55 protein-coding genes (1 of these 55 cut by a window edge) are annotated in these 55,822 nt (G+C 69.8%); 29 read left to right on the forward strand and 26 right to left on the reverse strand.

Going from position 1 to position 55,822, the window contains the following annotated elements:
- Positions 1–180: 180 nt before the first annotated feature.
- From KLK06_RS44775 to KLK06_RS44800, 6 genes are all read left to right on the forward strand, one after another.
- A complete protein-coding gene (locus KLK06_RS44775; RefSeq protein WP_214641828.1) occupies positions 181–1,095 on the forward strand; it encodes a hypothetical protein in 915 nt (304 codons plus the stop codon).
- Positions 1,096–1,419: 324 nt separating this feature from the next.
- A complete protein-coding gene (locus KLK06_RS44780) occupies positions 1,420–2,979 on the forward strand; it encodes a hypothetical protein (RefSeq protein ID WP_214641829.1) in 1,560 nt (519 codons plus the stop codon).
- Positions 2,980–3,034: 55 nt separating this feature from the next.
- A complete protein-coding gene (locus KLK06_RS44785) occupies positions 3,035–3,442 on the forward strand; it encodes a roadblock/LC7 domain-containing protein (RefSeq protein WP_214641830.1) in 408 nt (135 codons plus the stop codon).
- A complete protein-coding gene (locus tag KLK06_RS44790) occupies positions 3,439–3,789 on the forward strand; it encodes a DUF742 domain-containing protein (protein ID WP_214641831.1) in 351 nt (116 codons plus the stop codon). The genes KLK06_RS44785 and KLK06_RS44790 overlap by 4 nt, the downstream gene beginning before the upstream one ends.
- Positions 3,770–4,348 carry an ATP/GTP-binding protein gene (locus KLK06_RS44795; protein WP_214641832.1) on the forward strand — a complete coding sequence of 193 codons (579 nt, stop codon included), beginning with the start codon at positions 3,770–3,772 and terminating at the stop codon, positions 4,346–4,348. The genes KLK06_RS44790 and KLK06_RS44795 overlap by 20 nt, the downstream gene beginning before the upstream one ends.
- Positions 4,345–5,661, forward strand: a complete 1,317-nt coding sequence (locus tag KLK06_RS44800; protein ID WP_214641833.1) for a cytochrome P450 — start codon at positions 4,345–4,347, stop codon at positions 5,659–5,661. Before KLK06_RS44795 ends, KLK06_RS44800 begins: the two co-directional genes overlap by 4 nt.
- An 85-nt stretch (positions 5,662–5,746) precedes the next feature.
- On the opposite strand, the gene KLK06_RS44805 is transcribed toward KLK06_RS44800, so the two are convergent.
- Positions 5,747–6,853 carry a serine hydrolase gene (locus tag KLK06_RS44805; RefSeq protein ID WP_214641834.1) on the reverse strand — a complete coding sequence of 369 codons (1,107 nt, stop codon included), beginning with the start codon at positions 6,851–6,853 and terminating at the stop codon, positions 5,747–5,749.
- Positions 6,854–6,929: 76 nt separating this feature from the next.
- Entirely contained in the window at positions 6,930–7,829 is a 900-nt protein-coding gene (gene murQ, locus KLK06_RS44810) for an N-acetylmuramic acid 6-phosphate etherase (RefSeq protein ID WP_214641835.1), read from the reverse strand.
- 57 nt (positions 7,830–7,886) lie between these two features.
- Here murQ and KLK06_RS44815 point away from each other — a divergent pair, with 57 nt between their 5' ends.
- Positions 7,887–9,008 (forward strand): exo-beta-N-acetylmuramidase NamZ domain-containing protein, encoded by a 1,122-nt coding sequence (locus tag KLK06_RS44815; protein WP_214641836.1) that lies wholly within the window; start codon positions 7,887–7,889, stop codon positions 9,006–9,008.
- Between the two features lie 41 nt (positions 9,009–9,049).
- Here the strand turns inward: KLK06_RS44815 and KLK06_RS44820 are convergent, their stop codons facing one another.
- The 8 genes from KLK06_RS44820 to KLK06_RS44855 form a co-directional block, all read right to left on the reverse strand.
- Positions 9,050–9,934 carry a GNAT family N-acetyltransferase gene (locus tag KLK06_RS44820; protein WP_308168728.1) on the reverse strand — a complete coding sequence of 295 codons (885 nt, stop codon included), beginning with the start codon at positions 9,932–9,934 and terminating at the stop codon, positions 9,050–9,052.
- Between the two features lie 4 nt (positions 9,935–9,938).
- Positions 9,939–10,949 (reverse strand): ABC transporter ATP-binding protein, encoded by a 1,011-nt coding sequence (locus tag KLK06_RS44825; RefSeq protein WP_214641837.1) that lies wholly within the window; start codon positions 10,947–10,949, stop codon positions 9,939–9,941.
- Positions 10,946–11,935, reverse strand: coding sequence for an ABC transporter ATP-binding protein (locus KLK06_RS44830; RefSeq protein WP_308168729.1), 990 nt, complete (start codon positions 11,933–11,935; stop codon positions 10,946–10,948). The genes KLK06_RS44825 and KLK06_RS44830 overlap by 4 nt, the downstream gene beginning before the upstream one ends.
- 2 nt (positions 11,936–11,937) lie before the next feature.
- Entirely contained in the window at positions 11,938–12,846 is a 909-nt protein-coding gene (locus KLK06_RS44835; RefSeq protein WP_214641838.1) for an ABC transporter permease, read from the reverse strand.
- Positions 12,843–13,850, reverse strand: coding sequence for an ABC transporter permease (locus KLK06_RS44840; RefSeq protein ID WP_214641839.1), 1,008 nt, complete (start codon positions 13,848–13,850; stop codon positions 12,843–12,845). Before KLK06_RS44840 ends, KLK06_RS44835 begins: the two co-directional genes overlap by 4 nt.
- A 4-nt stretch (positions 13,851–13,854) precedes the next feature.
- Positions 13,855–15,678 (reverse strand): ABC transporter substrate-binding protein, encoded by a 1,824-nt coding sequence (locus KLK06_RS44845; RefSeq protein WP_214641840.1) that lies wholly within the window; start codon positions 15,676–15,678, stop codon positions 13,855–13,857.
- 153 nt (positions 15,679–15,831) lie between these two features.
- Entirely contained in the window at positions 15,832–16,794 is a 963-nt protein-coding gene (locus KLK06_RS44850; protein ID WP_214641841.1) for a zinc-dependent alcohol dehydrogenase family protein, read from the reverse strand.
- A 140-nt stretch (positions 16,795–16,934) separates the two neighbouring features.
- The gene (locus KLK06_RS44855) at positions 16,935–18,125 is read right to left on the reverse strand and encodes a M20 family metallopeptidase (RefSeq protein ID WP_214641842.1); all 1,191 of its coding nucleotides are present in this window, start codon (positions 18,123–18,125) and stop codon (positions 16,935–16,937) included.
- Between the two features lie 53 nt (positions 18,126–18,178).
- Between KLK06_RS44855 and KLK06_RS44860 the strand changes: the two genes are divergently transcribed.
- Positions 18,179–18,967, forward strand: a complete 789-nt coding sequence (locus KLK06_RS44860; protein WP_214641843.1) for an HAD-IIA family hydrolase — start codon at positions 18,179–18,181, stop codon at positions 18,965–18,967.
- 42 nt (positions 18,968–19,009) lie between these two features.
- Positions 19,010–19,633: a hypothetical protein gene (locus KLK06_RS44865; RefSeq protein WP_250906987.1), complete on the forward strand. Its 624-nt coding sequence runs from the start codon at positions 19,010–19,012 to the stop codon at positions 19,631–19,633.
- Here KLK06_RS44865 and KLK06_RS44870 read toward each other — a convergent pair.
- Positions 19,596–20,063, reverse strand: a complete 468-nt coding sequence (locus KLK06_RS44870) for an NUDIX domain-containing protein (protein WP_214641845.1) — start codon at positions 20,061–20,063, stop codon at positions 19,596–19,598. The two genes, KLK06_RS44865 and KLK06_RS44870, sit on opposite strands and share 38 nt — an antisense overlap.
- Before the next feature lie 76 nt (positions 20,064–20,139).
- On the opposite strand from KLK06_RS44870, the gene KLK06_RS44875 reads away from it, so the two are divergent.
- Positions 20,140–21,066: an acyl-ACP desaturase gene (locus KLK06_RS44875; protein ID WP_214641846.1), complete on the forward strand. Its 927-nt coding sequence runs from the start codon at positions 20,140–20,142 to the stop codon at positions 21,064–21,066.
- 145 nt (positions 21,067–21,211) lie between these two features.
- Positions 21,212–21,775, forward strand: a complete 564-nt coding sequence (locus KLK06_RS44880) for an NAD(P)H-dependent oxidoreductase (protein ID WP_214641847.1) — start codon at positions 21,212–21,214, stop codon at positions 21,773–21,775.
- A gap of 14 nt (positions 21,776–21,789) precedes the next feature.
- Here the strand turns inward: KLK06_RS44880 and arfB are convergent, their stop codons facing one another.
- Positions 21,790–22,197, reverse strand: a complete 408-nt coding sequence (gene arfB, locus KLK06_RS44885; RefSeq protein ID WP_214641908.1) for an alternative ribosome rescue aminoacyl-tRNA hydrolase ArfB — start codon at positions 22,195–22,197, stop codon at positions 21,790–21,792.
- A 114-nt stretch (positions 22,198–22,311) separates the two neighbouring features.
- On the opposite strand from arfB, the gene KLK06_RS44890 reads away from it, so the two are divergent.
- A complete protein-coding gene (locus KLK06_RS44890; RefSeq protein WP_214641848.1) occupies positions 22,312–23,109 on the forward strand; it encodes a hypothetical protein in 798 nt (265 codons plus the stop codon).
- Here KLK06_RS44890 and KLK06_RS44895 read toward each other — a convergent pair.
- Positions 23,100–23,387: a helix-turn-helix transcriptional regulator gene (locus KLK06_RS44895; protein WP_308168730.1), complete on the reverse strand. Its 288-nt coding sequence runs from the start codon at positions 23,385–23,387 to the stop codon at positions 23,100–23,102. The genes KLK06_RS44890 and KLK06_RS44895 overlap by 10 nt on opposite strands.
- A 143-nt stretch (positions 23,388–23,530) precedes the next feature.
- Here KLK06_RS44895 and KLK06_RS44900 point away from each other — a divergent pair, with 143 nt between their 5' ends.
- The 3 genes from KLK06_RS44900 (at position 23,531) to KLK06_RS44910 (ending at position 26,562) form a co-directional block, all read left to right on the forward strand.
- Positions 23,531–24,349: a hypothetical protein gene (locus KLK06_RS44900; RefSeq protein ID WP_214641850.1), complete on the forward strand. Its 819-nt coding sequence runs from the start codon at positions 23,531–23,533 to the stop codon at positions 24,347–24,349.
- Positions 24,346–24,927: an HAD family phosphatase gene (locus tag KLK06_RS44905; protein ID WP_214641851.1), complete on the forward strand. Its 582-nt coding sequence runs from the start codon at positions 24,346–24,348 to the stop codon at positions 24,925–24,927. Before KLK06_RS44900 ends, KLK06_RS44905 begins: the two co-directional genes overlap by 4 nt.
- Before the next feature lie 132 nt (positions 24,928–25,059).
- Positions 25,060–26,562, forward strand: a complete 1,503-nt coding sequence (locus tag KLK06_RS44910) for an alkaline phosphatase D family protein (RefSeq protein ID WP_308168731.1) — start codon at positions 25,060–25,062, stop codon at positions 26,560–26,562.
- A gap of 77 nt (positions 26,563–26,639) precedes the next feature.
- On the opposite strand, the gene KLK06_RS44915 is transcribed toward KLK06_RS44910, so the two are convergent.
- Positions 26,640–28,196, reverse strand: coding sequence for an efflux RND transporter periplasmic adaptor subunit (locus tag KLK06_RS44915; RefSeq protein WP_214641852.1), 1,557 nt, complete (start codon positions 28,194–28,196; stop codon positions 26,640–26,642).
- Between the two features lie 147 nt (positions 28,197–28,343).
- Here KLK06_RS44915 and KLK06_RS44920 point away from each other — a divergent pair, with 147 nt between their 5' ends.
- Genes KLK06_RS44920 through KLK06_RS44945 form a run of 6 tightly spaced genes read left to right on the forward strand, consistent with a single transcriptional unit; the run spans position 28,344 to position 34,254 of the window.
- Complete coding sequence (locus tag KLK06_RS44920; protein WP_308168732.1) at positions 28,344–29,477, forward strand: efflux RND transporter periplasmic adaptor subunit; 1,134 nt, start codon at positions 28,344–28,346, stop codon at positions 29,475–29,477.
- Positions 29,474–30,205: an ABC transporter ATP-binding protein gene (locus KLK06_RS44925; protein ID WP_214641853.1), complete on the forward strand. Its 732-nt coding sequence runs from the start codon at positions 29,474–29,476 to the stop codon at positions 30,203–30,205. The genes KLK06_RS44920 and KLK06_RS44925 overlap by 4 nt, the downstream gene beginning before the upstream one ends.
- The gene (locus tag KLK06_RS44930; protein WP_214641854.1) at positions 30,202–31,482 is read left to right on the forward strand and encodes an ABC transporter permease; all 1,281 of its coding nucleotides are present in this window, start codon (positions 30,202–30,204) and stop codon (positions 31,480–31,482) included. The genes KLK06_RS44925 and KLK06_RS44930 overlap by 4 nt, the downstream gene beginning before the upstream one ends.
- Before the next feature lie 22 nt (positions 31,483–31,504).
- Positions 31,505–32,029, forward strand: coding sequence for a hypothetical protein (locus KLK06_RS44935; protein WP_214641855.1), 525 nt, complete (start codon positions 31,505–31,507; stop codon positions 32,027–32,029).
- Entirely contained in the window at positions 32,026–32,718 is a 693-nt protein-coding gene (locus KLK06_RS44940) for a response regulator transcription factor (protein ID WP_214641856.1), read from the forward strand. Before KLK06_RS44935 ends, KLK06_RS44940 begins: the two co-directional genes overlap by 4 nt.
- A gap of 18 nt (positions 32,719–32,736) precedes the next feature.
- Positions 32,737–34,254 (forward strand): HAMP domain-containing sensor histidine kinase, encoded by a 1,518-nt coding sequence (locus KLK06_RS44945; protein ID WP_214641857.1) that lies wholly within the window; start codon positions 32,737–32,739, stop codon positions 34,252–34,254.
- Positions 34,255–34,264: 10 nt separating this feature from the next.
- Here the strand turns inward: KLK06_RS44945 and KLK06_RS44950 are convergent, their stop codons facing one another.
- Positions 34,265–35,659, reverse strand: a complete 1,395-nt coding sequence (locus KLK06_RS44950) for an FG-GAP and VCBS repeat-containing protein (RefSeq protein WP_214641858.1) — start codon at positions 35,657–35,659, stop codon at positions 34,265–34,267.
- Positions 35,660–35,726: 67 nt separating this feature from the next.
- Between KLK06_RS44950 and KLK06_RS44955 the strand changes: the two genes are divergently transcribed.
- Entirely contained in the window at positions 35,727–36,956 is a 1,230-nt protein-coding gene (locus KLK06_RS44955; RefSeq protein ID WP_214641859.1) for a cytochrome P450, read from the forward strand.
- Here the strand turns inward: KLK06_RS44955 and KLK06_RS44960 are convergent.
- Entirely contained in the window at positions 36,946–38,346 is a 1,401-nt protein-coding gene (locus KLK06_RS44960) for an MFS transporter (protein WP_214641860.1), read from the reverse strand. The two genes, KLK06_RS44955 and KLK06_RS44960, sit on opposite strands and share 11 nt — an antisense overlap.
- 58 nt (positions 38,347–38,404) lie before the next feature.
- On the opposite strand from KLK06_RS44960, the gene KLK06_RS44965 reads away from it, so the two are divergent.
- Complete coding sequence (locus KLK06_RS44965; protein ID WP_214641861.1) at positions 38,405–38,755, forward strand: hypothetical protein; 351 nt, start codon at positions 38,405–38,407, stop codon at positions 38,753–38,755.
- On the opposite strand, the gene KLK06_RS44970 is transcribed toward KLK06_RS44965, so the two are convergent.
- From KLK06_RS44970 to KLK06_RS62680, 8 genes are all read right to left on the reverse strand, one after another.
- Positions 38,685–39,287, reverse strand: a complete 603-nt coding sequence (locus tag KLK06_RS44970; protein ID WP_214641862.1) for a TetR/AcrR family transcriptional regulator — start codon at positions 39,285–39,287, stop codon at positions 38,685–38,687. The two genes, KLK06_RS44965 and KLK06_RS44970, sit on opposite strands and share 71 nt — an antisense overlap.
- 361 nt (positions 39,288–39,648) lie before the next feature.
- The gene (locus KLK06_RS44975; RefSeq protein ID WP_214641863.1) at positions 39,649–39,945 is read right to left on the reverse strand and encodes a WXG100 family type VII secretion target; all 297 of its coding nucleotides are present in this window, start codon (positions 39,943–39,945) and stop codon (positions 39,649–39,651) included.
- Positions 39,946–39,971: 26 nt separating this feature from the next.
- Positions 39,972–40,295, reverse strand: coding sequence for a WXG100 family type VII secretion target (locus tag KLK06_RS44980; RefSeq protein ID WP_214641864.1), 324 nt, complete (start codon positions 40,293–40,295; stop codon positions 39,972–39,974).
- A gap of 277 nt (positions 40,296–40,572) precedes the next feature.
- Positions 40,573–41,214, reverse strand: a complete 642-nt coding sequence (locus tag KLK06_RS44985; RefSeq protein WP_214641865.1) for a heme oxygenase (biliverdin-producing) — start codon at positions 41,212–41,214, stop codon at positions 40,573–40,575.
- A gap of 102 nt (positions 41,215–41,316) precedes the next feature.
- Positions 41,317–42,180, reverse strand: coding sequence for an alpha/beta hydrolase (locus tag KLK06_RS44990; protein WP_214641866.1), 864 nt, complete (start codon positions 42,178–42,180; stop codon positions 41,317–41,319).
- Between the two features lie 285 nt (positions 42,181–42,465).
- Positions 42,466–43,824 (reverse strand): phenylacetate--CoA ligase family protein, encoded by a 1,359-nt coding sequence (locus KLK06_RS44995; RefSeq protein WP_214641867.1) that lies wholly within the window; start codon positions 43,822–43,824, stop codon positions 42,466–42,468.
- A gap of 157 nt (positions 43,825–43,981) precedes the next feature.
- On the reverse strand, positions 43,982–44,638 hold the full coding sequence (locus tag KLK06_RS45000) for a response regulator transcription factor (protein WP_214641868.1): 657 nt from the start codon (positions 44,636–44,638) through the stop codon (positions 43,982–43,984).
- Positions 44,635–45,903 (reverse strand): sensor histidine kinase, encoded by a 1,269-nt coding sequence (locus tag KLK06_RS62680; protein ID WP_214641869.1) that lies wholly within the window; start codon positions 45,901–45,903, stop codon positions 44,635–44,637. Before KLK06_RS62680 ends, KLK06_RS45000 begins: the two co-directional genes overlap by 4 nt.
- A 169-nt stretch (positions 45,904–46,072) precedes the next feature.
- On the opposite strand from KLK06_RS62680, the gene lon reads away from it, so the two are divergent.
- Positions 46,073–48,433 (forward strand): endopeptidase La, encoded by a 2,361-nt coding sequence (gene lon / locus KLK06_RS45010; protein WP_214641870.1) that lies wholly within the window; start codon positions 46,073–46,075, stop codon positions 48,431–48,433.
- 105 nt (positions 48,434–48,538) lie between these two features.
- A complete protein-coding gene (locus tag KLK06_RS45015) occupies positions 48,539–49,666 on the forward strand; it encodes a Fic family protein (RefSeq protein WP_214641871.1) in 1,128 nt (375 codons plus the stop codon).
- Between the two features lie 121 nt (positions 49,667–49,787).
- Here the strand turns inward: KLK06_RS45015 and KLK06_RS45020 are convergent, their stop codons facing one another.
- On the reverse strand, positions 49,788–50,798 hold the full coding sequence (locus tag KLK06_RS45020) for an alcohol dehydrogenase catalytic domain-containing protein (RefSeq protein WP_214641872.1): 1,011 nt from the start codon (positions 50,796–50,798) through the stop codon (positions 49,788–49,790).
- Positions 50,799–51,047: 249 nt separating this feature from the next.
- Positions 51,048–51,476, reverse strand: a complete 429-nt coding sequence (locus KLK06_RS45025) for a MarR family transcriptional regulator (RefSeq protein ID WP_214641873.1) — start codon at positions 51,474–51,476, stop codon at positions 51,048–51,050.
- Positions 51,477–51,585: 109 nt separating this feature from the next.
- On the opposite strand from KLK06_RS45025, the gene KLK06_RS62685 reads away from it, so the two are divergent.
- From KLK06_RS62685 to KLK06_RS45045, 4 genes are all read left to right on the forward strand, one after another.
- A complete protein-coding gene (locus KLK06_RS62685; RefSeq protein ID WP_214641874.1) occupies positions 51,586–52,773 on the forward strand; it encodes an FUSC family protein in 1,188 nt (395 codons plus the stop codon).
- Positions 52,757–54,049: an alpha-amylase family glycosyl hydrolase gene (locus tag KLK06_RS45035; protein WP_214641875.1), complete on the forward strand. Its 1,293-nt coding sequence runs from the start codon at positions 52,757–52,759 to the stop codon at positions 54,047–54,049. The genes KLK06_RS62685 and KLK06_RS45035 overlap by 17 nt, the downstream gene beginning before the upstream one ends.
- A gap of 277 nt (positions 54,050–54,326) precedes the next feature.
- On the forward strand, positions 54,327–55,268 hold the full coding sequence (locus KLK06_RS45040) for a methionine ABC transporter ATP-binding protein (RefSeq protein WP_214641876.1): 942 nt from the start codon (positions 54,327–54,329) through the stop codon (positions 55,266–55,268).
- Between the two features lie 334 nt (positions 55,269–55,602).
- On the forward strand, positions 55,603–55,822 hold the start of the coding sequence (locus tag KLK06_RS45045; RefSeq protein WP_214641877.1) for a methionine ABC transporter permease. 437 nt of this gene lie beyond the right edge of the window; 220 of the gene's 657 nt are visible here — the first part of the coding sequence; its start codon is at positions 55,603–55,605; its stop codon lies off the right edge, out of view.

Here is a 55,822-nt window from a genome sequence, read left to right on the forward strand (position 1 = left end):
ATGCCATTTAACGCATTGGGGGGTGCGCATTCAAAGATTCCGAAATCAATATTAGAGTCCGGCCGTTAGCTGGTGGCATTGGGATGAATTGCCCGATATGTGGGCCATCATTCGGACGATGGGGATTTCGGCTATGGTGCCCCGTACTCGAGTTGATCTAGATCGTAGGAGTGCGCGGTGATGAACGTGAGAGAGCCCGACTGGGCGTACGTGGCCAGGTCCCTTGTCAAGGTCCTGGCCGTTACCGCGGCGCTCTTACTGGTCCTCGGCGTGACCGAGCGGGTTCTGTGGCTGTTCATCGACTTCGACGACGAGCGGATGGCCCAGGTGTACGGCACGGCCGCCCGCGTCGTGAACCCGGACAAGCGCCTGGCGAGCGGCTACAGCGATGGCGGGGGACTGTGGGGGACGACCTACACGCTGTTGGGGGAGCCGCGCAAGGCCGGTCGCGGCGAGGGTGGGGAAGAGTACGTAATTGAGGAGAACTCATTCGGGGCCGTCCGGGCTCCCTCTCTCGAAGGGCCGTCCGGCGGCCTGGCCCAGGCGATCGATTCCGTGGTGGAGGACGCTGACGTCGACGAAGAGCTGACGGAGAAGGCCCGGAAGACCATCGACGCACTACCCCAGACGCTCGACGCGGTCGCGGTCGTGGAGTTCGCGGACACGATGACCACCGATCGGCTCGTCGCCTTCAACCGGAGGCACACAATCTGCGGAGGGGCGGACACCTCCTACATCTACTCGCTGTCCTACTACGACGACTCCAGCGACCCGGCCGCGGCGAACGCGGTTGTCTGGAACCGCGACATGACCAAGGACGGCTTCTCGGTAGAGGTCACCTATCAGTGCGAGACCGAGCCCGCGGCGGCGCTGATGGAGTTCCGCCGGTGGGTCGGGCTGCTCGGCGAGGGGGACGACCTCCAGGAGTTCGGTCTGGACTACGACTGGCTCGTCGACGACGCCGAGGAGGGCGTCGTGCACGGGCTCGTCGTCGACGGCTGGAAACTCGCCGACCTGCGCAAGCTCCTCGACGATCCGGAGGTGCGGACGGTTCACCTCGCCGACGTCGCCTTCGACCTCGGCGAGGTCGGGTAGCGAGGCTGATCCCGACAAATCTGATGATATATGGCCGAACGCAGTTACGATCTTACTCACTGTTAGACTATCGTGCCTGCTGGGAATTCCGGTTTCCCGATTGCCCATCGTTCCGCTGAGACCGAGGATGCCCATGTCGTCTGGCCCCGCCATGCCTCAGTCCGCACCGCATCAGGCACTCATCCGTGCCGGCGTCGCGGAAGGGCGCGCGTCATACCGACGCGGCCCCGGCCGGCCGCTGCGCGAGACCCCCACGCGCCGCTAGCGCAGGCTCTCCGGCGGTCAATAGCTCTCCGCCGGGTTCCCCCCGACCCCAGGATTGTCATGCTGCAAGACTCCTTCAGCGTCCCCATAGTGATCGGCGCCGCCGTTCTCGTCCTCGCCCTCGTGGGCGTCCTGACCCTCCACCTGCGTGTACGCCGCGACCTCGCCCGGGCCCGTGCGCAGCTCGTTCAGGCCCGTCGGGCCCAAGAGCACCTGACGGGCGAGTCCAGCGCCAGGGACCAGCGGCTGGTGCGCGCGGAGCGCCAGGCCAAGGAGAGCGCGGAGCTGCTGCGCGAGGCACGCGCCCAGCAGGACCTCGTGCGCGCCGAGACCGAGTACCTGGTCTCGACCCGGATTCCCGCCCTGCTGTCGCACCTGCGCGCCCCGCACGTGATCGTGCCCGGCGTACAGAACCCGGCGCTCGCCGGCACGAACGTCGAAAGGCTGCACCGCGCCATCCTCGACACGCTCACCCGCGGCGTCCGCGAGGAAGGCGAGCGCATCGACGAGGCGGCCCAGGCGGTCGTCAGAGGCGCGATCTCCCGCGTGCAGACCCAGGCGCTACGCGCCCAGGACCTGCTCGCGGACGTGCAGAAGCGCTACAGCGGTGATGAGCACACCACGCTGCTGCGCGAGGTGCTGGGGCTTGACATGTTCAACGAACTCATCATCCGTCGCGTACAGGCCACCGGCATCGCCTGCGGCGCCACGCCCGGCCTGTCGCGTGACGACACCTATCTGGTGGACCTCATGGTGGGCGCCATCTCACGGGTGGAGAACTTCGAGCAGCGCATCGAGGGCCCGGCCAACCACCTGCGCCGCCGGATCGGGGTCGCCGCCCGCGCGGCGGAGTCGATCCTGTTCACCACCGCCGAGTTGCTGGCCAACGCGGTCCACCACTCCCACGGCACGCTGAAGGTGACCATCGCCGTGCACGAGACCAACAACGGCGCCGCCATCGTCATCGACGACGCCGGCGTCGGCCTCAACGAGGAGCAGTACGCCCGCGCGACCCGCCTGCTGAGCGGCACCCATCCGGTACGCCTGGTCGACCTGGGCAACCCGCCCCGCACCGGCTGGGCCGCGATCGGTCGCCAGGTCGCGCACTACGGCATGCAGGTCACGATCAAGAAGAGCGCCTTCGGCGGCGTCCAGGCCGTGTTGAGCATTCCGGCGGCCCTGCTGGTGGAGATGCCCGAGGACAGCAGGCCGTCGGTGCTGGCCCCCGAGCCGGTCCGCGCCGGCGTCCCGACCGCCGCCACGGTCATCCGATCGGAACCCGCGGCCGCCTTTCGACCGGAGCCCGTCGCCTCCTCCGTACGGCCCGAGCCCGCGCAAGCGCGTCGTCCGGAACCCGCGACGGGGCCCCAGCAACGGCAAGCCCAGGCGGAGGATCTGGCGCCGCTGCCGCAGCGCCGACGCCAGCCGACGCGTGCCGCGTCCGGCTCCAGGCCCACCGGCGAACCGGGCGGCTCCGGTGGTTCCGACGGCTCGGGCGGAAAGTTGCTCACCACTCCGGAGGAGGCCCAGAAGCGGTGGGGAGACTTCCAGGTCGGAGCCGAAGCGGGCCGCCGCGAAGCGCTCCCGCCGCAGCAGCATGACATCACCGAAGGGAATTGACCGCTCCATGGACACACACAGTGCTTCCGGTCGTGTTCAGACCAAGGGGCGCCCGTTGTCCCTCGACGTGTCCTGGGTCCTGTCGCCCCTGCTGGCACTGCCCGGAGTCGTCCGCGGCGTGGTGCTGAGCCGTGACGGGCTCATCCTCGGCGGCTCGGCCGACGTCGGCGTCGAGACCGGCGAGCGCGCCGCCGCTATGACGAGCTCTGTCCTGGGGGCCGCCCGCGCCCTGTGCGACGGCCTCAGCAACGGCACCGAGGGCGAGGTGGTCGACATCGTCATCTCGGCCGGCAGCGGCTACTACTACGTTGCCCCGGCCGGCGACCGCGCCGCCATCGTCGTCGCCGCCACCGGAGCGGTCAACATCGGCTCGCTGGCCTACGAGGTGCAGCTCCAGGTGCAGAAGCTGATCAAGGCTCTCGACGAGGCCAGCGCGGCCAGGGTGCCGGGCGTCCGGACATGACCTCCGGACGGCAGCGGCGGCGGGTCGTCCCGGACTACATGGCCGCCGCGAGATTGACCTTGCCCGAGCACATCACCGTCGAACGCACGACCCTGGTCTCCATCGTGCCCGACGCCGCCACCGACGGGCTTGACCCTCCGGCGTCGCATCTGCTGGCACTGCTGCGGGACGGGCCGTTGTCGGTGTACGAATGCGCCGCGCACCTGGGCCTGCCGTACTGCGTGGTGCGGTTGCTGGTCGCCGGGCTCGTCGGCGGCGGAACGCTGCTGACCCGCGATCCGCCGGCCGCCGACCTGCCCGACATCGAGATCTTGGAGTTGGTGCTCAGTGGCCTCCGCGCTCTCTGACAGCCGTATCAGTACCGAACACATCCCCGTCAAACTGGTCATCGCAGGACCGTTCGGCGTAGGCAAGACGACCATCGTGGACGCGCTCTCGGAGATCAAGCCCCTCAACACCGAGGAGGTGCTCACCCAGGCGGGCACGCTGGTCGACGACCTCAGCGGCGTGAACCAGAAGACGACCACGACCACCGCGATCGACTTCGGTCGGCTCACCCTGCCGGGTGTGGTGCTCTACCTGTTCGGGGCGCCGGGACAGACCCGGTTCCAGGTCCTGTGGAAGGAGCTGGTCCGCGGCGCGCTGGGCGTGCTGGTGCTGGCCGACACCCGCCGCATCGACGACAGCTTCGCCGTACTCGACCTGGTGGAGAACGCCGGCATCCGCTACGCGGTGGCCGTCAACCACTTCCCCGACTCCCCGGATTACCCGCTGGAAACCGTGCGCAAGGCGCTCGACCTGGACCCGAGCACGCCGCTGGTGGTGTGCGACGCACGCGACCCCGCCTCCGCCCGCGCCTCACTGATCGCGCTGGTGGAGCACATCAGAGAGCTGGTGCTGTCATGACCCTGCGCTACATGCCCGACGCCGGGCGGCTGTACGGGGAGGAGTACGCCAGGGACCCGCAGGCGGTCTACGCGGAGCTGCGCCGGCGGCACGGCGCGGTCGCGCCCGTGGAGATCGCCCCGGGCATCGAGGCCCACCTGGTGATCGGCTATCAGGCCGCCGTGGACGTGCTCACCGACGCCGGCGGCGTCTGGAGCAAGAACCCCAGCGCCTGGCAGGCCCGGCTCCCCGCCACTCCGGACGCCGCGGGAATGACCGCCATGCTCGGCTACCGGCCCAGCGCGCTGTTCACCGACGGGGCCGAGCACGCCCGCTACCGGAAGGTGGCCTCCGACTGCTTCGCGCTGGTCCAGCCGCACAAGCTGCGTCAGATGGTGATCGAGGTGTCCGACTCGCTCATCGCCCAGTTCGCCGCGAAGGGCGAGGCCGACCTGGCCGCCGACTTCGCCCGGCCCATCCCGCTGCGCGTCTTCAACCTGCTCTTCGGGCGGCCCGACTCCGACAGCGCCACCCTGAGCCAGGCCCTGTCGGACATGATGGAGGCGGACGGCGAGGTGGGCGCGCGGGGCAGCGACGCCTTCAGCCAGTACATCGGCGAGCTGATCCAGGCCAAGTACGCCCAGCGGGGCGACGACCTGACCTCCTGGTTCATCGACCATCCAGCCGGTCTGGAGGGCGACGAGCTGGTGCAGTCCGTGGTGCTCGTCATGGCCGCGGGCTTCGACCCCACGTCCAGTCTGATCTCCAACGCGATCTCCCGGATGGTCAGTGACGACCGCTACTACAGCTCCCTGTCCAATGGCGCGCTCAGCACGTACGACGCCCTGATGGAAGCCCTGCGCGCCGAGCCCGCCATGGCGAACTTCGGCCCGTACTTCGTGCGCCGGCCCGTGCACTTCCACGGCACCTGGATCCAGCCGGAAGAGCTGGTCCTCGTCTCCTATGCCGCGGCCAACACCGAGCCCACCAACGTGCCTGAGGAACTGCGCTCGGACGGCGGCGCCTACCTGGGCTTCGGCGCCGGGCCGCACCGCTGCCCGGCCAGCGACCCGGCCTTGCTCATCGCCGTGACCGCGATCGAGCGCCTGACCTCTCACCTGTCCGACCTCGAACTGACCGTGCCGCGCGAGGAACTGCCGTGGCGGCCGGGCCCGTTCCACCGGTCGCTGGCCCACCTACCGGTGCGCTTCACCCCCATCCGCCCCGATCAGCCAGGAGATTCCCCTTGGGCCCCGCACGCCCCGTCCCCCTCGGCGCCAATCGCCTCGCCGAGCTCCACCAGCTACGTGACCTCGGCTCCCTGGTCGTCGTAGAACTCCCGGCCTGAGTCGTCACCGCCACCGCAACCCCGGAGCTGGGTGCGCCCCTACGGTCGCGGACCGCTGCCGCGTCGGCGCTTCAGCCCGCCAGCCGCAGTGCCTCCCCGGCGACCGCGTGGCGCAGGGCGCGGATGCCGTCGCGGCCGCGTACGGGGTGGACGGCGTTCGTCAGTAGCACCACGGTCAGCCCGCGCGCGGGATCGACGACCAGCGAGGTGCCGGTGAACCCGGAGTGGCCGAAGGCGGCGCCGCCCAGCGGTCCCACGATGGCCGGGTCGCCGATCCGTACGCCGAGACCGTGCCGGAACGCCGCGCCCTCCGCTCCCTGGTCGCGGAGCATCTCGGCCGTGGTCTCCGGGCGCAGTAACCCGCCGCCGCCGAGTCGAAGCGTCTCGCCGAACGTCAGCAGGTCGTCCGCCGTCGCGAACACGCCCGCGTGCCCCGCCACGCCGCCCAAGCCATACGCGGTCTCGTCGTGCACCTCGCCGCGCACACAACCGGGCACCTGTGGCTCGGGCGTCCAGCCCGCGACGGTCCCGTCGGTGGCGGCGGCTCCTTGGCGCTCCGGTTTCCATTCGGTGGCGGCGACCCGGGGGAGCGTTGCCGGCCCCGGCCGGTAGCCGGTGTCCGCCAGGCCAAGCACGCCCGTGACCCGGTCGCCGACCAGCGCGTCCAGCGGTGCGCCGCCCGCCAACTCGGCGATGCGGCCCACCATGACCATGCCCACGTCGGTGTAGAGGTAAGGACCGCCGATCGGGCCGGTGACCGGGGTATTGATCATGGCCGCCATGCGGGTGGCCGGGTCGGCGTCGGGGAGTTCGAGATCGATGCGGCGGGTGGGCTGCAGACCGGCCGTGTGGGTGAGCAGGCGCCGCAGCGTGACCCGCCGGTCGCCGGCCGGCAGCCAGGCCGCCACCGGCTCGTCGAGGTCCAGGAGGCCCTCTTCGACCAGCGACAGCACCACGGCCGTGGTGAACAGCTTGCTGATCGACGCCAGGTCGAAGATCGCGTCGCGCCCAGCCGGCGGCCGGTCTGCGGCCAGGGTCCCCTCGGCGTCGGCATAGCGGACGAGCTCGCCCGTCGCGGCCGAGGCCGCGACGGAGCCGTCCACGGCGATCAGCGCCACCGCCGCCGAGCACACGCGCGGCACGCCGTCCGCAAGGATCGCGTCCAGCCGGTCGGACATCGTTCGGCCTCCCCGTGAGTACAACCCCGTGCAGGCGCTCCCGCGCGGTCACTTCCGTGCGGTCACTCCCGTGCGGTCAGCTGCTCAGCGCGTCGCTGAGCCGCTCGCCGTGCGATTCGAGCAGGGCCCGCGCCCCACCGGCGTCGAGCCCGTGCTGGATCATCAGCACCGCTATCTTCACCTGGCCGCTCGCCGCGTCCAGCGCATTGCCCGCCGTGTCGTGGTCGGCGCCGGTGATGTCGCTGACCATGCGGAGCGCACGGTCCGCCAGCTTGCTGTTCATCGCCGACATCTCGATCATCTTGTTTCCGTACGTACGGCCGAGCCGGATCATCGAGATGGTGGAGATCATGTTGAGCACCAGCTTCTGGGCCGTGCCCGCCTTGAGGCGGGTGGAGCCGGTCACCACCTCGGGTCCCACCACCACCTCGATCGCGTGCTCGGCGGCGGCCGACAGAGGCGCGCCGTCGTTGCACGAAAGGCCGACGGTCAGCGCGCCCCGCCGGGCCGCCTCCCCCAGCGCACCGAGGACGAAAGGGGCACGCCCGCTGGCCGACACGCCCACCACCGAGTCGAGCGCGTCCACCTCCAGCGCCGCGAGCGAGGCGGCGCCCGCTTCGGCATCGTCCTCGGCGCCCTCGACGGAGCGGGTGAGCGCGTCGAGTCCGCCCGCGATGACGCCCTGGACGAGCGACGGATCGGTGCCGAACGTGGGCGGACACTCGGAGGCGTCAAGCACGGCCAGCCGCCCCGAGGTACCCGCGCCGACGTACAGCAGCCGTCCGCCGTCGGCCATCCGCGCGGCGATCGCGTCGATGGCGGCGGAGATGGCCGGGATCGCGACGGCGACCGCGGCGGGCACGGCGGCGTCGGCCTGGTTCATCAGCCGGGCGACCTGTTCCGTCGGCAGCCGGTCGATCTGGCTGTAGCGGGGATCGCTCTGTTCGGTGGGCAGCTCAGGGAGCGGATTGATCATGACGCTAATTTCCACCCTCTACTTCTCTCTTGTAAATATCTTTCACACAATGGGTTGATGACGAACGTACGCACTGGCGCTGAACGGCTGGCCACGGATCCCACCCTGGTGGGTGGCGACCGGCTGGGCCTGATCACCAATCCCACAGGTGTTCTGCCTGATCTGACCCCCACGACGGACGCTCTCAGAGCGGCCGGAGTGCCGTTGACGGCGCTGTTCGGCCCGGAGCACGGCATGCGGGGCACCGCCCAGGCGAACGCCAGTGAGCACGACACGATCGACGCCAGAACCGGCCTGCCCGTCTTCGACACGCACAAGGTCTCCGGCGCGGCGCTGGACGAGGTGGTGGCGCGATCCTGTGTGGACACGCTGGTGTTCGACATCGCCGACGTCGGCACCCGCTTCTACACCTACATCTGGACCATGTACGACCTCATGGCCGCCGCGAGCCGGCTGGGTCTGCGGTTCGTGGTGCTGGACCGGCCCAACCCGCTCGGCGGGACCGTCGAGGAAGGGCCGCTGCTCGACCCGGAGTTCGCCAGCTTCGTCGGCAGGTTCCCGCTGCCGGTGCGCCACGGCAGGACCGCGGGGGAGTTGGCCACGCTGTTCGGCTTCGACCTGGACCTCGAGGTGGTGCGGATGGACGGCTGGTGGCGGGGCATGACGTTCGCCGAGACCGGGCTGCCCTGGGTGATGCCGTCGGTCAACATGCCGACCATCGACACCGCCTACGCCTACCCGGCCACCGGTCTGTTCGAGGGCACGAACTTCTCCGAAGGGCGTGGCACCACCCGGCCGTTCGAGCTGGTCGGGGCGCCGTACGTCGATGACAGGTTCGCGCCCGCGCTCAACGCGCTCGGCCTGCCCGGGGTGCGGTTCAGGGAGACGTGGTTCACGCCGATGTTCCACAAGCACGTGGGCACGACCGTGCACGGGGTCCAGCTGCACGTGTACGACCGGGCCGCGTACCGGCCGGTGCTGACCGGGCTGTCGATGCTGCACGTCGCCCGTACGCTCTACCCCGGCGAGCTCGCCTGGTGGGGGCCCGAGCTGTTCCTGGACCACCTGTGGGGCTCCGACACGCTCACGAGGTGCCTGGACGCCGGGGAGGACCCGCGCGCCCTCTGCCCCGACCCCATATACCCTGAAGGGCGGCTGCTCTACGGTGGCCGCGTTTAGCGGCGCACCGCAGGTAGCGGGGTTTGCACCTACGGGTGACATCACGCCAGATCGCGTCGGTAGAGCCAGAAGACGCGTTCGGCTCGTGCGCCCACGGCGCGCGAGTAGAACCGCAGCGGCCCGACCCAGCTGATCTGGGCGCTGGTCTGCCCGGCGGCCCGCATATCGGCCAGGCAGCGGCGGAGCAGCACGCCGCCCACGCCGAGCTCGCGCGCCTCGGGCGCCGTCCCCATCGGCCCGAACCAGGCGGGGCGCGCCCCCCAGGCCGCGAACCCCAGGATCCGGCCGTCGCGCTCGGCGTAGTGCAGCCCGGCGGCGTTGATGGCCTCCCAGGCCCAGTTCTCGTTCCAGTGCTCACGGACGAACCCGGCGACCCTCTTGCGCCCCTGCTCGGCCGTGTGGACGTGCACGCCCCTCTGGGCCAGCCGTGCCAGGTCGTCGTCGACGGACAGGTCCGTGCCGAGGTCGGCGGTCATGTTCCAGGCCATGTGGTAGCGCTCGTAGCCGAGGCTCTCGGCCAGGCACGCGGCGGCGGTGTAGCGCACGTCGATGCCCGGCCAGGCGTAGCAGGGCGGGTTCCCGGCGAAGCGCGCCTGTCTCACGCCCACCGACCGCAGCCACTCCTCGGCCGCGCGGACCAGCTCCCGGCCGTGTCCCCGCCCCTGGACCTCGGGGTGTACGGCCAGCAGGTCGATATGTCCGACGGCCGGATCCTTGCCGGAGACGGAGGCCATGACGACCCCGCCATCGATCACCAGGGCGGTCCAGCGCCGACCGGCGGGCGAGTTCGCCAACCGGTCGACGAGGGCGGGCCCCTCGCCCGAGTCCAGCGTGAGCGCCGCCCGCGCCACCTCCGCGGCCTGCCGCAACTCCGCGGAGCCGCTCGCCTCCCGGACAGGCGTCACGGCGTCGCCGGCGTGGGGCACGGGGTCACACCTCGCTCATCGGGCGGGCGATGACGCTGCGCCGCTGCGGGTAGTAGCAGGCGTGCTCCTGCGGAACACCCTCCGTCACCCGGAGCAGCGGCCGCTCGTCGGTGCACCCGTCCCCGCGGAACGGGCACCGGGCCGCGAACAGGCACCCACTCTCGGACTGGTTCTCGGTGAGCGACTCCAGCGGCACCACCGGCTCCTCGCCGGGCAGCTCCAGCCCGTGCAGCACGGGGATCGCCGACAGCAGCGACTGCGTGTACGGATGCACCGGATTGGCGATGATCGTGTCGACCGGCCCCCGCTCCACGACCTGGCCGCGGTAGATGACGTACAGCTCGCCGTCGCCGCCGATGTAGCGCGCGGTGGCCACGTCGTGCGTGATGAACAGCACGCTGACGCCCAGCCGCTCGCGCAGGTCCTTCAGCAGCGCCAGGATGCCGAGCCGCAGCGACACGTCGATCATCGAGACCGCCTCGTCGGCGACGAGCATCTCGGGATCGACGGTCAGGGCGCGGGCGATCACGACGCGCTGCCGCATGCCGCCCGAGAGCTGGTGCGGGTAGCGCGACAGGACCGTTCCCGGATCGAGGCCGACCAGGGACAGCACCTCGGCGGCCCGCTCGTCGATCCACCCCTTGGACCGGCCGGTCTGCCCGGCCCGCAGCGCCAGCGGCGCCTGGAGCGTCTGGTAGATCGTCCGGGTCGGGTTCAGGGCGGAGTACGGGTCCTGGTGGATCATCTGGATCTTGCGGAAGTGCGGCTGCCGGTGCTTGAGCTTGAGCGGTGACATGGGCGTGCCGTCGATCTCGATCTCGCCCGAGTCGTACGTCTCCAGCCCGGCGATGATGCGCCCGAGCGTGGTCTTGCCACACCCCGACTCGCCGATGAACGAGGCGGACCCGCCCTTGCCGATCTCGAAGTCCACGCCGCGCAGCGCCGGGACCTCTCTGCGGCCGAGCACGTTGCCCCGCTGCTTGAACGTCTTGGTGATGCCCGTTCCGTTGATCACGAAGCGTGCTCCTTCACCGTCACGGCGTGGCAGGCCACGATCCTGGATCCGTCCGCCACGACCGAGGGATCGACGGTGTCGCAGACGTCCATCCGCAGCTCGCAGCGCTCCCTGAACACGCAGCCCTCCTTCGGCACCGTCACCAGCGTCGGCGGGCGTCCCGGCAGCGCCCGGGCCTCGTCGATGTCGCCGACCAGCCGGGGGATGGCCCTGATCAGGCCCCTGGTGTAGGGGTGGCGGGGCGAGCCCAGCACCTCCCTGGTGGGGCCCTGCTCCACCAGGCGGCCGCCGTACATGACCGCGAGCCTGTCGGCCACCTCGGCCACCACGCCGATGTCGTGCGTGATCACCAGGGTGGTCAGGCCGCGTTCGGCGTGCACCTCACGGACGATCTTGAGGATGTTCGCCTGGGTGATCATGTCGAGCGCGGTCGTCGGCTCGTCCAGCACGACCAGGTGCGCGTTGAGCACCAGCGCCAGCATGATGCCGACCCGCTGGCGCATGCCGCCGGACAGCTCGTGCTGGTGCGAGTCGAGCACCCGGGCCCCGTCGAGGCCCATCCGGCCCAGCAGCTCCCTGGCCTCGCGGACCAGGCCCCTCAGGTCCGCCACGCCGTGCGAACGGCCGAGGTCGAGCAGCTGCTTGCCGACGGTCTTGAGCGGGTTGAGGGAGTTCTGGGCGGCCTGGAACACGTACCCGATGTGGGCGCCCCTGGCCTTGCGCAGTTGCTCGCCCGCGAACCCGACCACGTCGCCGAGCCCGTCGATCTCCACGCTGCCCGCCGCGATCCGGCCCGGCGGCTGCACCGCGTTGAGCAGCGACAGGGCCAGCGTGGACTTGCCGGACCCCGACTCGCCGACGATGCCGGTGATCGTGCCGGGCTCCAGGGTCAGGCTGATACCGCGTACGGCGGGCAGCTCGCCCGCCGGCGTCTTGTAGACGACCGTGAGGCCGTCGATGCGCACTCCCGGCGCTTGGTCAGCCACTGCTACTCCTCACGCAGCCGGGGGTTGAAGATCTCGTCCATGGCGTCGACCACGAGCACGATGCCCAGGGTGAGCAGCAGGATCGCCAGCAGGGGCGCCAGCAGGTACCCGAGCGCATTCGTGGTGATCATGGCGCCTGCCTGGAACACCGCCAGGTTGAGCATCACACCCCAGTTGTCCGACTCATAGGGCAGGACACCGAGGAAGAACAGGCCGACCTGCGCGTAGACGGCGCCGGTGACCGCGATGAGCATGTTCATCGCGATGTAGGGCGCCATGCTGGGCAGCAGTTCCTTGCTGATGATGTGCTTCGTGGACAGGCCCAGGCCGCGTGCGGCCTCGATGAAGCCGCGTTCACGCAGGGAAAGGGTCTGCGCGCGTACGGCCCGCGCCACGCCGCCCCAGCCCAGCAGGCCGAGAACCAGGCCCATCTGGATCGGGCTGCCGAACTTCCAGACGGTCGCCAGGACCAGCAGCAGGGGCAGGCCGGGGATGGTGAGCTTCATGTCGGTGATCCGCATGAGCACGGTGTCCCAACGGCCCCGCTTGAACCCGGAGAACAGGCCGAGCGAGGTACCGAAGACGACCGTGATGAGCGCGGTCACCGCGGCGCTGAGCAGTACGTAGCGCGAGCCGGTGATGACCAGCGCGACGACGTCCCGGCCCTGAGGGTCGGTGCCGAACCAGTGAGCCCAGCTCGGCGGCTGGGTGATGGCGTTGGGATTGTCCGGCAAGTGGTCCGGGAAGAACATCGGCCCGAAGACGCCCATGAACGCGAAACCGACGATGATCACCACACCGGCCATCCGGCTGGGCTTGCGCTTCATCACCCGCCAGACGCCGAGCCAGAAGTTACGGCGCATGGTCGCGGAGGTGGACATCCCCGTCTCGGGGATCAGCGTGTCGCTCATGTCGCGTCCTCTCCGCTCCGGACCCGCGGGTCGATCACCGTGTAGAACAGGTCGGCCACGATGTTCGCGACGATGATCGACGCGGTGATCAGCAGGAAGGCACCGCCCATCAGCGCGTAGTCGCGATCGTTGACGCTGTCGATGAGCAGCAGCCCGAGCCCCGGATAGTTGAAGATCTTCTCGATGAACACGGCCCCACCGAGGAGCAGCCCCAGGGAGAGGGCGAGGATCGTGAAGAGCGGCAGGATCGCGTTGCGCGCGATGTAACGGAAGACGATCGAGCGCTTCATGCCCCGTAGCTCGGCGGCCAGGATGAAGTCGTCGCCCAGCACGGTGACCACGCTGGACTTCATCGCCAGGACCCAGCCGCCGTAGGCCGACAGCGCGTACGTGACGACCGGCAGCACGGCGTGCTCGACGAGCGAGCCGATGTAGCCGGCGTTGAAGCCCGGATCGAACAGGATGTCCACCGGTCCGTCCGCGGGCAGGATGGGGATCAGTGTCGCGAAGATCACTACGAGCAGCAGCGCGAGCACGTACTGCGGGATGCCGTGCAGCAACGAGCCGGAGATGGCCAGCGCGTCGCCGAGCTTGCCCGTGCGCTTGATCGCCGCGTACACGCCGAGAACGACCCCGACGAGGAAGCTGAGCAGCGTGCCGACCAGCACCGGTAGAACGGTCCACTTGGCCGCTTCGGTCAGCACGTCGAGCACGGGAGTGCCCGGTCTGCTGACGGAGACGCCGAGGTCGAAGTGGAGCAGGCCGCCCATGAAGTCGGAGTACTGCTGCCAGAGCGTGCCCGTCGGCTGGAACCCGTACAGCACCTTGACGGCCTGCGCGGCCGCCTCGGGCGCCATGCCCCCCTCGATCAGCTTCTCGTAACGGGCCGCCATGGGGTCGCCCGGGATGTTGTTGATGATGAAGAAGCTGATCGTGGCGACAACAAGGATCATGACGAACCCGCGGGCCAGGTGGCCCGCGAGTCGCCGGATGATGATCATCATAAATTTACTGCTTCGACTTGACCATGCCGAGCTGGATCCACACACCGGAAGCGAGCACGCCGGTACCGAGGCGCAGGATCTCGTCGTCGTGTGGCCAGCCGGTGAATCGGCTGTTGTTGACGAACTGGTTGTTGACGTAGTCCCAGAGCTGGATGACCGGCAGGTCCTGGTTGGCCGCCGTCGCGAGCTGCGCCATGATCGGCTTGGCCTGGTCCTCGGTGGCCGAGTTCAGCTTGCCGGTCAGCTCGCCTGGGTTGATCTTGGCGCCGTCGACCTCGATCTGCTCGGGGTCGCCCATCCAGTTGCCGTTCTTGCCCGCCGGGGAGTGCTCGATCTTGCCCGCGACGTTGGTCCAGCCGTTGGAGGCTCCGTAGAGGCGCTGGAAGATGTCATACGGCGCGGGGCCGAGCGCCATGAGCCAGAAGCCCACGTCGTACTTGCCCGCCGCCAGCTCCTCGAGGTAGAGCGGGTAGTCCGTGGTGGTCACGACCTCCGCGTCGACACCGGCCTTGATGAGCTGGCTCTTGATGTTCTCCTGCGCCGAGAGCCAGTCGGAGAAGCCCGCCGGCGCGTGCATGGACACCTTCCACGCCTTGCCGTCGGCCAGCAGCCACTTGCCGTCCTTCTTGGTCAGGCCGGCGTCCTTGAACTCCGCCTCGGCCTTGGCCACGTCCGGCTTGTACGGCTCGAGCTTCGGCAGCGTGTCGGGGATCCAGGCCTGCGCGGCCTTCTGGTGGATGCCGCTCGTGGTGATGGCCGGCGTGCCGCCCTCGGGTGAGGCGACCTTGGTGACCTGGTCGCGGTCGATGAGGTAGGCCAGGCCCCGGCGCACGTGCACGTTGTCGTACGGCTTCTTGGACTGGTTGAAGGCCATGCTCACGGCCACCGGCGAATAGCCCTTGATGACCTCACTGCCCGGGGCCGCCTTGATCCGGTTCATCACGTCCGTGGGAGCGGCGACGAACCCGGAGCTGTCGAGCTTGCCGGCGGTGAGGTAGTTCCAGATCTGCTCGTTGCCGGTGTAGTTGAGGAACTTCACCTGCGCCGGAGCCACGTTGGCGGCGTTGTAGAAGTTCTTGTTCTTGACCAGCAGCGCCTCGCCGGGGTTGACCCGCTCCAGCACGAACGGGCCCGCGGAGACGTCCTTGGGCGGCGCGAAGGTGAGCACCTTCTGGCCCAGGGTGGTGATCTCCGCGCGGGCCTTCTCGGCGTCCGCGCCCTCGCCACGGGCGGCCTTGAGCTTGTCCCAGAAGTCCGCCGGCAGGACGCCGCTCCAGACGTGGGCGGGCAGGACCGCCGTGTCGAGCACGCCGCGGGCGAACTTCGGACTGGGATTGGCCATGTCCTGGGTGATCTTCAGCGTCTGTGGGTCGACGACGGTGACCTCGGCGGCGGCGCCCGCCGCGCCGGGCGTGACCGAGAAGGCCGTGCTGCCCTGCGTGTAGGCGATGCCGATGGACATCTTGACGTCTTCGGCGGTGACCGGCTTGCCGTCCGACCACTTGGCGTTGGGCTGAAGCTTCAACGTGATGGCGGAGTTGTCCGGGGCGATCTCCCAGCTCGCGGCGATGCCGGGGAGAGCCTGGTTGGGATCCGTCAAGTGGTTCTTGACCCACGCGATGCGCATCGCGTTGAAGCCCGAGAAGGAGTTGCCCTTCGGGTTGTACGGGTTCGCCGGCGCACTCGCATCGAGGCCCGGCCGGTTGACGTCGATTGTGGTGAAGAGCCCGCCACCACCGCCCGAGCTGGACTTGTTGGTGGAGCCACTGCTGCACGCTGTGGCAGTGGCCAGGCCCAGCAACGCTACTACCGCTGCTAGTCGCTTCATGTACCGCTCCGGGGGTGAATGTTCGGACCTGTTGAGGATCGCGGGGGATTAGCCCGGACCTTACGGTCGCGAACAGGTCACGTCAATAATCTCCAGATGTTGTGAGTGTAATGTAATTTTTCTTCATGGGCTCCTCGATGTAGCTCGGCGCCATCAGCCCAGCATAAGCACCGCAGCCCCGTTGACCTGCCCGTCTGCCAGATCGCGGAGTGCTTCGTCGGCCCTGTCGAAGGGGTAGGGCGCCGTCGTCACGTGTGGCGGGTGCCCGAGTGCGAGGTCGAGATAGGTCCGTCCGTCGGCCCGGGTGTTGGCGGTCACGCTCCGTAGTGTCCGCTCCTGGAAGAGGTGGCGCTCGTAGTCCAGCGAGGGGATGTCGGTGAGGTGGATCCCGGCCACGGCCAGCGTGCCGCCCCGGTCGAGTGCCTCCAGCGCGGTGGGCACCAGATCACCTACGGGCGCGAACAGGATCGCCGCGTCCAGCGGCTCGGGCGGCCTGTCTCCGGCGGATGCCGCGCCCAGTCGCAGGGCCAGCTCCCTGGCGGCGGCGGACCTGGTCACCACGTGCACGACGGCCCCACGGGCGATCGCCGCCTGGGCGGTCAGGTGGGCGGAGGCTCCGAACCCGTAGACCCCGAGCCGCCCGCCCTCCGGCAGCTCGGCTCGGAGCAGCGCCCGATAGCCCACGATCCCCGCGCACAGCAGGGGTGCCAGCGTCTCGGCGGGCGAGCCTTCGGGCAGGGGATAGACGTAGGCGGCGGGCACCGTCAGATACTCAGCGTAACCGCCGTCGGCGTCCCACCCGGTGTAGGCGGAGGAAGGGCAAAGATTCTCCCTCCCGCTCAGGCAGTACCGGCAGGCCCCGCAGGTCCACCGGAGCCAGGCGACCCCGACCCGCCCGCCGACGTCCCCGTCGCCGCTGACCACGCGCCCGACGACCTGATGGCCGGGCGAGATCCGCGGGTGCCGGGGCGCCAGGTCCCCTTCGATCAGGTGCAGGTCGGTCCGGCACACCCCACAGGCCTCGACCTGGACCAGCACCTCACCCATCCCCGGCTCGGGTACGGGCTTGTCCACCATGACCAACAGCCGGGCCGGGTCCGGAATCCACGCCTTCATCGAGTCCTCCTCAGACGGTCGACTACGCGCACGTCACGGTGCCTAGCTAATCCCACCTGAGGAGCGTTCCCCTGGACAGGGCCCGGCACCGGTCGGCGGGTGGGGCCGGCCCATGCTGGCCGTAAAGGAATCGGGCCGTTTCAGGACGCCAGCCGGGACAGTGCGAGGGAGGCGTACAGGGCGGCGCCGTCCGGCAGGACGGAGTCGTCGAACTGCGCCTCGGGGGAGTGGTTGTACGGCGCGACGGCCGGATCGCGGTCGGCCGGGCAGGCGCCCAGGAAGACGAACGCCCCCGGGACGTTCTCCAGCACGTACGAGAAGTCCTCCGACCCCATCACCGGCTGCGGCGTGACGAAGAACCGCCCCGGGCCGAACAGCTCCTCCGCTGTCTTGGAGACGAACTCCGCCTCGGCCGGATTGTTCACCGTGACCGGGTACCCCATCCCGAACGACGCCTCGACCGACAGCCCGTGCGCGGCCGCGACGCCCTCGACCACCTCCACCAGCCGCCGTTTGGCCAGCGTCCGGTTGGCCGCCGAGAACGTGCGCAGCGTCGCCTCGAAGTGCGCCTCGTCCGGGATCACGTTGTCGACCGTGCCCCCGTGGAAGGACCCGACGGTGACCACCACCGGGTCGAACACGTCGAACGTCCTGGTCACCATCGTCTGCAGCGACCCCACCATCTCGCAGCCCGCCTGGATCGGGTCGAGCGCGCGGTGCGGGCTGGAGCCGTGGCCGCCGCGCCCCTTCACCGTCACCTTGAACACGTCGGCCGCGGCCATGAGCGGCCCGGGCCGGGAGGCGAACAGCCCCGGGGGCAGCATCGACGAGACGACGTGCATGCCGTACGCCGCCACGGGTCGCGCGCCCGCCGCGTCGAGCACGCCCTCCTCGATCATGTGCTTGGCGCCGTCGTGGCCCTCCTCGCCCGGCTGGAACATGAAGATGACGTCCCCGGCCAGCTCCTCGCGCCGCGCGCTGAGCAGGTGCGCGGCGCCCGCGAGCATGGCGGTGTGCAGGTCGTGGCCGCACGCGTGCATCTGCCCGTCGATCTGCGAGCGGTAGGGCAGGTCGTTGCGCTCGGCGACCGGCAGCCCGTCCATGTCACCGCGCAGGAGTACGGCGGGGCCCGGCCGGCCGCCCCTGAGCACGGCGGTGACCGAGCTGAGCGCCTTGCCGGTGTTGATCTCCAGGGGCAGCCCGTCGAGCGCCGTGAGGACTTTCTCCTGGGTACGCGGCAGCGTGAGGCCGATCTCCGGAGTGGTGTGCAGCGAGTGGCGCAGCCGGACGAGATCGTCCCGCATGTCCCGCGCGGATTCAGTGAACGACATGAAGAACATTCTTCATATGCTGGTTGGGAAGTCGATAAGGGACACTCTGTACGATGGGCCGGGTGACTCAGCGTAAGCGGATCGATTCCTGGCTTTCCGACATGGACGGCGTGCTCGTGCACGAGGGCAGGCCGGTCCCGGGCGCCGACGTGTTCATCAAAAAGCTCAGTGAGTCCGGCAAGAAATTCCGGGTACTGACCAACAACTCCATCTACACCCAGCGCGACCTCTCGGTACGCCTGGCCGCCGCCGGCCTGGAGGTGCCCGCCGAGTCGATCTGGACCTCGGCGCTGGCCACCGCCCAGTTCCTCCACGACCAGCGGCCGGGCGGCTCCGCCTACGTGATCGGCGAGGCCGGGCTGACCACCGCGCTGCACGAGGTCGGCTACGTGCTGACCGACCTCGACCCCGACTACGTGGTGCTCGGCGAGACCCGCACCTACAGTTTCACGCAGATCACCCGGGCCATCCGCCTCATCGAGGGCGGCGCCCGCTTCATCGCCACGAACCCCGACCCGGTCGGCCCGTCCACCGAGGGCTCGCTGCCCGCCTGCGGCGCGGTCGCCGCGATGATCACCAAGGCCACCTCCGTCGACCCCTACTTCGTCGGCAAGCCCAACCCGCGGATGATGCGCAGCGCGCTCAACGAGATCGAGGCCCACAGCGAGACCACCGCGATGATCGGCGACCGGATGGACACCGACATCGTGTGCGGGATGGAGGCCGGGCTCCACACCATCCTGGTGCTCACCGGCGTCACCCAGCGCGATCAGATCGACCGCTTCCCCTACCGGCCGTCGCTGGTCGTGGAGTCGGTGGCGGATCTCATAGAGCTGATCTGAACCTGACGCCGGTTGACAGGTATGCCTGGGAAGGTGGTCCGCATGACGCGCATCTACCTGGAGGTCGGCCCGAAGAAGGTTTTCGCCTGTTCGCTGGAGTGGCCCGGCTGGTGCCGCGTGGCCAAGGGCGAGGAGGCGGCCATCGACCTGCTCATGGAGTACGCGCCGCGCTACCGGGTGATCGCCGAGCGGGCCGGGCTCCGGTTCGAGCCGGGTGATCCTGTGGTGGTCGCCCGCGAGCCGGGCAGCGACATGACCGACTTCGGCGCGCCGTTCGCGATCCCCGAGCTGGACCAGGCGCCGATCGACGCTGAGACCGCGGGCCGCTGGGTGGCGCTGCTGCGCGCCGCCTGGGAGCTGTTCGACGAGGTCGCCGCCGAGTCGCCGGAGGACCTGCGCAAGGGGCCGCGAGGCGGCGGGCGCGACCTGTCGAAGGTCATGGCGCACGTCGCGGACGCCGAGCGCGCCTACGCCAGGAAGGTGGACGTACGGCACAAGCCGTACAAGAGCCAGGGGGACCGCGACGCGATGCGCGAGGAGCTCGCCGAGGTGCTGTCACGCCCCTGGCAGCCGCCGCAGACCACCGGCTGGCCGCCCGCCTACGCCGTGCGGCGCACGGCCTGGCACGTCATCGACCATCTGTGGGAGATCGAGGATCGCCGATGAGGCGCGGCAGCGCGCTGATGTTGCGCGACAGGTAGGCGGCCACGGCCTCGGGGACGACGTGCCGGGAGGTGATCTCCGTCTCCCGCAGCGGTAACCGCACGACCTCGTACACGCCGCGCGAGGGGTCCTCGAGCTCGGGCCCGTGACGCAGGGCCGGATCCATGGCGACCAGGCGGCAGCCGTACACGTGCTGGGTCTTGATCCCGCCCTGCCACGGATAGGTGACCGTGGTCAGCGGCGTCACGCTCGAGACGGTCGCGCCCAGCTCCTCCAGCAGCTCCCTGTGCAGCGTGTGCTCCAGGGTCGCGTCCTGCGGCTCGACGTGGCCGCCGGGCACCGACCAGTAGACCTGGCGGCCCGGCACCGTCCGGCGGAAGATCATCAGTTGCTCGTCGTGATCGAGTAGGACGCCCCGGACACTTGGTCGCATAAGGCCACCCTATTTGGCCGCCACGACCTTCGGGTAGCCTAACTTACGGTACCGTAACTACAGGGAGACGATCTTGATGGCGATGACGCAGACGGAACTACTGCACGAGCTCGAGCCCGTGGTCGCCGGGGAGCTTGACCGCCACAATTCGATGGCGAAGGAATGGTTCCCGCACGAGTACGTTCCGTGGAGCCAGGGCCGTGACTTCGACGGCATCTACGGCGGCGAGGCCTGGCAGGACAGCGACTCGAAAATCCCCGAGGCCGCCCGGATCTCGCTCATCGTCAACCTCCTCACCGAGGACAACCTGCCCAGCTACCACCACGAGATCGCCACGACGTTCGGCCGTGACGGCGCCTGGGGCACCTGGGTGCAGCGCTGGACCGCCGAGGAGGACCGGCACGGCACCGCGATCCGCGACTACCTCACCGTCACCCGCGCGGTCGACCCGATCGCGCTGGAGCGCGCCCGCATGAGGCACATGGAGGCCGGCTACCACACCGAGTACGGCACCATGCTCCAGCAGCTCGCCTACGTCTCCTTCCAGGAGCTGGCCACCCGCATCGCGCACCGCAACACCGGCCGGGCCTCCGGCGACGAGGGCTGCGAGCGGCTGCTGGCCAGGATCGCCGCCGACGAGAACCTGCACATGCTCTTCTACCGCAACCTGCTCAAGGCCGCCTTCGAGCTGGACCCGAACCAGACCATGCGCGCCGTGACCGACGTCGTCAAGACCTTCCAGATGCCCGGCTCCAGCATCGAGGGCTTCACCCGCAAGGCCATGATCATCGCCCACGAGGGCATCTACGACCTGCGCCTGCACCTCGACGACGTGCTCATGCCGGTGCTGAAGCAGTGGGCCGTGTTCGACAAGACCGGCCTCGACGCGGTCGGCGAGCAGGCCCGCGAGGAGCTGGGCGCGTTCCTGGCCAAGACCGAGACGACGGCGGCCAGGTTCGTCGAGCGCAGGGCCGAGCGTAAGGCGCGCGCCGCCACGCGATGATCTAGCACGCCCCTGGAGGTGATCGCCGAAGCTCCTCATGCGGCAAGCCCGTGCTTCCTCTTGACCTGGAGATGGTCTTGGACATCCCAGACATCGGGAAGGTTCCCGACTACGGGCACCACATCAACATCCCTAGGAGTGAAGGGTGAGAATCTTCGGGATCGCCGCGAGCCTCCACGCGGGATCGTTTATCAACAAATTGCTGGAGGCAATGGGCGGGGAGCTGCCCAGGGGAGCGCGCCTGGAGTGCTGGCGGGGACTCGGCGCGGTCCCGCCCCACGCGCTCGGTCCCATACCGGAGCAGGTGGTCGGCCTGCTCCGCAAGGTCGACGAGTGCGACGCGGTGCTGCTCACCGCGCCCGAGCACAGCCTGCTCCCGGCTGAGCTGGGCCACGCGCTGCGCTGGATGGCGACCGGTGGACGCCTGGCGGGCAAACACGTCGCCGTGATGAGCGCCAGCGTGCGCGCCTGTGGCGCCATGTGGGCGCAGGCCGAGCTGTTCAAGGAGCTCGCCGGCGCGGGCGCGGTCGTGATGGGCACCGAGCTGGTGCTCTCGCCCACCTGCCCGCACTTCGACGACCAGGGCCGTCTGACGGCCCTCTACCTACGCGATCAGGTACGGGAGATCGTGGGCCAGCTCTGCCCCGTGCCGCTCACCGTGCAGCCCGTGTTCTCGGCCCAGCTCGTCCTGACGGGCCCCTCCGCATAGGCCGCTTGCCCGGGTCAGGGGCTGCGGCGCAGGCGCTTGACGTCGGAGCGGAGCTTCTTGGTGGCGATGCGGCGCTCGACCGCGCCCCGGCTGGGCTTGGTGGCACGGCGGCGCTTGGGCGGGGGCGCGATGGCCTCGCGGATGCGCTGGGCCAGACGCTGTTCGGCGGCCTCGCGGTTGCGCAACTGGGAGCGGTACTCCGACGCGGCGATGGTGATCGTGGGGGCGCCCAGCCGCTCGAGGGCACGTGCCTTGAGCGCCGGTGACAGGGCCGTGGTGGCGGAGACGTCGAAGACGAGTTCCACCCGGCTGTCGGTGGTGTTGACGCCCTGGCCGCCCGGGCCGGAAGAGCGAGAGAAACGCCAGACGAGCTCGGCGTCCGGGATGACGACCGAGTCGTTGACGACCAGCGGGCCGGGCATGTCGGGGTACTCCTGTTCCTTCAACGTGGAATGTCACCGTATCTGAGCGACATATCCCTAATGCAACGGCATTTCCAATAACGGACCTCGCTGCGATTATGGAGACAACGATCTGTGGGGGAGGCCGATTCCGTGCTGCACGTGACGCCGGTACAGATAGCGCTGACGGTGCCACTGGCCATCGCCTCCGCCACGGGATTCCTCTTGCTCCGCTGCCAGGGCAGAGGCCGGCCTTTTGGCCCCAGAGGCTGGTGGCTGGCGGTCGTCATCATCCTGCTGACCGGCTTGGTCTCCTCCGGCGTGGCGCTGGTGAGCGGTGAGCTGCTGGGCAATTCCCTGTCCACGGTGCTGGGCGCCGCCGCGCCGGGCGGACTGTGGCTGAGCCAGGTGCGCTCCCGCGAGGACGAGCGGCGCTCGCTGGCCAAGGAGGCGGCGACGTTCTGGCTGGTGTCGCTGCTGGCCCGGCTCGACCAGGCGATGGCCGAGGACCAGCGGCTCTGGTGCGAGCGGCGGGTCGACGATTCGTGGAGCGTGTACGAACTGAGCCTGGCCGCCAACCGCTACCACGAGCGCATCGGCGAGCGGCTCTCGCCCGAGCAGCGCAGGAAGGAACGGGTGCACGCCCGGCTGGATGCGATCGAACGGCGGCTGGACCTGGCCGCGCTGATCGAGGACGGGGCGCCGCGCTCCAAGGTGATCACCGCGCTGCGCGGCTCCCGGCACACGCGGCTGGCAAGGTATGAGCGGTATGTCAATGACCTGACCCGGTTGCACGGCATCCTCCGGCATGACGCGGAGAACGACGTCCTGCGGCTGCTGGCCTCGGCCTATCGGGCCGGGTATCGGTCGCTGCCCAGGTTCGTGCCGCCGACGCGGTCACGGATCGCCGCGCCGCTCAGACCTCACCCATGAGTCTCTTCGACGAGCAGGATGGACTCCTCCTCGGCCTCGCTGAGCGTGAACTCGATGCGAGCGCCGAGCGCCTTGACGACGGCACCGAGCGTACGGAGTGTGAGGTTCTCGTCTCCCGACAGGATCTGGCTCACCCTGCCCGGCGAAACGCCCATCGAAGCGGCCAGATCAGCACGGGACATCTTATGCTCCCGCATATACCAGGTGATCTCGTCGACGGCGTCCTGGGCGAGGCCGCCCGGACTTCCCTCATCGGGCGTGCTCCGGCGAAAGGCCATCACGGTCTCGCTCTCAGCGCTCGGTTCGTTGTCCCTTCACTTTAGCTCTACCTAAACCTTTAGGCAAGCCTAAACCTGAAGGCGAGATGCAAGTGAGGTGTGTCACTATCGCCCTGGAAACACGGGGTGATACGGGAGGCGCTGTGGCGGGCATCGTCGGCGTGCACGGGATCGGCAAGTACAACTACTACGTGGCGGCGGGCAACTCGCCGACGGGGGCGGCGGAGGCGATGCGCCTCAAGTGGGACCGCTACCTTCAGGCGGCGCTCGGGGGAGAGAGCCGGACCTACTTCAGCGAGGTGGCCTACTTCTCCCACCTGCTGCACGACCGGCAGCCCAAGCAGGGCCCGCAGGCGTTCGCGGCCCTGCCGCCCTCCGCCCAGCAGGTGCTCATCGGCTGGGCCAGGAACATGGACATGGGCGAGCGCTTCACCGGGGCGCTCAAGATGTTCACCGGGTGGCTGCTCACCCGGCTCGACAGCAGGTCGGCGGCGTTCGCGTCGCTGTTCGCGCCGGAGGTGGCGGCCTACCTGACCGACCCGGACAGGCGCGTGAGGTGCCAGGAGGCCGTCCGCGACACGATCAGGAAGCACAGTCCCCGGGTGGTGATCGCCCATTCGCTGGGCAGCGTCGTGGCCTACGAGACGCTCTGGGCCAACCCCGACCTCGAGGTCGAGCTGCTGCTCACCCTCGGCAGCCCGCTCGGCATGCGCAACGTGGTCTTCGAGCGCCTCCTGCCCGCCCCGATCAACGGCCTCGGCCGGCGGCCCACGGGCGTCAAGCGCTGGGTGAACATCGCCGACAAGGACGACATCGCCGCCATCCCGGCCGAGCTGCGCGGCAGTTTCGCCGGCGTGGACGTGGAGGAACGGGTCAACCTCGACTGGATCGATTTTCACACCGCCGAGAAATACCTGGGTTGCCCGGCACTCGACCCGCATCTGCGACCATTCCTGCCATGACGTGGATTGTTTTCGACTACGGCAGCGTGCTGTCCCTGCCCCAGCCTGAGTCCGACGCCGACGAGATGGCCCGGGCGGTCAACACCGAGCCCGAGGCGTTCAAGCGGCGCTACTGGGAGCACCGCCTGGAGTTCGACCGGGCGTCGCTGACCCCGGCCGCCTACTGGTCGGCGGTCCTCGGCCGGCCGGCCGCCATCGCCGAGGTCGCCCGGCTGGTCGCGATGGATGTGGCGAGCTGGGCCTACCCCGACGAGGGTACGGTCGCCATCCTGAACGATCTCCTCGACCGCGGCGGCGACGTGGCCCTGCTGTCCAACGCGCCCGCCTGCCTGGCCGACGGCCTGGACGGGCTGCCCTGGATCGCGGCCATCGAGCAGCGCTTCTACAGCGGCAGGATGGGCCTGGTGAAGCCGGACCGGGAGATCTTCGACCGGATGGCGGCCGAGCTCGACGCCGACCCGGCCGAGATCGTGTTCATCGACGACCGGCCGGAGAACGTGGCCGGGGCCGAGCGCGCGGGCATGACGGGCGTCCAGTTCACCTCCGCCGAGGCCCTGCGGAAGACGCTCAAGGCGTGACGTGAGGGGCCGGGATCTGCCCCAAGAGCTGCGAGAAGAGGGGGAGGAGCGGCGGGAGGAGGACTGATGCTGTTCATCCAGGCTTGACTCCGCAGTCACGACCGTGTCAGTCGGGGTGGACATACCTGGACCGTGGACCGCAGATCCTTCCTCGCCGCGGCGGCAGTGACCTTCCTCATGCCGTCCCAGCAGACCAGAACCCTCAAGACCGACCCCTTCACCCTCGGCGTGGCCTCCGGAGACCCGTCGACCGACGGCTTCGTCCTCTGGACCCGCCTCGCCCCGAACCCCCTGTCCGGCGACGGCCGCGGCGGCATGCCCTCGCGCGGCGTGGACGTCGACTGGCAGGTCTCCACCGACGAGCGCTTCTCGTCGATCGTCAGATCCGGTACGGCCGAGGCCCGGCCGGGCGCAGCGCACAGCGTCCACGTCGAGGTCGGGGGCCTGGAGCCGGGACGCGACTACTTCTACCGGTTCAAGAGTGAAGGCAGGCTCTCGCCCGCCGGCCGTACCAGGACCACACCGACGGGTGAGCGGCCGCTGACGTTCGCGGTCGCGGCGTGCGCGCACTACGAGCACGGCTACTACACCGCCTACCGGCGGCTGGCCGAGCAGGAGCCCGAGCTGGTGGTGTTCCTCGGCGACTACATGTACGAGTACGGCCCGAGCGGCTACACCGCGCTGGCCGGGCGGGTACGCACCCACACGCCGGGCAAGTGCGAGACGCTGGCCGACTACCGGCTGCGGCACGCCCAGTACAAGAGCGACCACGACCTCCAGCGGGCGCACGCGGTGGCGCCGTGGCTGGTGGCCTTCGACGACCACGAGGTGGAGAACAACTGGGCCGGGCCCGTCTCCAGCACCGGCGCTCCCGGCTTCGCCCGGCGCCGGGCGGACGCCTTCAGGGCGTACTACGAGAACATGCCGCTGCGCCGGGCCAGCGTGCAGGGCGCGGTGCTGCGGGTGAACCGGCGTGTCTCGTGGGGGTCGCTGGCCCGCTTCCACCTGCTCGACACGCGGCAGTTCCGTGACGACCAGGCGTGCCTGGACGGGGTACGCGCCGGGTGCGACGACCGGCTGGCGGCCAAGCGCACGCTGCTGGGCGCCGACCAGTGGCGCTGGCTGGAGGACGGCCTGCGCGAGTCCGGCACCCGGTGGAACCTGCTCGGGCAGCAGATCCTGATGGCGCAGCGCGACTACAAGGTGGGGCCGGGCCGCGAGGTGAACCTGGACTCGTGGGACGGCTACGCCGCCGAGCGGACCCGGCTGCTGGGCTCGCTGTCCGGCACCTCGAACCCGGTTGTGCTGACCGGCGACGCCCACATGCACCACCTGGCCGACCTCAAGACCGACTTCGACGACCCCGACTCGCCCGTGGTGGCCAGGGAACTGGTGACGTCGTCGATCGCCAGCGATGGGGACGGGTACCGGGACAAGACATGGATCGCCGAGGCGTTGCAGGAGAACCCGCACATCTCCTACATCGACCAGCGACGGGGCTACATCATGGCCAAGGTCACGCGTGACGATATTTCCGTTGATTACCGGACGCTGGAGTACATTTCCCGCAAGGGCGCCCCCGCCAAGACCGCCCACAGCCTCACGATCCCCGCCACCGCCCACGCCCGAACCTGAACGTCCGCTGGGAAAAGGCTGAGGGTTCGCTCAACGCAAAAGCGGCCGAGCCACCGAGGTGGCCCGGCCGGGGTCCGTCAGCTCTCCGGCCAGCTGGTGTCCGGGAACTCGCCCGTGGTACTGCCCGCCATCACCACCTGATCGCTCTCGCTCAGCCCCGAGGTGATCTCCACGTACTGGTCCCCACGCACCCCGGTACGCACCACCCGCGCCGAGTCGTGGCCGCCCGAGCGCACGGTGACCACGGTCGTACCGTCCGAGCGGCTCTTCACGGCCTCGGCCGGCACGTAGATCCCGTCGTTGGCCGTGCCCGTCGTCACCGACACCGAGGCCGTCTGCCCGAGCATCAGCCCGCGCGGCGGCTTGTCGAAGGCGAGCGTCACCGAGTAGCGGACGAGCTTGTCGCTCACGGTGGCGGTCGGCGCGATGCGGGTGACCTTGCCCGCGTACTTCTCCGAGCCGCGCGTGGCCAGGGTGATGTTCGCTTCCTGGCCGAGTTTGAGCTTGTTCACGTCGGATTCGGTGACCATCGCGTCGACCTGGAGCTCGTTCAGGTCGCCGAGGCTGATGAACGTGCTGGTGCCCGCCGTGTCGCCGACCGATCCGGCCACCGACAGGACGGTGCCCGAGGCGGGGGCCACGATCCGGGTGCCGCGTACCTCGTCGGCGGCCTGCTCAAGAGCGGCCTGGGCGCGGTCCACGTTCGCGCTGGCCTGGTCCTCGCTGATGCCGCCCTTGCCGTTCGCGCCGCTGCAGGGGCTGCCGCCCTGGGACTGGCGGGTTCCCGGCGTGGCCTTCCCGCTGGGCCTGCCCGAGGCGCCGGTCGACGGCTTACCGGTGGGTTTCCCTGTGGCCTTGCCGGTGGGCTTCCCCGTGGCCTTGCCGGTCGGCTTGGCGGAGGACTTGCCTGTGGGTTTGGCGGAGGGCTTGGCGGTGGAGGTGCCGGTCGGCGAGGCCGACGGCCGGCCGCCCTCCGGCGTGGCCGTCACCGTCGCGGTGACGGTGGCCGTGGCCGTGACGGTCACCGTGACCGTGGGCTGCGGCTCGTGGCCGCTCGGCGTGGGCTCCGGGGTGGGCGTCCAGGTGGGCCGGGGGGTCGGCGTCGTGGCCGGAGTCAGCGTGGTGGTGGGGGCGGCGTCCGCGACGGGCACCGCCGAAGGTCCGAAGGCCCCCTTGGCCGCGACCGCTCCCACGACGGAGGCGGACGTGCCGCCGGTCGTGCCGCCGCTGCTCGGCGAGCACGTGGCCGTGCTGGTGGCGGCGGTCGAGGCGGTGTTCAGGGCCTCTTCGGCGGCGGCCAGATCGGCGGCGGCGGCCGTGTAGTCCTCGCGCGCCGCCGTGCTGTTCACCCGGGCCAGCACCTGGCCCTTCTTCACCTTGGCGCCGACCTTGACGTAGATCTTGGTCACCGTTCCAGAGCCGCCGAACCCCAGGTCGCGCCGCGAGCCGTCCACGGTGTTGCCCGCGGCCGTGATCGAGGCGGTGACGACGCCCCGCTTGGCGGCTGCCAGCCGTACCTGGGCGGCGGGCTCCGGATCGTCGCGGAGTGCCAGCACCAGGCCGGAGCCGGCCACCAGGACGGCCAGGGCGAGCCCGCCTAGCTTGAGCGCCTTAGGCGGGAAAGTCGGTCTCATGAGGGCCCATCATGGCGTGAGCAGGTTAGTACAGGGCTGCGAGGCAGCTCAGAGTTGTCTGTGTGTCTCCAGATGCGTGGACTTTGTCAGCGAACCTTCAGCTAGCTCGCGGCTGTAGCGCAGGCTGGTGTGCAAGGGTCACCGGCTGTGAAGGTGTCGACAAGGCGCAGAGCGCTGATAACCAACGGGGCCCTGAGCGTGCTCCTGCTGGGCGGTGTCGCGTTCGCGTACGCGCAGCTCGGCACGGAAGAGGTGGCCAGCGAGACGGCCACCCGGACGGTGACCGCCGGGCGCGGCACCGTGACCGCCTCGGTGTCCGCCTCGGGCGCGGTGGAGAGCTCCAGGAGCAGAACGCTCGCGTTCGGGACGAGCGGGACCGTCGAGCGCATCTATGTGAAGGCAGGGGACAAGGTCCGCAAGGACGACATCCTGGCCAAGCTCGACGACGCGGCGGCGGAGGAGAACCTGTCGGCCGCGCGCGCCACGTACGACAGCGCCGTCGACGACGGGACCTCGACCGCCCAGCTCTACGCGGCCTACATCAAGGCGCGCAACGCCTACCGGGAGGCTCAGCGGACGGCCACGGCGACGGTGCTGAGAGCGCCGTTCGCCGGCACGGTCACGGCCGTGAACGGCGCCGTCGGCGGTTCCTCCAACGGATCCGGCACCAGCAGCACCTCGACCCAGAGCACCAGCCAGAGCGGGCAGAGCGGACAGTCCGGGAGCGGATCGGGGTCCGGGTTCATCGACCTGGCCGACACCGGCAAGCTCCAGCTCGTCGGCACCTTCACCGAGTCGGACGTCAGCAAGCTCAAGGTCGGCCAGGCGGCCACCGTCTCGTTCGACGCGCTGCCGGGCGTCACCGCCACCGGCAAGGTCACCCAGATCGAGCCGGTCGCCTCCACCAGCAACAACGTCGTGCAATATCCGGTGACGATCTCCTTCACCAAGGTCCCCAAACAGGTGCGCCTGGGACAGACCACCACCGTCGAGGTCGTGACCGGCCAGGCGGAGAACGTCATCACCGTCCCGTCCACCGCGGTCTCCACCAGCGGCGGCCAGAACACGGTCACCCTGCTCAAGAACGGCCAGCAGGTCAGAACCCCGGTCGAGGTGGGCGTACAGGGCGCCTCGCTGACCGAGATCAAGTCGGGCGTCTCCGAAGGCGACCAGATCGTCCCGCCCGCCACCTCTGCCACCACGGGCACCGGCAACCAGCGGCAGGGCGGCTTCGGCGGCGGCTTCCCGGGCGGCGGCGGCGTGCCGGGAGGCGGGCGATGACGGCTCCCGTCCTGAGCGTGCAGAACCTGGTCAAGGAGTACGGCGAGGGCGACGCCAGGGTACGGGCGCTGCGCGGGGTCAACCTCGACGTCGAGCAGGGCGACTACCTCGCCATCATGGGCGCCTCCGGCTCCGGCAAGTCGACGCTGATGAACATCCTCGGCTGCCTGGATGTGCCCACCACCGGCCGTTACCTGATCGACGGCGCGGACGTCGGGCAGCTCGACGAGCACCAGCTCGCCAAGCTGCGCAACCGCCGGGTCGGCTTCGTCTTCCAGTCGTTCAACCTCATCCCGCGCATGAGCGCGCTGGCCAACGTCGAGCTGCCGCTGGTCTACGGCGGCATCGGCCAGGCCGAACGGCGCCGGCGCGCGCTGGCCGCGCTGGAGCAGGTCGGTCTCACGGATCGCATCCACCACGAGCCCAACCAGCTCTCCGGTGGCCAGCAGCAACGCGTCGCCGTGGCCAGGGCGCTCATCACCGCCCCCGCCTTGCTGCTGGCCGACGAGCCCACCGGCAACCTCGACACCGCCTCCACGCAGGACGTTCTGGAGATCATGGACAGGCTCAGCGAGTCGGGCCGCACGATCGTGCTCATCACGCACGAGAACGACGTGGCCGCGCACGCCAAGCGGGTCATCAGGCTGGTGGACGGCGAGATCGTGGAAGACGTCCGGCAGGGCCCGATCGACGGGCCGCCGCCGCGTATGGCGGGGGTCGCCCGATGAACCAGCTCGAGATCCTGCGCTTCGCCCTGCGCGGGCTGCTGGCCAACAAGATGCGTAGCTCGCTGACCACGCTCGGCATCCTCATCGGCGTCGCCGCGGTCATCCTGCTCGTCGCCGTGGGCGAGGGCTCCTCGCAGAGCATCCAGAAGAACATCCAGCGGCTCGGCGCCAACACGCTGACGATCTCCCCGTCCTTCTCGGGCGGTGGCGGGGGCGGCGGCGGGTTCGCGCGAGCCGGCGGCGGCGGTGGCGCGCCCGGCGGCGGGCAGAACACCGGTCCGCGTACCCAGGCCAGGGAGCTCAGCCTCGCCGACGCCAAGTCCCTGACCGACAAGACGGTGGCGCCGTCGGTCGCGTCGGTCTCGCCGGTCGTGACCGCCTCCTCGGCCGCCACCACCTACGGGGCGGCCAGCCACTCGATCTCCCAGCTCATCGGCACCTACCCGAGCTACTTCGAGGCCACGAACAAGCCGGTGACCAAGGGTACGTACTTCTTCAACGACGACGTGCTGGCCGCCAGGAAGGTCGTGGTGCTCGGGCAGACCGTGGTCGAGGAGCTGTTCGGCACCCTCGACCCGATCGGCAAGCAGGTGACGATCTCCGGCGTGCCGTTCACGGTCGTCGGCGTGCTGAAGGAGAGCGGGTCGACCGGCGGGCAGCAGGACGCCGACGACGTGGCCATCGCGCCGCTGCCGGCCGTACAGCAGAGCCTGACCGGGTTCGACTCGCTCAACTCGATCGTCGTGCAGGCCAGCGGCTCGGCGGCGACGGAGTCGGCGCAGTCCGAGGTCACCGCCATACTCAACCAGCGGCACGGCATCACCGGCACCGCCTCGGCCGACTTCCGGATACTCAACCAGGCCACCCTGCAGGAGACCGTCAGCGCGGCGACCGGCACGTTCACCGTGCTGCTCGGCGCGGTCGCGGCGATCTCGCTGCTGGTCGGCGGCATCGGCATCACCAACATCATGCTGGTCACCGTCACAGAGCGGACCAGGGAGATCGGCATCCGCAAGGCCATCGGCGCGCCCAGGAGCGCGATCCTGGGCCAGTTCCTGATGGAGGCCACGCTGCTGAGCCTGGTCGGCGGGCTCTCCGGGGTGCTGGTGGCGTTCCTGGGCACCCGCTTCACCATCGCGGGCATCGAACCGGTGCTCGTCCCGTCGTCGGTCGCGCTCGCGCTGGGCGTGTCCGTCGGCATCGGATTGTTCTTCGGCAGCTATCCCGCCAACAGAGCCGCCAAGTTGAGGCCGATCCAGGCTCTTCGCCATGAGTGACGGACCCCCGAAGGAGACAGAAATGGCCAAACTTGACGCCTCGCCGTACCCCGACGACCTGAACAGCGAACTGGCCGTCCAGTCGCGCAAGCCGCTGTCGAAGGTGACGGTCGGGCTGATCGCGGGCGTGGTGCTGGTGGCCGGGGTGGTGATCGGCATCCAGGTGCAGAAGGCGCTGGGCTCGCCCGCCACGGCCGCCGCCGGCCAGCAGGCGGGCGGTGCCAGGCAGGGGATGCCCGGCGGGTACGGTCAGCAGCCGGGCGGCAGAGGACAGATGCCGGGCGGGTACGGTCAGAGGATGGGCGGCGCCGGTGGGGCCGGCACCGTGGGCACCGTCGAGAAGGTCGAAGGCGGCAAGATCTACGTCAAGACCATGGACGGCAGCACGGTCACGGTCACCACCACCGACGCGACCACGGTTCAGGTGACCAAGCCGGGCAAGCTGACCGACCTGCAGACCGGCACCAATGTCGTGGTGCGCGGCGAGAAGGGCGGGGACGGCTCGGTGGCGGCCACCTCGATCAGTCAGGGAGGAGGTGGCAGATGACCGAGCCGGAGGCCAGGCTGCTGGTGGTGGACGACGAGCCCAACATCAGGGAGCTGTTCTCCGCCAGCCTGCGGATGGCCGGGTTCGAGGTGCTCACGGCGGCCGACGGCAAGGAGGCCCTGCGGGTGGCCGAGCAGGCCACGCCTGACCTGGTCATGCTCGACGTGATGCTGCCCGACCTCGACGGCCTGACGGTCGCGGGCCGGCTGCGCTCCCGTGGCCGCCGGGTCCCGGTGCTGTTCGTGACGGCCAAGGACACGCCGGAGGACCGGCTCGCCGGGCTCGGGCTCGGCGAGGACTACGTGACCAAGCCGTTCAGCCTGGAGGAGGTCATCGCCCGGATCCGGGCGGTGCTGCGCAGGACCAGGCGGGGCACGCCGCCGCCGAACCGGCTGCGGATCGCCGACCTGGAGCTGGACGAGGAGACGCACGAGGTGTGGCGCGACGGCATCCTGGTGCGGCTGTCGCCCACCGAATACCGGCTGCTGCTGTACTTCATGCTCAACGCGGGACGGGTGCTGTCCAAGACGCAGATCCTCGACCACGTCTGGAACGGCGACTGGCGCACCGACGTCGGGCTGGTCGAGTCATACGTCTCCTACCTGCGCCGCAAGATCGACACCGGCGAGCGGAGATACCTGCACACGCTGCGCGGCGTCGGCTACATCCTGCGCCCGCCCAAGGATTGAACCCGGCCAGGACATGACATGAGGAGGTATCTCGCGCGGACGCCGCTCTGGCTGCGTCTCGTCTCGGCCACCCTGCTGATGGTCACGCTGGCCATCACGCTGACCGGGCTGTTCGCCGTACGGCTGCTGCGCGGTTATCTCGTCGAGCGCGTCGACCAGCAGTTGCGTGCCGCCAGCACGCCGTGGCGGGCCGCTCCGCCGCCTCCCGACCCGCAGCCGGGCCCACGCCCGCAGCGTTTCTTCGGCCTGTTCCACTCGGTGCTCGTCGACCCGACCGGCGCCAAGATCAGGACCATGACCGAGTCGACCGAGACGCACACCCCGAACCTGCCCAGGCTCACCACCGCCGACGTCGCGCGCCTGGCCGGGCAGCCCTTCACCGTCGAATCGCAGGCCGCCGACGGCCCCTCCTGGCGGGCCGTCGCCATGCCGGGCCGCGACGGCGACAGCAGGATCATCGCGATCAGCCTGGGCGACCTGGACGACACCGTCTCCCAGTTGCTCCTGATCGTGGCGGTCGGGGGCGGCGGGACCCTCGTGGTGCTCGGCTTCGCCTGTTACTGGCTCGTACGGCGGAGTCTGCGCCCTTTGAGCGAGATCGAGCGGACCGCCCGCCACATCGCGGACGGCGATCTGTCGCGCCGGGTGCCGCTCTGGGCGGGCACCACCGAGGTCGGCAAGCTCGGCCGGGCCCTGAACGGCATGCTCGGCCGGATCGAGGTGGCCGTGCGGGAGCGCGAGGCGGCGGCCGAGTCGGCGCGCGAGTCGGCCAGGGCGGCGCGGCGCTCGGAGGAGCTGACGCGCCGGTTCATGGCCGACGCCTCGCACGAGCTGCGGACCCCGCTCACCTCGATCAGGGGGTTCGCCGAGCTGTTCCGGCTCGGGATGGACAAGGACCTGACGGAGGCGACCCGGTTGCTGAGCCGGATCGAGGGGCAGGCCGCGCGGATGGGCCTGCTGGTCGAGGACATGCTGCTGCTGGCCAGACTCGACCAGCGCCGCGAGCTCGACGCACGGCCCGTCGACGTGCTCAGCGTCGCCGCCACCGCCGTGATCGACGCCCAGACGCTCGCGCCCGACCGGAAGATCGAGCTGGTCATGCTGTACGGGAGCGAGGGGCCGGTGCTCGTGACCGGTGACGAGCTGCGGCTCGGCCAGGTGCTGGGGAATCTCGTGGGCAACGCGCTCACGCACACCCCGCCGGGCACGGCCTTCACCGTCGGGGTGGGGGCGCGTGACGGCAAGGCCGTCGTCGAGGTGACCGACGAGGGGCTCGGGTTCTCGCCGGAGGTGGCCGAGCGGGTGTTCGAGCGGTTCTACCGGGCCGATCCGGCGCGCAGCACCGGCGGTGCCGGGCTGGGGCTGTCGATCGCCGCCACGCTCGTCGAGGCGCACGGCGGCAGCGTCTCCGCGTCGAGTGCGGCGGGCAAGGGCGCCACCTTCCGCGTCACACTCCCGCTCGCCCCGTCTCAGGTCGCGCCACCTCGGGTGAAGGGGCATCTTCAGCCGAACGCGTCGAACGCTCAGCCTCACTGAACGCTCAGCCTCAGCCGAACGCGTAGCCGTACAGGCCGGGGCCGCTGGTGAGCTCGCGGACACTTCCCGGCCGCAGCCCGGGACGCGTGCCCGGCTGGCGCGAGCCCGGCACGTACAGCACCTTGCCCTGGTCCGGCGCCGCCACCACCAGCCCGAACAGCTGACGCTCCTTGGTGAGCTGCCGGTAGCGCCCGCCGAGCGCGGGCAGCGCGGCCAGTGACGCGCCGAAGTCCCGCCCCTTGCCCTTGATCAGCAGGTTGCCGTCCTTGGCCAGCCCGCCCTTCCTGGCTCCGGCCAGCACCTGGACCCCCTTCTCGCCGGGTACGCCGACGGCCAGCTCGTCGTCGCCGTCCCCGTTGAAGTCCCCGGCCGCCAGCGCGGCGCCGAACCTGTCGTAGTACCGCGGCTCGCCCTTGAGCAGCCGCTGCGTCCACATCTCCGACCGCGCGCCGCGCAGCAGCCCGCTGCCGTTCCCGTACAGGACGTGCACGGCCCCGTCGCCGTAGTCCATCGCCCGCTGGTTGGCGTCCAGCCCCTCGCCGGGCACGCCGACGACCAGGTCGGAGTGCCCATCGGCGTCGAAGTCGCCGGTCGTGAGCGCCGCCCCGAACGCGTCCCACTTCTCCGCGGCACCCTTGATCCCGGAGCTGCTCTGCGTCAGGAGCCGGGCCCGCTTTCCCCGCACGTCGATGACGGTGACCGAGCCCTGGCCGTCCTGGGTGACGCTGTCGGCGGGCGCGCCCACGGCCAGCTCGTCGCGCCCGTCCCCGTCGAAGTCGCCGGTCGCCAGCGCCGCGCCCCACTGGTCCGTCACGTTCGCCGCCTGCCGGATCCACGGGGTCTTCTGAGTGATCTGGTACGGCTTGCGGCCCTTCATCCAGTAGATCGTGACGCCCCCGCCCGTACGGTGGCCAGGGGAGCCCACCACGAGCTCGTCGCGCCCGTCGCCGTCGAGGTCGCCGGCCGCCAGCGACGCCCCGAACCGGTCACTCGACGGCTTCGCGGGCGCCAGCTCCTTGCCCGGCCGCAGGCCCGCGGGCGAGCCGTTGAACAGCTCGACGACGCCGTTGCCGTCGGCCCCCGGCACGCGCTCGCCCGCGAACTCCTCCGACACCCCCACCGCCAGGTCGGCGCACCGGTCGCCGTCGAAGTCACCGACCGCGAGCGCCGAGCCGAACGAGTCGCCCGGCTCGGCGCCCTCCTGGGTCAGCTTCACCTTCTGGCCGTTGCCGTAGACGACCGTCACAGAACCGGCCCGCCGGTCGTCGTACGGGGCGGCCACCGCCAGATCGGGACGGCCGTCGCCGTCGAAGTCGGAAGGGGATCCGCCGCATGACGGAGCCGCGGCCTGGGTCGTACCCGAAGCGAGGGGGAGAACCAGGCAGGCGGCTAGCAGAGCGTTCATACAGGTAGGTATTTCCGCCCCGCCCGAACCAGGTCTTAACGCCACGGGAACGTGCCAGGATAGGCGGGTGGACATCGACCTCGCGGATCTGGGTTTCTGGCGCCAGCCCCCCAAGGAGCGGAACGAGGCGTTCGCCAGGCTCCGGCAATTGGAACATCCAATGTTCTTCCCGGAGAAGAAGGTGCCCTTCCTCCGGTCAGGAAGCGGCTTCTACGCCCTGGTCAGGCACGCGGACGTGCTCGAGGCCAGTCGCGACGCCAAGGTCTTCTCCAGCGAGCCCGCCGTCACCAATCCGGAGCCGCCCGGCTGGGTCAAGCAGGTGTTCGGCGAGTCGATGGTCAACATGGACGACCCGCGCCACGCCCGGCTGCGCCGCATCGTCACCCGCTCGTTCAGCCCGCGCATGCTCTCCGGCCTGCAGGACGACATCGAGGCCGCCTGCCAGCGGATCGTCGACGACGTCGTCGAACAGGGCCCGCGCGACTTCGTCCGCCAGGTCGCGGCCCGGCTCCCCATCCACGTCATCTGCGACATGATGGGCATCCCCGACGACCTGCGGGCCAAGGTCCACGAACACGTCGACGTCTCCACCGCCTACACCGGCGTACGCCCCAGCCTGGTCCGCAGCGTGCAGCTCGCCGGCCAGAACATGCTGGCCCTGCTCGCCCTCCAGCGCATGGTGATCAAGCTGGGGCACGAGCGGGCCGCCGAGCCGCAGGGCGACCTGGTGTCCCTGCTCGTCACCGCCAACCCCGACGGCGAGAAGCTCACCGACCGCGAGCTCGGCTCCTTCTTCGCCCTGCTCCTGGTGGCGGGCAACGAGACCGCCCGCAACACGATGGCCCACGGCATCAAGCTGCTCACCGACAACCCCGCGCAGCGCGAGCTGCTGATGGAGGACTTCGACGGCCGCATCGGCAACGCGATCGAGGAGATGGTCCGCCACGTGTCGCCGATCATGCAGTTCCGGCGCACGCTGACCCAGGACTACTCCCTGCGCGGCCTGGAGCTGAAGGAGGGCGACAAGGTGGTCCTCTTCTACGGCTCGGCCAACCGCGACGAGACGGTCTTCCCCGACCCCGACAGCTTCGACATCACCCGCGAGACCAAGCCGCACGTCGGCTTCGGCGGGCCGGGACCGCACTTCTGCCTCGGCGCGAACCTGGCCCGGCAGGAGCTGCGGACGATGTTCCGGGTGCTGCTGAGCAGGTTGCCGGAGATCCGCGCGGTCGGCGAGCCGGACCTGCTGCTGTCGAACTTCGACAACAGCGTCCGCAGCCAGGGGTTCACGTTCTGAGCTGCTCCTCAGGCGCCAGGACGTTCCTCCTGATCGTCAGGAAGGTGATCAGCGCGGGGACGGCCATCGTCGCGGCGCTGATCAGCATCGCGGCGTGGAAGCCCGCGTTGAAGACAGGCGGGTTCTTGAAGGCGTCGCCGACCAGGCCGACCAGGGGCGGCACCGCGGCCACCGCCAGCAGGCTGCCGGTGCGGGCCACCGCGTTGTTGACGCCGCTGGCCGTACCGGCGTAGCGCTCGCTCGCGGTGGCCAGCACGGTCGCGGTCAGCGGCGCCACCACCGCCGTCAAGCCGAGCCCGAACACCGTCACCGCGGGAAGGACCTGCAGCACGTACGAAGCGCCGAAGCCGATCGTGCTCATCCACAGGAACCCGAGCCCGGCCACCACGATGCCGATCGTCATCGGCCAGCGCGGACCATACCGCTTGGCCACCTCGCCGGAGCGCGCCGACAGCAGCAGCATCAAGATCGTCACCGGAATCAGCGACAGCCCGGCCGCCGTCGGCGGGAACTTGGACACCACCTGCAACTGCACGACGAGCAGGAAGAACACCACGCCCATCGCCGCGTACACGAACAGCGTCACCACGTTCACGGCCGTGAACACCGAGTCCCGGAAGATGCTCACCGGCACCAGCGCGTCGGGGGACCTGCGCACCTCCAGCACCACGAACGCCGCGCCCAGCACCAGCCCCACGACCAGCGGTATCGGCGCCCCCTTCTCGATCAGGCCATAGGTGAGGCAGGCCAGGGCCAGCGCCGCCAGCACCGCGCCCAGCACGTCGAACCGGCCCGCGGCCTGCTCGTCCCTGCTCTCGGGCACATGCCGCAGCGTGACCAGCACGACGATCGCCGCGAACGGCAGGTTGATCAGGAACGCCCACCGCCAGCCCGCCGTCTGCACCACCGCGCCACCCAGCAGCGGACCGATCGCGGCGGCCACCCCGCCCAGCCCGGACCAGGCGCCGACCGCGCGCGGCCGGTCGTCCCTGATGAACGACGCCTGGATGATCGCCAGCGCTCCCGGGGTGAGCAGCGCGCCGCCGACGCCCTGCAGCCCGCGCGCGGCCACCAAAAACTCGATGTTCGGCGAGAGCCCGCACAGCGCCGAGGCCAGCGCGAACCAGACCGTGCCGATCAGGAACACCTTCCGCCTGCCGTAGCGGTCGCCGAGCGAGCCGCCCAGCAGGATCAGCCCGGCCAGCGTGAGCGTGTAGGCGTTGATCGTCCACTGCAGTCCGGCCATGCCCGCGTCGAGGTCATCACCGAGAAAGGGCAGCGCGACGTTCACCACGGTGCTGTCGAGCATGGCCAGGCCGGAGCCGAGCACGGTCGCCGCCAGGATCCAGCGCCCGCGGGCGGATTTCAGCGCTACGTGATCGTCGTCCATAAAGGCAATCTTGTCACCGCCTTCTGGTACATCTGGGCTCCCCCCGACAAGAGGAGCAATGTTGTCCATCTATGAACATCTCCTGTCCTTCTACGACTTACCGGTCTGCGATCGGGAGTCCGTGCGGGAACTGCCCGCCGACGCCGCCTGGCGCATCACCGGAATGTCGCCCTACGGAGACTCGGGCGCGCCCTCGCTCAAGGAAGACCTCGACGACCTGCTGAGCCGGGTCGACGGCACGCGCATCCGCGCGATCGTGGTCGGCCAGTGGGGGCCGGACTACGACGCCCCGGCGGAGGTCGCGGTCGAGGCGCTGGCCGGGGCCGCCGACCGGCTATTCACGGTGCGGCGTTGCCCAGGGCCCTCAGTACGAAGCCCGTCACCAGTTCCCCCGCCGTTTCGACGGTGACTGCGCCGCTGATCAGGGGCACTCGCTCCGCGCCGATCACCGCGAGGATCATGCGGGCCGTCGCCTCGACGTCGAGTATCTGGAAAGCGGCTGATTCGATCCCGCTCTCCAGGATCTCCACGAGGATGCGCTGCATGGGCGCCACGTGTTCGGCGAGCTGCTGGTAGGCGTCGGGACCGAGCGCGGCGCCGAGGTCGGCCGCTCCCGGATGCGGGTGCGCCAGCAGGCCGGTCAGCTGCAGCCGGACGAACACGCGCAGCCGGTCGGCGGGAGACGCCTCTGCCGGCAACTCCCGCTCGTAGCTTTCGATGAAGTAGCTGGTGACCCGCTCGGTGAAGGCCAGCAGCAGGGCGGCCTTGTCCGGATAGTAGTTGTAGAGGACGGTCCGGGTGATCACGGCCTCGTTCGCCACGTCCGTCATCGAGATGGCGTCGATCCCCTGCACCCTCGACAGGCGGGCGACGGCCTGCAGAATGCGATCACGCGTCTGGGCTCGGTGCTCACCGATCGTGGCGGCGGAGATGCGGGGCATGCGTCCATGGTAGGCCGGGGCCCGAAGGCCAGCTGCTCATCCTGCTATAAGCCGACGTTTGCGCAGGTGGGTTGATGCGGGTTGGCTGATACGGCCTGCGGGCCAAGCCGGACGGCACGGTCGGCCGCGTGCGCCGGACGGCAGGGTCGGCCGCGTGCGCCGGACGGCAGGGTCGGCCGTGTGCGCCGGACGGCCGTGTGCGCCGGACGGCAGGGTCGGCCGCGTACGGCACAGTCGTTCGTTCGGCCACGCGTTCGGCCTGCGCGAGCGGCCTGCGCGAGCAGTCGTTCGGGCAGGCAGGCGGTCGTTCGGGCGGGCGCGTGCGGCGGCTCGCTGGGCGAGGTCGAGCCGCCGATCGCGGTCAGGTGCCCCAGCGGCGGACGTTGGCCTGCTCGGCGTCCCGCATGATCCCGGTGGCGTCGTGCAAGGCCGGGCCGAAGCGTTGCATGGTGTCACCCATCGTCACCACGGCCTCGCTCCAGTTGCGCTTGGCCTCCAGGTAGACGCCCTTCGCGGAGCCGTCCCAGGTCTCCAGGATCTTCAGGTCGTTCTCCAGGTCGGTCAGCTCGCCGACCAGGCTGCCGTACGCTCGGCCCAGTTCGGCCGCGATCTCCTCCATCTGGTCGAAATTAGCGAGAATGATGTCCGGGTTGCCCATGGCCACCCCTCCTTAGCAGTCGGTGTTCAGAGCTTGCCGCCGTTGAGCGCGGCCATGAGGTTCTGGGTGACGGCCTGCGTGGAGGTGCTGGCCTCCTCGTACTCGATCCCCGAGCCCTTGAGGTTCTCGGCGATCAGGTGGAGGGCGTCGATGACCTTCTTGAACTGCGGGTTCCACTCGTTGAGAACCTGCGCGTAGACGGTCGCCGACTCGCCCTTCCACGCGCCACCGAGCTGCTCGGGGATCTGGAGCAGCCTGCTGTGGATCTGGGTGATGTGCTCGTGCGCGGTCAGCGCGCGCGTGGCCGCGTCCTGCTGACTTCCTTGCTGGTACGTGGTCGGCTGCGTCACGGTTCGCCTTCCGATGCGGTGCGGTCAGGCGTGAATAACGCGCCTGAAACGTGCGGGAATTTCGTGCGACGCGAGCAAATATAAGTGCGCACGCGGCGGCGAAGCCACGATTTCAATTTTCCTGTAAATGTTGGCGAATGCGCGTACTTCGCGACCCGGCATGCGGCGGACCAGCGTCAACGCCCGTGTCGGCAGTACAGGAAAGAGGGCGATATTCGAAATGCGCGCCGATCGGTCAGTGGCGGCGCGGCCACTCGTATTTCACCGGCAGAGCGTCCTATGCGGCGGCCTTGATCACGTGGAGCAGCTCGCCGAGCACCTCGGTGTTGAGCTGGTAGGCCAGCTTGACCTCGCCGATCATGCGCTGCTGCTCCCGCTCGCCGAATGGCAGCGCGTCCAGGCGGGAGCGATATTCGTTCTTGAATCGGGGCAGGCTGCCGACCTCGTCGAACAGATAGAAGTCGACCCCGCCGCCCTTCTGATAGCCGTAGATCTTCTGCAGCTCCATCCGGATGAACTGCCCGCCAGACAGGTCGCCCATGTAGCGGGTGTAGTGGTGGGCGATGTAGCCGCCCGGCCAGTCGGCCACCTGCTCGATCCGCGCCACCAGGGTTCGGGTCGCCTTCGAGGGGGCGATCCGGTCACGCCAGCCGGCCCCGTAGACGGTCTGCAGGTCACGCTCCAGCGCCGGCTCCCGATAGAGCTCCGGGAAGACGAACCGCCCGGCCACCGGGTGGTCGACCAGCGTCTTGGCGGCGCCGTCGAGAGCGAGGTAGGCGAAGTAGTGCTGGGCGACGAGCTCGCCGTAGTCCTGCTCGCTCAACCGGCCGCTCATCAGCTCTTTGAGGTAGCTCTCGTCCTCGGCCGACTCGTGGTCGCCCCAGGTGGCGTTCTTCAAGGTCTCGGAGAACGACGTCACGCTTCACCCCAATGTGTGGCCGGTCTTTCATGACAAAGTGTCACAAACCCTGGATGGGCACGTCAAGTTGATGACGACACACTGTCATTAAACCCGACCCTGTCATGCTGGTGCGGCAGCCACCACGTCGCCGGGGCGGCCTAAGGCGATCAACGTGAGATTGCGTAGCGACGGCGTGCCGGGTGCGAAGTAGTCACTGTGCCCGCCGGGACCGACCTCAAACACCCGCGCCCCGTACCCAGGACTCAACGCGTCGGCCCCGAAACCGAGCGGCCCAAGCTTCACCTTCGGCACGAACCGGATCCAATCGCTCCCACCCACACCCGCCCACACCCTGGTGGCAGCTGGCGTGGCGGCAGACGGCGTGGGGTCGGATGGCCTGCGGTCGAGCAACGTGCGGTCGAGCAGTGTGGGGTTGGACGGAGTGGGGTCGGACGGTATGGGGTTGGGCAGCGTACGGTCGGACGGTGTGCGGTCTGATGGTGCGTCGATTCCGGGACTTCCGAACAGCGCCATATCGGCCACGGGTAGGTCCGGCCTGGCCTTGGCGCACACCACGGACCCATAGCTGTGGCACAGCAAGGCGATCGGCGCGGATGTCCGTGCGTGCAACTCCGTGACGGTACGGCGAAGGGCCTTCGCTCCCTCTACGGCCGCCGAGTCCGTGATGGCGCCCAGGCTCCACGTTGGCGGCGCGTCGTAGCCGAGCCAAGCGACCACGGCCAGTCGCTCGCCGTGGCCCACCTTGGTGGCCTCGGCCAGCAGCGCCCGGGCCGCGCCGCCGGGCCGCTTCGTGCTCGCCTCGAAGGTGGCCACCGTGGTGTCGGCACCCGGCACGACGATGGCGACCCGATCGGCGGTGGCCAGGTCGCCGTAGACCTTCACGAGTCGGCCACTGTGCTGGCTGGGCAGTGCCAGGACCGCGCCGAACGCGAGACTTCCGGCGAGCGTGAGCATTCTGAGCATGATCAGAAGCTACGGAAGGGAGGGGGTCGACGGCGTCACCGCAGGGGCTGAATTCTCCGGTAGTACCTGGGGGTGACACGGCGGCTGGCAAGTACCTGGGGGTCACGCAGCGGCGGGCAAGTACCTGGGGAGGACGCAGTCGTCGGCAAAATACCTGTCGGTGACCGGCCGAAGTCAAATACCTGGCGATGGCACAGCCGTAGGCGAATGCCTGGGGGTGGCAGGGCCTTCGTCAGGCACCTGGCGGTGACAGAGCCTTTGGCAGGTACCTGGCGGACCGGGTGGTCATCGTGTGTAGCGGTGCTTGGCGCCGGGGGGAAAGTACTCAGGATCGCCCAGTCCCCGGAGCCGGATGAACGGTGCCTGTCGAGCCAAAGGCACATAGGCCGCGAACTCGCTGTTGAGCCGGAGCAACTGCGCCAGGATCGACTCGCCCACGAGCCGGGCCGTCTCCTCCGACGGCTTCTCGCCGGGCATCAGCTCCACCGTCACCGTGAGATTCCGGTCGCGCCGGTCGTCCTCCACCGCCTCCATGACGAACTTCCCGGTGACCAGCGAACTGACCGCCGGCTGCTGCAGTCCGACGGAGATGTTCTCCGGGAACACGTTCGCTCCGTAGTAGGACACGGTGAAGTGGCTGCGCCCGAACACGTACACGAACGGCCGGGAGGGACCGGTCGCCGACGGCTCGAAGCCGCACTTCCGTAGGAAGCGGAGCATCCGCTCGAACGGCACGATTCCGCCCTCGTCGGCGATGTGATACCGGACCAGCGGAATGCCGTTGTCGCCCGAGAACACCAGCGTGCCCTCATGCTCCTCGAAGAAGCGGACCTCGGGGTCGTACTGGACGAGGGTCGGCAGCCGCGACTCGCCGAACAGTTCCCTCGCCGCCCCGGGACGTCCGGCCAGGAACCGGCGGATCTCCACGGAGAGGGGAGTCTCGTTGCCCAGCACCCCCGCGTCGGCCGTGCCGTACAGGGAGGCGATGCCGCGCACCGGGTCGGTGATGCCCGCCTTGTCCGCCACGAGCGTGCGCCACTCCTCGCTGAACACTTCGCCGGCCGTGACGAGCTTGACGTTCCACCTGGTCCAGGGCAGCCCAGCGTCGATGACGTCCTTGAGGAAGGGCGGATAGCCGAGCAGCACCACTTGGTCGAAGTGCGGGGCCAGTTGCGGGATGACGCGAAGGATCTCCCGCTTGTCGTTGCCGGGGGCGACCACGGTGATCGGGTAGCCGCGCTCGGCCAGATGACGGCAGCAGGCCAGGGTGAACAGCCCGCCCACCCAGGTGCCAAGCGCGAAACAGACCACGGCGAGCGTCCTGCGCTCCTGGGCCTGGAACGAGTCCCGGAACACCTCCTCGAACCGCGACGCGATCACCCGCTCGTCGGCGACGGAACGCGGCCAGAACGACGGCGTGCCCGTCGAGCCGGACGAGACCGCGATCATGTCGCCGATCACGCCGTCGCGGCAGAGCCGGGGGAGCGGGTGGCGGTTGAGGTAGCCGTCCTTGGTGAGCAGCGGCAACCGCGCGAAGTCGGACATGGTGGAGACTTGGCCCGGGTCGACGCCATGCTCGGCGAGGAACTCCCCGTATGCGGGCACCGACGCGACCACCTGACGGAAAAGCGCAAGCGGATCCATTTCTCAGACGGTAGGTCCTGTTTCCTGTCCACGCACGGGTCACCCGCGTGCCGCAAAAGAGGGCGCTCACTCGCCCGCGCCCACTGACCCGGTCGCGCACGCGGCCACCCGCCTGTCCTTGAAGAGGCCACTCAATAAAGCGGCCGTTCGTATGCGGTCAATCGCCCGGTCGTACCAGCCCGGTCTCGTACGCGTAGACGATCGCCTGGGCCCTGTCGCGCAGCCCCAGCTTCATCAGCACCCGCCCCACATGCGTCTTGACCGTCTGCTCCGCCACCACCAGCTTCACCGCGATCTCCTGGTTGGACATTGCCTGCGCGACCAGCGCGAGCACCTCGGTCTCGCGCTCGGTCAGCTCCGCCAGCCGCCGCACCGTCGGCGCCCGAGGCGCGCCCAGCCGGGCGAACTCGTGGATCAGCCGCTTGGTGACCGCCGGGGCGATGAGCGCGTCGCCCGCCGCGACCACCCGCACCGCCTCGGCGAGCTGGACGGCCGAGGCGTCCTTGAGCAGGAAGCCGCTCGCCCCCGCCCGCAGCGCCTCATAGACGTAGTCGTCGAGGTCGAAGGTGGTCAGGATGAGCACCTTCGGGCCGTCGTCCGACGACAGGAGCCGTCTGGTCGCCTCCAGCCCGTCCATGACCGGCATGCGGACGTCCATGAGCACCACGTCGGGCCGCAGCTCGGCCGCCTGTCGTAACGCCTCCTCGCCGTTGGCCGCCTCGCCCACCACCTCGATGTCGGCCTGCGTGCTCAGGAACACCGTGAACCCGGTGCGCACCATCCCCTGGTCGTCCGCGATCAGGACCCGGATCACGTCGTCTCCTCCGTTGCCGCTACCGCGATCGGCAGCGTGGCGGTCACCTGGAAACCGCCGCCGTCGACCGGTCCCGCCTCTAACGTGCCGCCGAGCAGCGCCGCCCGTTCGCGCATGCCCACCAGCCCCTGCCCGGCTCCCTCGGCGCCGCCCGGCGCGGTGCCGCCGCCGTTGGCGACGCGCAGCCGTAAGGCGTCGCCGTCATGCTCGACGGCGATCGTGACCGTGGCGCCGGGCGAGTGCCGCATCGCGTTGCTCAGCGACTCCTGCACGATCCGGTACGCCGACAGGCCCACGGCGGGCGGCAGCGGCCCGAGCGGCTCCGGTCGCCCGACCAGCACGGTGAGCCCGGCGGCGCGGGCGTTGGACACGAGCTCGTCGAGCCGGTCGAGGCCGGGCTGCGGCGCGGTGTCGGTGCGGCCGTCCTGGTCGCGCAGCACGCCGAGCACCTGGCGCAGCTCGGCGATGGCCTCCAGGGACAGGCTGCGGATCTCGGCCAGGCCCGCCTCCAGCAGGGCGGGATCGCCGGCCGCCTTGACCGGCACGGCCTCGGCCTGGATGGCGATCACCGACATGTGGTGGGCGACCACGTCGTGCAGCTCCCGCGCGATCCTGGCCCGCTCTTCGAGCACGGCCTGAGCGCCTTCGGCGAGCCGCGAGCGCCGTTCCTCCTCGGCGAGCCTGGTCGTGGCGTTACGGCGTACGCGCACGTTGTAGCCGAACAGCAGGGAGACCGTCACCATGATCGTGACGAGGACCATCGAGTCGGGATGGACGATCCACGCGGTCAAGACGCTGATCACCCACACGGCGACGGTGATCCGACGGTCGCCGCGCACGGCAACCGAGTAGGTCACCAACAGGTACATCACCGCCAGCCCGACCGTGTAGGGCGGATAGCTGGTGCCGACCGTCTGCGTCACCCAGAACGCGAACGGCAACTGGACCATGGCCACCCGCCAGGCGCCCAGCGGCCACCGATCGCGCAGCGCCACGGGCAGGGAGAGAGCGGCGGAGGCGAGAGAGAGCAGCGAGTCGTCGACTGGCAGCTTGGCGCCGCCGTTCCAGTTGACGAGCTGGGAGAACGTGGTGGCGAACAGGAAATAGGCCACCAGGATGTCCGCCACCTGGACCAGGTCGACATGGCCGGCCAGCGGCTGCCAGCGGGGCAGCCGGAAACGCAGCCAGCGCGATCGGGGCGGCGGCGGGTCCGCGTCGCCCTGGAACAGCGCCAGCGCGAAGGGCCGCACCACTGCCGAGAACACGCGATCACCCTACGGGGGCGGGGCCGGGCGGGCATCAACCCTGGGTCGTCATCCTCAGGTATGACTGGCTTACATGATTACGATCGCCGTGAGCGAACATCGGCAACCCTGGGAACAATCAGAGGCTCTAATGACTTGAGTCGGTATAACTCAACCCTTTGGAGTTCGTATGAGTGAGAGCTTGATCCTCCCGGTCCTGCCGCTGGACGACGAGGTCGTCCTGCCGGGCATGGTGGTTCCGCTGGACCTGTCCGACTCCGAGGTGCGGGCGGCCATAGACGCGGCCCAGGCATCTGGTGGCAACAAGCCGCGGGTCCTCCTCGTTCCCCGGATCGACGGCCGTTATGGCGCGGTCGGCGTGCAGGCTGTTGTCGAGCAGGTCGGGAGGCTGCCCGGTGGCGAGCCCGCCGCTGTGGTGCGTGGCGTCAACCGGGTTCGCGTGGGCACCGGCACGACCGGCCCCGGCGCCGCCCTTTGGGTGGAGGCCATCGTGATCGAGGCCGTTTCCGCCGGCGAGCGCGCCCAGGAGCTGGCCAAGGAGTACAAGGCCCTGGCCACCACGATCCTGCAGAAGCGCGGCGCCTGGCAGGTGGTCGACCAGGTCAACCAGATCGACGACCCTTCGGTGCTGGCCGACAGCTCCGGCTACACGCCTTGGCTGACGACGGCCCAGAAGGTCGAGCTGCTGGAGGCCGCCGACCCGGCCGACCGGCTGGCCAGGCTGGTCGAGTGGTCGCGCGAGCACCTCGCCGAGCTGGACGTGGCCGAGACGATCCGCAAGGACGTCCAGGAGGGCATGGACAAGCAGCAGCGTGAGTTCCTGCTGCGCCAGCAGCTCGCCGCGGTCCGGAAGGAGCTCAAGGAGCTCAACGGCGACTCCACCGAGACCGAAGAAGAGGACTACCGGGCCCGCGTCGAGGCGGCCGACCTGCCGGAGAAGGTGCGCGAGGCCGCGCTCAAGGAGGTCGACAAGCTGGAGCGTACGTCCGACCAGTCTCCCGAGACCGGCTGGATCCGTACCTGGCTCGACACCGTCCTCGACCTCCCGTGGAACGAGCGGACCGAGGACAACTACGACATCACCGGCGCCCGTGAGGTGCTGGACGCCGACCACACCGGCCTCGCCGACGTGAAGGACCGCGTCATCGAGCACCTGGCCGTGCGTAAGCGCCGTCAGGACAAGGGCCTGGGCGTAGTGGGCGGCCGCCGCAGCGGCGCCGTACTCGCGCTCGCCGGTCCTCCCGGAGTGGGCAAGACGTCGCTGGGCGAGTCCATCGCGCGGGCGATGGGCCGCAAGTTCGTCCGCGTCGCGCTCGGCGGCGTCCGCGACGAGGCGGAGATCCGCGGTCACCGGCGCACCTACGTCGGCGCGCTGCCCGGCCGCATCGTTCGCGCCATCCGCGAGGCCGGGTCGATGAACCCGGTCGTCCTGCTCGACGAGGTCGACAAGGTCGGCGCCGACTACCGCGGCGACCCGACGGCGGCCCTGCTCGAGGTGCTCGACCCCGCGCAGAACCACACGTTCCGCGACCACTACCTCGAGGTCGAGCTGGACCTGTCCGACGTGCTGTTCCTGGCGACGGCCAACGTTCTGGAGGCCATCCCCGGGCCGCTGCTCGACCGCATGGAGATCGTGACGCTCGACGGCTACACCGAGGACGAGAAGGTGGCGATCGCCCGTGACCACCTGCTGCCCCGGCAGCTCGACCTCGCCGGACTGACCGCCGACGAGGTGCGCGTCGAGGACGCGGCGCTGCGCAGGCTGGCCGCCGAATACACCCGGGAGGCCGGCGTACGGTCCCTGGAGCGCTCGGTCGCCCGCATCCTGCGCAAGGTCACGGCCAAGAACGAGCTGCCCGTCACGGTCGGCGAGGACGACCTGGTCGGCTACATCGGCCGCCCCAGGTTCGTGCCGGAGTCGTCGCTGCCCGAGGCCACCCAGCGCACCTCGGTGCCCGGCGTGGCGACGGGCCTGGCGGTCACCGGCGCGGGCGGCGACGTCCTCTACGTCGAGGCGTCCCTGGCCGAGCCGGAGACCGGCGAGACCGGGCTCACGCTGACCGGCCAGCTCGGTGACGTGATGAAGGAGTCGGCCCGGATCGCGCTCTCCTACCTGCGCTCGCACGGCGCGGAGCTGGAGCTGCCGATCACCGCGTTCAAGGACCGCTCGGTCCACGTCCACTTCCCCGCGGGTGCCGTGCCCAAGGACGGCCCCTCGGCGGGCGTGACGCTGACGACCGCGCTGGCCTCGCTCCTGTCCGGTCGTACGGTACGCAGTGACGTGGCCATGACCGGTGAGATCTCGCTCACCGGGCGGGTGCTGCCGATCGGCGGCGTCAAGCAGAAGCTGCTGGCGGCGCACCGGGCGGGCATCACCACGGTCCTCATCCCGGCCCGCAACGAGCCGGACCTGGACGACGTGCCCGAGGAGGTGCGCAACGAGCTGACGATCCACCCGGTCAGCGACGTACGCGAGGTCCTCGACATCGCCCTGTCCCCGGCCCAGGTCGCCTCCCCGGTCGCGGCCTGACCGACCATCTGCCCCGCTGTACTCCGGTACGGCGGGGCTTTTGGTGTTTTAGGCGAATCATCCGTTCGTTTGACTGAATGATTTGCTCATGCTTTTCTGGGGCTCATGTTGTACGGGACGCCCGCGCTGGAAGCCGCCGACAAGGCGGTGCTCGCGGAGATCGAGGACATGCGGCGGGACCTGAAGTATCGGCTGGCCGAGACGCATCGCTGGGATGGTCAGCTACGCAGGCAGTTGCGGGCGCGGGCGATCCAGGGGTCCAACTCGATCGAGGGTTACCGGGCCAGCGTGGAGGACATCGAGTCGATCATGGCGGGGGAGGAGCCGCTGGAGACGTCGGTGCCGGTGGCGCGGGAGATCGCGGGATATCAGCAGGCGCTGACCTATATCCAGGTGCTTTCGCGGGCGTCGGCGTTCCGGTTCGACGTGGGGCTGCTTCATGGGCTCAACTTCATGGTCATCGGTCACCACCGCGACAAGTCGCCGGGCGCGATCCGGCCCGGCGGCATCTACATCCGCGACTCCGACTCGGGTGCCGTGGTCTATGAGGGACCCGACGCCGACCTGGTGCCTGGCCTCCTGGACGAGCTGGTCGGGTGGCTCAACGAGGGCGATCGGGACTGCCCGAGCTATGTCCGGGCGGCGATGGCCCACTTCAACCTGGTCAAGATCCACCCTTGGCGCGACGGCAACGGCCGGATGTCCCGCGCCCTCCAGACGCTGGTCCTGGGCAGGGAGCAGATCATGCTGCCCGAGTTCTCCTCCATCGAGGAGTGGCTCGGCCGGCAGCGCACCACCATCGAGTATTACGACGTGCTCGGCCTGGTGGGCGGCCGGCAGTGGGGTCCGCACGGGGACACCCTGCCGTGGGTGCGCTTCTGCCTGAAAGCTCATCACATGCAGGCCCAGCGGGTGAGCCAGCGGCTCGCCGAGGCCGGAGAAATCTGGATGTTGCTGGAGGAGCAGGTCGACGCCGACGGTCTCAACAGCCGGAGCGTCTCCGCTCTCTACGAGGTGTTCGTGAACAGGCGCCTGCGCAGGAGCCGCTACCAGGCCGACGAGGGGCTCAGCCAGGGCCAGGCCGCGCGCGACCTGCGCGACCTCGCGGCCAAGGGCTGGCTTCAGCCGTACGGCGAGACCAAGGGCCGCTTCTACGCCCCAGGCCCGCGCATGGCCAGGATCAAGGCCGACTTCGCCGAACGCGTCACTCCACTGCGCGACCCCTACCGGTAGGAGTTGTACGAGTACGTCTAACTGCTCTCCTTCGGCGTTGCGGGTGCGGTGCCGGTCATTTCCCCGGATCGGGGGGAGAGAGTGCCGGGTTTGACGTACGCGCCCGGGAGGCTCGGTGGGGTCAGGGGATGGTGACGAGAACGGTGCCGGACTTTCCCGGGCGGACCGCGTGCTCAACGGCCTGTGCGATCTCGGCGATGTCGTACTGGGCTGCCACGTCGAATGCCTCGGCTGCCCCACGGGCGATGAGCTGGGCGGCGGTGGCCAGGTCGTTGGCGCGCTGCTCGGCGGAGACGGTCTGCGCCCAGCGGAGGACGGTCAGGCCCCGCAGCCCGAGGCTCGCACCAAGGAGGTCCCCGGCGTGGACCGGGATGGGCTCCTCGGCGAGGACGCCGTAGGTGATCAGGGTTCCGCCGGGCGAGAGCAACTGCAGGAGGTCTCCGGCCAGCGTGCCGCCCACGGGATCGACCGCGGCAGGAACCGGCCGTGCCCCGATGTGCTCGCGGATCTCTTCCTTCCACGTGGGCTGAGCGGTGGAGACCACGGGAACGCCCGGGTAGCGCTTCCGCAGTGTCTGGGCGCCGGCGTCGCTGCGGACGATGTTGATGTGCTGGATCGCGTGGTACTGGGCGATAGCGGACAGCAGGCGGCCGATGTTGGAGCCGGCGGCGGTCTGCAGGAAGACGCCGTTGTAGCCGACCGTGGCGTGTTTTTCGAGTTCGCGCCGCAACATGATCACGGTGATGGGATTGGCCAGCATCTGGGCGGCGATGCTGTCGGGAACATCGTCACTCACAGGGACGACGAACTCGGCCGGCACGAGGACGTATTCGCTCCAGGCGCCGGGGTGGGGGAAGAAGGACACGCGCGCTCCGGTGGTGACTCCGGAAGCTGTGGGGGTGTCGGGTCCAACCGCCTCGACGATGCCGGTGGCCTCGATGCCGGGAGTGAGGTACGCGGTCTGTGAGGGGTACGGGCCCTGGATGGCGAGTAGGTCGCCGATATGGATCGGGAAGGCGTGCACCCGCACCAGTACCTGGCCCGCCCCAGGTGGTCCGGGGGCGTCGACCTCCGCGACGGAGAGAACGTCCGCAGGGTCTCCGGACTGCCTGTAGATCACCTTGCGTGCCATGTCCATTGCTCCCCGTTGTAACGTGACGGCCGAACCACGCCTCAGCGACTCGATCGCCCGCTCCCCGGGCCTGGCACAATCCGACTGCCTCATGGCTTCCACCTGGGCCGGATGATTTCAGCTTGCCCGCATGAGAACGAGTTACGTCAGCCTCGCCACTTCCACACCGGTGAAATTGAACCGCTTTACCTGTCGCATGCAGGCCGAGGTGAGGCCTTTGAGGGTGTTGTTGAGCTGACCGCATCCCGGCTACGCGTGCAGTTGGTCCAGCAAGTCGGCTGCCACGGCCAGGATCCGGCACTCCGCCGGGGTGAGTCGCTGGGCCATCGCCTGGGCCAGCCACAGGTCCGTGGTGCCGGCCCGTTCGGTGAGCATCGCGGTGCCCTGTTCGGTGAGGACGATGTGGTGCCGGCGGCGGTCGTCTTCGTCGCGTGAGCGGCGGATCAGGCCCTGCTCGTCCAGCGCGGCGAGGACGCGGGTGACGGACTGCGGTTGCAGGTGTTCGGCCGATGCCAGCTCTCCTGCGGTCATGGCGCCGCGTCGGTGCAGGTGGCCGAGCAGGGAGAGGGCCAGGGCGCCGAGGCCGTGTGCGGGGCGCTCGTCGCGCAGGCGCCGGGCCAGGCTGACGGCGGCCCGGCGGAGTGTTACGGCTGTGGCTCGAAGTTCCTCGTCGTCCATAATTATTACGGTAGCACTTACTAAATGTCCGGCCATCCACGATGTTAGGGCGTTATTTCATACGCAATGCGTAGGAAGGTGGTAGGGTCCGGCGTCGGGAGGTGCCGACGTGGGGATCGAGACGCGACGTATGATCGCCGCCGCGCTGGGGCTGGGCGGGCCGGTCGCGTGGGGCGTCGCCTCCGGGCATCCGGCCCTCGGCACGCTGGCCGCCATCGGCGCCCTCGCCGTAAGCGGCGTGTCCATGGACGCCCCGCCCACGCGTGGCGTGTCCATGGCTGTCGCGCCCGCTGATGGCGTCTCTACGGGTACCACGCCCGCCGGGAGCGTCTCCGGGGCCGCCGCGCCCGTCGATGGTGTGGTCGCAAAGGGTGCGTCCTTGGTGGCGGGGCTGGTGCGGGGCGGTTACGCGGTGGCGGTCACGACCGCGGCGGGGCTCGTCGGTGCCGTCGTCGGCGGGCATGGCTGGATCGCGGCGGTCACCATCGTGCTCGTCGCGGCCGTGGTGGCGGTGGTCGGCGGGATCAGCCGTCCCATGGCCGAGCACACCACGCGCTTCATCGTCTTCATGGTCATCTCGACCGGCCTGGCCAAGCACGCCGCTCCTGTCGCAGCCGCCGTACTGTTCGCCGAAGGGGCGATCTGGGGTCTGCTGGTCACCGCCCTGTGCACCCACACGAAGCAACCACGAGCGAAGCAACCACGAACGAAACAACCACGCCTCGGCACTCGCCGCACAGAGCCCGCCGCCGTACCGCCGGCGAACCCCGCACCCACCAAGCGAGCGCTTCTGCGCCGCTGGTGGCGGACGCTCGGCACCGTGCGCGGCTGGCAGTACCCCATCCGCCTGACCGCCTGCCTGGCCGCCGCCGAGATCATCGGCCTGGTGTGGCCGCAGCCGACCGCCTCGTGGATCGCCGTCACCGTCGTGATCGTCGTCAGGCGGCAACTGGACGGTGCGTTGCGGCGGGCGGTCGAGCGGGCCGCGGGCACCGGCGCCGGAGTGGTGGCGGGGTCCGCCGTACTGTTGTGGGTGCCGGCGCCGTGGCTGTTCGTGCTGCTCGTCGCCGGGCTGGCCGCGGTCAGGCCGGTACTCAAGGATCGCGACTACACCCTGTACGCGACCGTCATGACGCCGCTCGTCCTGCTGCTCATGGAGGGCGGCGGACGCGTGGCCCCCGCCACGATCGGGTACCGGCTGGCCGACACGGCCATCGGGTGCGTGCTGGCTCTGGGACTGGGATACCTACCCTGGGCAGTACGCCGAGAGAGGAGCACACGTGCCATCGTGGACTGACCATGCGATCTGGTGGCAGGTCTACCCGCTCGGCTTCACCGGGGCCCCGGCCACCGCTCAACCGGAGGTGCGGCACCGGCTGCGCCACCTAGAGGCGTGGCTGGACTACGCCGTGGAACTGGGCTGTTCGGGGCTCCAGCTCGGCCCGATCTTCGCGTCCGAGACCCACGGCTACGACACCGTCGATCATTTCAGGATCGACCCCCGCCTCGGTGACGACGCCGACTTCGACTCCCTCGTCGCCGAGGCGCGGCGACGCGGGCTGCGGATCGTCCTCGACGGCGTGTTCAACCACGTCGGGCGGTCGTTCCAGGCGGACGAGCGGTGGTTCAGGAGGGGGTCCGAGGGTTACGAGGTGTTCGAGGGGCATCACGGGCTCGTCGCGCTCGACCACACCGAACCCGCCGTGCGGCACCACGTCGCCGCCGTACTGAACCACTGGCTCGACCGTGGCGCGGCGGGCTGGCGGCTCGACGCCGCCTATGCCGTACCGGCGTCGTTCTGGCGGGAGGTCCTGCCCGAGGTGCGGGCGCGGCACCCGGAGGCGTGGTTCGGGGGCGAGGTGATTCACGGCGACTATGCCAAATATGTCGCCGAGTCGGGACTCGACTCCGTCACCCAGTACGAGCTGTGGAAGGCCATCTGGAGCTCGCTCAACGACCGGAACCTCTTCGAACTCGCCTGGGCCCTCGACCGCCACGACGGGCTGCTGGACACCTTCGTCCCCCTCACGTTCGTCGGGAACCACGACGTCACCAGGATCGCCACCCGGCTTGAGAACCCTCAGCACCTCGGCCACGCCCTGGCCGTGCTGTTCACGGTCGGCGGCCTGCCGAGCGTCTATTACGGGGACGAGCAGGCGTTCCAAGGGCTGAAGGAAGAGCGGGCGGGCGGTGACGACGCGATCAGGCCGGCGTTCCCCGCGGAGCCAGGCGGCCTCGCCCCGGACGGGACCGAGGTCTACCGGCTGCACCAGCGGCTCATCGGCCTGCGCCGGCGTCACCCGTGGCTGGTCAGAGCCCACACCACCGCCGAACACCTGACCAACACGGCCGTGGCCCTCCGCTCCCGGCCCCGCGACGGTGGCGGAACGGAGATCGTCACTCTGCTGAACCTCGGCGACGAGCCGCACCGGTTCCCGATCGGCCAGGTCAACGACGTGGCCGAGCCGCAGCATGGCGTGACCGACCCGGCCGTCGTTCCGGCGCACGGCTGGAGCATCGTGATCCAAGTCACCGAGGAGATAGGGAATAGCGGGAAGTCGGGTAGCCGTTAACAATGGCGTGAACGAGGCATACACGACAGACCAGAACGCCGGTAGCGGCGCCAGGTGTTGCTGTATGGGGCGAATGTCCGCCATGGACTGTCAGAACCGATAACCAGACGTCCCCGCCTCGAAGGTCACCCATGATTTCTCCCAGTTTTGTGCTGCGCAGGTTGAGCCACCTGCCCTTCCACCCCGGCACGCGTTAGACCGCCCGCCTGCGGGCCCTCCAACGATGACGATGTCGATTCCAGCGGCGTGCTGCCGCTCTTAGTGGTGGGGATTTTTGGTGATACAGGCGTCCGGCCTGCGCAAGGTGTACGGGACCACCGTCGCTCTCGACGGCGTCGACCTGCACGTACGCGAAGGCGAGATCTACGGCGTGCTCGGCCAGAGCGGCGCCGGCAAGAGCACCCTGCTGCGCTGCGTCAACCTGCTCGAACGCCCCACCGCGGGCACCGTCACCGTCGCCGGGCAGGACCTCACCGCGCTGCGGAGCGGCGACCTCAACCGGGCCAGGCAGCGCATCGGCATGATCCACCAGCACTTCGCACTGCTGTCCTCGCGCACGGTCGCCGGGAACGTCGCCTTCCCGCTGGAGGTCATGGGCGTGCCCAGAGCCGAACGGGAACGCCGCGTCACGGAACTCCTCGACCTGGTCGGACTCGGCGGCCGGGGCGGCGACCGCCCGAACCAGCTCTCGGGCGGACAGAAGCAGCGCGTCGGCATCGCCAGGGCGCTGGCGGGCAACCCGTCGGTACTGCTGTCGGACGAGGCGACCTCCGCCCTCGACCCGGCCACGACGCAGTCGATCCTGTCCCTGCTCAAGCGGCTCAACACCGAGCTCGGCCTGACGATCCTGCTGATCACCCACGAGATGAACGTGGTCAAGAGCATCTGCGACTCGGTCGCCATCATGGCGGACGGCCGCGTCGAGGAGTCGGGCACGATCGCCGGCCTCATCAAGACGCCGGGGTCGCGACTGACCAGCGAGATCTTCCCCCTGCCCGAGCCGGCGCCTGCGGGCTCGATCACGCTCACCTTCACGGGCGACCCGCATCAGCCGGTGGTGTCGGAGGTGGTGCGCAAGTTCGACGTGGACGTGAACATCCTGGGCGGCTCCATAGAGAACCTCGCGGGACTCGCCGTCGGTCGCCTGCGGGTGTCCCTGTCGGGCGATGAGGAGGCCGCCGCGCTGGCCTTCCTTCGCGCGCGGGGGGTGGTGCTTTGATGCGAAAAGCGGTCTTTGTTGTACGGCACAGCACGGTGGGCGCCACCCTCCGTCCGGGGTCGGCCCCTGTCCAGGGGCACGCTCCTCCGGTGGAGGTGGCTGAGCGCCGTGACGTGCGTCTTCTCGGCCCCGGTCCGTGGCTTCGGCCGGCCGCCGTGATCTCCGCGCCGGTCTCCACCGTCCACCGTCCCGCCATCTCGGCGCGGCGGGCGACGCCCGAAGCGCGGGTCGGCCGCTGGTCCGCGCCCGGCCACCTGCCCCACGGCCGGTCGTTCGGGGCGCCGTATCGGTGTTCAGGGCGGGAATCGACGGAGCGTTCGGGGAAGGAACAGCTATGACCTGGGATGAGATGGGGCCGCTGCTCTGGGAGGCGGCCGGGCAGACGGCGCAGATGGTCGGCTGGTCGACCCTGTTCACCGTGCTGTTCGGTCTGCCGCTCGGGGTGGCGCTCGTCGTGTTCGATCGCGGTGGGCTGCGGCCGCTGCCGGCGGTGAAGTCGGTGCTGGGCGTCGTGGTGAACGTGGGGCGGTCGCTGCCGTTCATCGTGCTGATGA

The sequence above is a fragment of the Nonomuraea sp. NEAU-A123 genome (genome assembly GCF_018603905.1).
Taxonomy (GTDB): Bacteria; Actinomycetota; Actinomycetes; order Streptosporangiales; family Streptosporangiaceae; genus Nonomuraea.

What these genes read in the sequence shown, in the direction of transcription:
- KLK06_RS44775 (WP_214641828.1), top strand. Translation starts at nt 181, where the DNA reads ATGAACGTGAGAGAGCCCGACTGGGCGTACGTGGCCAGGTCCCTTGTC.
- KLK06_RS44780 (WP_214641829.1), top strand. Translation starts at nt 1,420, where the DNA reads ATGCTGCAAGACTCCTTCAGCGTCCCCATAGTGATCGGCGCCGCCGTT.
- KLK06_RS44790 (WP_214641831.1), top strand. Translation starts at nt 3,439, where the DNA reads ATGACCTCCGGACGGCAGCGGCGGCGGGTCGTCCCGGACTACATGGCC.
- KLK06_RS44800 (WP_214641833.1), top strand. Translation starts at nt 4,345, where the DNA reads ATGACCCTGCGCTACATGCCCGACGCCGGGCGGCTGTACGGGGAGGAG.
- KLK06_RS44805 (WP_214641834.1), bottom strand. Translation starts at nt 6,853, where the DNA reads ATGTCCGACCGGCTGGACGCGATCCTTGCGGACGGCGTGCCGCGCGTG.
- murQ (WP_214641835.1), bottom strand. Translation starts at nt 7,829, where the DNA reads ATGATCAATCCGCTCCCTGAGCTGCCCACCGAACAGAGCGATCCCCGC.
- KLK06_RS44815 (WP_214641836.1), top strand. Translation starts at nt 7,887, where the DNA reads ATGACGAACGTACGCACTGGCGCTGAACGGCTGGCCACGGATCCCACC.
- KLK06_RS44835 (WP_214641838.1), bottom strand. Translation starts at nt 12,846, where the DNA reads ATGAGCGACACGCTGATCCCCGAGACGGGGATGTCCACCTCCGCGACC.
- KLK06_RS44840 (WP_214641839.1), bottom strand. Translation starts at nt 13,850, where the DNA reads ATGATGATCATCATCCGGCGACTCGCGGGCCACCTGGCCCGCGGGTTC.
- KLK06_RS44845 (WP_214641840.1), bottom strand. Translation starts at nt 15,678, where the DNA reads ATGAAGCGACTAGCAGCGGTAGTAGCGTTGCTGGGCCTGGCCACTGCC.
- KLK06_RS44850 (WP_214641841.1), bottom strand. Translation starts at nt 16,794, where the DNA reads ATGAAGGCGTGGATTCCGGACCCGGCCCGGCTGTTGGTCATGGTGGAC.
- KLK06_RS44855 (WP_214641842.1), bottom strand. Translation starts at nt 18,125, where the DNA reads ATGTCGTTCACTGAATCCGCGCGGGACATGCGGGACGATCTCGTCCGG.
- KLK06_RS44860 (WP_214641843.1), top strand. Translation starts at nt 18,179, where the DNA reads ATGGGCCGGGTGACTCAGCGTAAGCGGATCGATTCCTGGCTTTCCGAC.
- KLK06_RS44865 (WP_250906987.1), top strand. Translation starts at nt 19,010, where the DNA reads ATGACGCGCATCTACCTGGAGGTCGGCCCGAAGAAGGTTTTCGCCTGT.
- KLK06_RS44870 (WP_214641845.1), bottom strand. Translation starts at nt 20,063, where the DNA reads ATGCGACCAAGTGTCCGGGGCGTCCTACTCGATCACGACGAGCAACTG.
- KLK06_RS44875 (WP_214641846.1), top strand. Translation starts at nt 20,140, where the DNA reads ATGGCGATGACGCAGACGGAACTACTGCACGAGCTCGAGCCCGTGGTC.
- arfB (WP_214641908.1), bottom strand. Translation starts at nt 22,197, where the DNA reads ATGCCCGGCCCGCTGGTCGTCAACGACTCGGTCGTCATCCCGGACGCC.
- KLK06_RS44895 (WP_308168730.1), bottom strand. Translation starts at nt 23,387, where the DNA reads ATGGCCTTTCGCCGGAGCACGCCCGATGAGGGAAGTCCGGGCGGCCTC.
- KLK06_RS44905 (WP_214641851.1), top strand. Translation starts at nt 24,346, where the DNA reads ATGACGTGGATTGTTTTCGACTACGGCAGCGTGCTGTCCCTGCCCCAG.
- KLK06_RS44915 (WP_214641852.1), bottom strand. Translation starts at nt 28,196, where the DNA reads ATGAGACCGACTTTCCCGCCTAAGGCGCTCAAGCTAGGCGGGCTCGCC.
- KLK06_RS44925 (WP_214641853.1), top strand. Translation starts at nt 29,474, where the DNA reads ATGACGGCTCCCGTCCTGAGCGTGCAGAACCTGGTCAAGGAGTACGGC.
- KLK06_RS44930 (WP_214641854.1), top strand. Translation starts at nt 30,202, where the DNA reads ATGAACCAGCTCGAGATCCTGCGCTTCGCCCTGCGCGGGCTGCTGGCC.
- KLK06_RS44935 (WP_214641855.1), top strand. Translation starts at nt 31,505, where the DNA reads ATGGCCAAACTTGACGCCTCGCCGTACCCCGACGACCTGAACAGCGAA.
- KLK06_RS44940 (WP_214641856.1), top strand. Translation starts at nt 32,026, where the DNA reads ATGACCGAGCCGGAGGCCAGGCTGCTGGTGGTGGACGACGAGCCCAAC.
- KLK06_RS44945 (WP_214641857.1), top strand. Translation starts at nt 32,737, where the DNA reads ATGAGGAGGTATCTCGCGCGGACGCCGCTCTGGCTGCGTCTCGTCTCG.
- KLK06_RS44950 (WP_214641858.1), bottom strand. Translation starts at nt 35,659, where the DNA reads ATGAACGCTCTGCTAGCCGCCTGCCTGGTTCTCCCCCTCGCTTCGGGT.
- KLK06_RS44960 (WP_214641860.1), bottom strand. Translation starts at nt 38,346, where the DNA reads ATGGACGACGATCACGTAGCGCTGAAATCCGCCCGCGGGCGCTGGATC.
- KLK06_RS44965 (WP_214641861.1), top strand. Translation starts at nt 38,405, where the DNA reads ATGTTGTCCATCTATGAACATCTCCTGTCCTTCTACGACTTACCGGTC.
- KLK06_RS44970 (WP_214641862.1), bottom strand. Translation starts at nt 39,287, where the DNA reads ATGCCCCGCATCTCCGCCGCCACGATCGGTGAGCACCGAGCCCAGACG.
- KLK06_RS44975 (WP_214641863.1), bottom strand. Translation starts at nt 39,945, where the DNA reads ATGGGCAACCCGGACATCATTCTCGCTAATTTCGACCAGATGGAGGAG.
- KLK06_RS44990 (WP_214641866.1), bottom strand. Translation starts at nt 42,180, where the DNA reads ATGCTCAGAATGCTCACGCTCGCCGGAAGTCTCGCGTTCGGCGCGGTC.
- KLK06_RS44995 (WP_214641867.1), bottom strand. Translation starts at nt 43,824, where the DNA reads ATGGATCCGCTTGCGCTTTTCCGTCAGGTGGTCGCGTCGGTGCCCGCA.
- lon (WP_214641870.1), top strand. Translation starts at nt 46,073, where the DNA reads ATGAGTGAGAGCTTGATCCTCCCGGTCCTGCCGCTGGACGACGAGGTC.
- KLK06_RS45015 (WP_214641871.1), top strand. Translation starts at nt 48,539, where the DNA reads ATGTTGTACGGGACGCCCGCGCTGGAAGCCGCCGACAAGGCGGTGCTC.
- KLK06_RS45020 (WP_214641872.1), bottom strand. Translation starts at nt 50,798, where the DNA reads ATGGCACGCAAGGTGATCTACAGGCAGTCCGGAGACCCTGCGGACGTT.
- KLK06_RS45025 (WP_214641873.1), bottom strand. Translation starts at nt 51,476, where the DNA reads ATGGACGACGAGGAACTTCGAGCCACAGCCGTAACACTCCGCCGGGCC.